Origin of the sequence: uncultured Altibacter sp. (assembly GCF_963972995.1) — a bacterium.
Classification (GTDB): Bacteria; Bacteroidota; Bacteroidia; order Flavobacteriales; family Flavobacteriaceae; genus Altibacter.
Genome location: NZ_CAXAXI010000019.1, coordinates 1 through 56216, shown reverse-complemented (window position 1 = coordinate 56216; position 56216 = coordinate 1). Strand labels below are relative to the sequence as shown.

Annotated in this window: 52 protein-coding genes; 42 read left to right on the top strand and 10 right to left on the bottom strand. The window is 42.9% G+C overall.

Annotated features, from left to right (window positions below; genetic code table 11):
- A partial coding sequence (locus AACZ11_RS09235; protein WP_339832237.1) for a TetR family transcriptional regulator C-terminal domain-containing protein occupies window positions 1-375 on the top strand: 375 nt, incomplete at its 5' end.
- 2 nt (window positions 376-377) lie between these two features.
- Complete coding sequence (locus AACZ11_RS09230; protein WP_339832235.1) at window positions 378-1685, top strand: AarF/UbiB family protein; 1308 nt, start codon at window positions 378-380, stop codon at window positions 1683-1685.
- Window positions 1686-1855: 170 nt separating this feature from the next.
- Here the strand turns inward: AACZ11_RS09230 and AACZ11_RS09225 are convergent, their stop codons facing one another.
- Window positions 1856-4309, bottom strand: coding sequence for a prolyl oligopeptidase family serine peptidase (locus tag AACZ11_RS09225; protein WP_339832232.1), 2454 nt, complete (start codon window positions 4307-4309; stop codon window positions 1856-1858).
- A 141-nt stretch (window positions 4310-4450) separates the two neighbouring features.
- On the opposite strand from AACZ11_RS09225, the gene AACZ11_RS09220 reads away from it, so the two are divergent.
- Window positions 4451-5458, top strand: a complete 1008-nt coding sequence (locus tag AACZ11_RS09220; protein ID WP_290627086.1) for a beta-ketoacyl-ACP synthase III — start codon at window positions 4451-4453, stop codon at window positions 5456-5458.
- Window positions 5459-5645: 187 nt separating this feature from the next.
- Here AACZ11_RS09220 and AACZ11_RS09215 read toward each other — a convergent pair whose 3' ends face one another.
- A complete protein-coding gene (locus AACZ11_RS09215; RefSeq protein WP_290627087.1) occupies window positions 5646-8084 on the bottom strand; it encodes a TonB-dependent receptor in 2439 nt (812 codons plus the stop codon).
- A 395-nt stretch (window positions 8085-8479) separates the two neighbouring features.
- Between AACZ11_RS09215 and AACZ11_RS09210 the strand changes: the two genes are divergently transcribed.
- Window positions 8480-8839, top strand: a complete 360-nt coding sequence (locus tag AACZ11_RS09210; protein ID WP_290627089.1) for a CoA-binding protein — start codon at window positions 8480-8482, stop codon at window positions 8837-8839.
- On the opposite strand, the gene AACZ11_RS09205 is transcribed toward AACZ11_RS09210, so the two are convergent.
- Complete coding sequence (locus AACZ11_RS09205) at window positions 8810-10255, bottom strand: sodium:solute symporter (RefSeq protein WP_290627091.1); 1446 nt, start codon at window positions 10253-10255, stop codon at window positions 8810-8812. The genes AACZ11_RS09210 and AACZ11_RS09205 overlap by 30 nt on opposite strands.
- Window positions 10256-10379: 124 nt before the next feature.
- On the opposite strand from AACZ11_RS09205, the gene AACZ11_RS09200 reads away from it, so the two are divergent.
- The 4 genes from AACZ11_RS09200 to AACZ11_RS09185 all read left to right on the top strand — a co-directional run bounded on the left by AACZ11_RS09200 (window position 10380) and on the right by AACZ11_RS09185 (window position 16131).
- A complete protein-coding gene (locus tag AACZ11_RS09200) occupies window positions 10380-12872 on the top strand; it encodes a T9SS type A sorting domain-containing protein (RefSeq protein WP_290627093.1) in 2493 nt (830 codons plus the stop codon).
- Between the two features lie 81 nt (window positions 12873-12953).
- Window positions 12954-13574 carry a recombination mediator RecR gene (recR, locus tag AACZ11_RS09195; RefSeq protein WP_290627095.1) on the top strand — a complete coding sequence of 207 codons (621 nt, stop codon included), beginning with the start codon at window positions 12954-12956 and terminating at the stop codon, window positions 13572-13574.
- Window positions 13575-13577: 3 nt separating this feature from the next.
- Window positions 13578-14693, top strand: a complete 1116-nt coding sequence (locus tag AACZ11_RS09190; RefSeq protein ID WP_290627096.1) for a glycosyltransferase family 2 protein — start codon at window positions 13578-13580, stop codon at window positions 14691-14693.
- A 100-nt stretch (window positions 14694-14793) separates the two neighbouring features.
- Complete coding sequence (locus AACZ11_RS09185; RefSeq protein ID WP_290627097.1) at window positions 14794-16131, top strand: dihydrolipoamide acetyltransferase family protein; 1338 nt, start codon at window positions 14794-14796, stop codon at window positions 16129-16131.
- Here AACZ11_RS09185 and AACZ11_RS09180 read toward each other — a convergent pair whose 3' ends face one another.
- Complete coding sequence (locus tag AACZ11_RS09180; RefSeq protein ID WP_290627098.1) at window positions 16132-16743, bottom strand: hypothetical protein; 612 nt, start codon at window positions 16741-16743, stop codon at window positions 16132-16134.
- A 140-nt stretch (window positions 16744-16883) separates the two neighbouring features.
- Between AACZ11_RS09180 and AACZ11_RS09175 the strand changes: the two genes are divergently transcribed.
- The 12 genes from AACZ11_RS09175 to AACZ11_RS09120 all read left to right on the top strand — a co-directional run bounded on the left by AACZ11_RS09175 (window position 16884) and on the right by AACZ11_RS09120 (window position 26418).
- Entirely contained in the window at window positions 16884-17660 is a 777-nt protein-coding gene (locus AACZ11_RS09175) for a 3'-5' exonuclease (protein WP_290627100.1), read from the top strand.
- Window positions 17660-18271, top strand: a complete 612-nt coding sequence (locus tag AACZ11_RS09170; protein ID WP_290627102.1) for a fumarylacetoacetate hydrolase family protein — start codon at window positions 17660-17662, stop codon at window positions 18269-18271. The genes AACZ11_RS09175 and AACZ11_RS09170 overlap by 1 nt, the downstream gene beginning before the upstream one ends.
- Complete coding sequence (locus AACZ11_RS09165; protein ID WP_290627104.1) at window positions 18272-18613, top strand: Hpt domain-containing protein; 342 nt, start codon at window positions 18272-18274, stop codon at window positions 18611-18613. It abuts the gene before it with no gap.
- Window positions 18613-19860 carry a competence/damage-inducible protein A gene (locus AACZ11_RS09160; RefSeq protein WP_290627106.1) on the top strand — a complete coding sequence of 416 codons (1248 nt, stop codon included), beginning with the start codon at window positions 18613-18615 and terminating at the stop codon, window positions 19858-19860. Before AACZ11_RS09165 ends, AACZ11_RS09160 begins: the two co-directional genes overlap by 1 nt.
- Before the next feature lie 77 nt (window positions 19861-19937).
- A complete protein-coding gene (gene rpmB, locus AACZ11_RS09155) occupies window positions 19938-20177 on the top strand; it encodes a 50S ribosomal protein L28 (RefSeq protein WP_034259020.1) in 240 nt (79 codons plus the stop codon).
- Between the two features lie 26 nt (window positions 20178-20203).
- Window positions 20204-20386 carry a 50S ribosomal protein L33 gene (rpmG, locus tag AACZ11_RS09150; RefSeq protein ID WP_084677443.1) on the top strand — a complete coding sequence of 61 codons (183 nt, stop codon included), beginning with the start codon at window positions 20204-20206 and terminating at the stop codon, window positions 20384-20386.
- Between the two features lie 7 nt (window positions 20387-20393).
- A complete protein-coding gene (locus AACZ11_RS09145) occupies window positions 20394-20546 on the top strand; it encodes a DUF4295 domain-containing protein (protein WP_290627109.1) in 153 nt (50 codons plus the stop codon).
- Between the two features lie 193 nt (window positions 20547-20739).
- On the top strand, window positions 20740-21693 hold the full coding sequence (gene ftsY / locus AACZ11_RS09140) for a signal recognition particle-docking protein FtsY (protein WP_290627111.1): 954 nt from the start codon (window positions 20740-20742) through the stop codon (window positions 21691-21693).
- 129 nt (window positions 21694-21822) lie between these two features.
- Entirely contained in the window at window positions 21823-22407 is a 585-nt protein-coding gene (locus AACZ11_RS09135) for an SET domain-containing protein (RefSeq protein WP_290627113.1), read from the top strand.
- Between the two features lie 106 nt (window positions 22408-22513).
- Window positions 22514-23815 (top strand): 30S ribosomal protein S12 methylthiotransferase RimO, encoded by a 1302-nt coding sequence (rimO, locus tag AACZ11_RS09130; RefSeq protein WP_290627115.1) that lies wholly within the window; start codon window positions 22514-22516, stop codon window positions 23813-23815.
- A gap of 80 nt (window positions 23816-23895) precedes the next feature.
- Complete coding sequence (locus tag AACZ11_RS09125) at window positions 23896-25161, top strand: hypothetical protein (protein ID WP_290627117.1); 1266 nt, start codon at window positions 23896-23898, stop codon at window positions 25159-25161.
- Between the two features lie 9 nt (window positions 25162-25170).
- Window positions 25171-26418, top strand: a complete 1248-nt coding sequence (locus AACZ11_RS09120) for a glycosyltransferase (RefSeq protein WP_339832220.1) — start codon at window positions 25171-25173, stop codon at window positions 26416-26418.
- A gap of 332 nt (window positions 26419-26750) precedes the next feature.
- Here the strand turns inward: AACZ11_RS09120 and AACZ11_RS09115 are convergent, their stop codons facing one another.
- Window positions 26751-27701, bottom strand: coding sequence for a hypothetical protein (locus AACZ11_RS09115; RefSeq protein WP_339832218.1), 951 nt, complete (start codon window positions 27699-27701; stop codon window positions 26751-26753).
- Between the two features lie 137 nt (window positions 27702-27838).
- Here AACZ11_RS09115 and AACZ11_RS09110 point away from each other — a divergent pair, with 137 nt between their 5' ends.
- From AACZ11_RS09110 to AACZ11_RS09080, 7 genes are all read left to right on the top strand, one after another.
- Entirely contained in the window at window positions 27839-28174 is a 336-nt protein-coding gene (locus tag AACZ11_RS09110) for a hypothetical protein (RefSeq protein ID WP_290627376.1), read from the top strand.
- Window positions 28175-28224: 50 nt separating this feature from the next.
- Window positions 28225-28617: a DUF1801 domain-containing protein gene (locus AACZ11_RS09105; protein WP_290627378.1), complete on the top strand. Its 393-nt coding sequence runs from the start codon at window positions 28225-28227 to the stop codon at window positions 28615-28617.
- A 20-nt stretch (window positions 28618-28637) separates the two neighbouring features.
- Window positions 28638-28922 carry a hypothetical protein gene (locus AACZ11_RS09100; RefSeq protein WP_290627380.1) on the top strand — a complete coding sequence of 95 codons (285 nt, stop codon included), beginning with the start codon at window positions 28638-28640 and terminating at the stop codon, window positions 28920-28922.
- Window positions 28923-28973: 51 nt separating this feature from the next.
- Entirely contained in the window at window positions 28974-29153 is a 180-nt protein-coding gene (locus AACZ11_RS09095; RefSeq protein ID WP_290627382.1) for a hypothetical protein, read from the top strand.
- Window positions 29154-29675: 522 nt separating this feature from the next.
- The gene (locus tag AACZ11_RS09090) at window positions 29676-29993 is read left to right on the top strand and encodes a DUF3784 domain-containing protein (RefSeq protein ID WP_290627384.1); all 318 of its coding nucleotides are present in this window, start codon (window positions 29676-29678) and stop codon (window positions 29991-29993) included.
- Between the two features lie 68 nt (window positions 29994-30061).
- Window positions 30062-31297 carry a DEAD/DEAH box helicase gene (locus AACZ11_RS09085; RefSeq protein WP_290627386.1) on the top strand — a complete coding sequence of 412 codons (1236 nt, stop codon included), beginning with the start codon at window positions 30062-30064 and terminating at the stop codon, window positions 31295-31297.
- A gap of 166 nt (window positions 31298-31463) precedes the next feature.
- Window positions 31464-31607: a hypothetical protein gene (locus AACZ11_RS09080; protein WP_290627388.1), complete on the top strand. Its 144-nt coding sequence runs from the start codon at window positions 31464-31466 to the stop codon at window positions 31605-31607.
- A gap of 33 nt (window positions 31608-31640) precedes the next feature.
- Here the strand turns inward: AACZ11_RS09080 and AACZ11_RS09075 are convergent, their stop codons facing one another.
- Window positions 31641-34121: a M14 family zinc carboxypeptidase gene (locus AACZ11_RS09075; RefSeq protein WP_290627390.1), complete on the bottom strand. Its 2481-nt coding sequence runs from the start codon at window positions 34119-34121 to the stop codon at window positions 31641-31643.
- Between the two features lie 145 nt (window positions 34122-34266).
- Between AACZ11_RS09075 and bshC the strand changes: the two genes are divergently transcribed.
- Window positions 34267-35862 carry a bacillithiol biosynthesis cysteine-adding enzyme BshC gene (gene bshC / locus AACZ11_RS09070; RefSeq protein ID WP_290627392.1) on the top strand — a complete coding sequence of 532 codons (1596 nt, stop codon included), beginning with the start codon at window positions 34267-34269 and terminating at the stop codon, window positions 35860-35862.
- Here the strand turns inward: bshC and AACZ11_RS09065 are convergent.
- Both AACZ11_RS09065 and AACZ11_RS09060 read right to left on the bottom strand, forming a co-directional pair.
- Complete coding sequence (locus AACZ11_RS09065) at window positions 35857-36900, bottom strand: glutathione synthetase (RefSeq protein ID WP_290627394.1); 1044 nt, start codon at window positions 36898-36900, stop codon at window positions 35857-35859. The genes bshC and AACZ11_RS09065 overlap by 6 nt on opposite strands.
- A gap of 5 nt (window positions 36901-36905) precedes the next feature.
- Window positions 36906-38729: a tyrosine/phenylalanine carboxypeptidase domain-containing protein gene (locus tag AACZ11_RS09060; RefSeq protein WP_290627396.1), complete on the bottom strand. Its 1824-nt coding sequence runs from the start codon at window positions 38727-38729 to the stop codon at window positions 36906-36908.
- A 180-nt stretch (window positions 38730-38909) separates the two neighbouring features.
- On the opposite strand from AACZ11_RS09060, the gene guaA reads away from it, so the two are divergent.
- The 11 genes from guaA (at window position 38910) to AACZ11_RS09005 (ending at window position 51907) form a co-directional block, all read left to right on the top strand.
- Complete coding sequence (gene guaA / locus AACZ11_RS09055) at window positions 38910-40442, top strand: glutamine-hydrolyzing GMP synthase (RefSeq protein ID WP_290627398.1); 1533 nt, start codon at window positions 38910-38912, stop codon at window positions 40440-40442.
- Between the two features lies 1 nt (window position 40443).
- Window positions 40444-42354, top strand: coding sequence for a LysM peptidoglycan-binding domain-containing protein (locus AACZ11_RS09050; RefSeq protein ID WP_290627400.1), 1911 nt, complete (start codon window positions 40444-40446; stop codon window positions 42352-42354).
- Window positions 42351-42767: an OsmC family protein gene (locus AACZ11_RS09045; RefSeq protein ID WP_290627402.1), complete on the top strand. Its 417-nt coding sequence runs from the start codon at window positions 42351-42353 to the stop codon at window positions 42765-42767. Before AACZ11_RS09050 ends, AACZ11_RS09045 begins: the two co-directional genes overlap by 4 nt.
- 46 nt (window positions 42768-42813) lie before the next feature.
- A complete protein-coding gene (locus AACZ11_RS09040) occupies window positions 42814-43350 on the top strand; it encodes a DUF922 domain-containing protein (RefSeq protein WP_290627404.1) in 537 nt (178 codons plus the stop codon).
- The gene (locus AACZ11_RS09035) at window positions 43337-43573 is read left to right on the top strand and encodes a DUF3820 family protein (RefSeq protein WP_290627406.1); all 237 of its coding nucleotides are present in this window, start codon (window positions 43337-43339) and stop codon (window positions 43571-43573) included. The genes AACZ11_RS09040 and AACZ11_RS09035 overlap by 14 nt, the downstream gene beginning before the upstream one ends.
- A gap of 134 nt (window positions 43574-43707) precedes the next feature.
- Window positions 43708-45324, top strand: coding sequence for a CTP synthase (locus AACZ11_RS09030; protein ID WP_290627407.1), 1617 nt, complete (start codon window positions 43708-43710; stop codon window positions 45322-45324).
- Between the two features lie 102 nt (window positions 45325-45426).
- The gene (gene yidC, locus AACZ11_RS09025) at window positions 45427-47310 is read left to right on the top strand and encodes a membrane protein insertase YidC (RefSeq protein ID WP_290627409.1); all 1884 of its coding nucleotides are present in this window, start codon (window positions 45427-45429) and stop codon (window positions 47308-47310) included.
- An 80-nt stretch (window positions 47311-47390) separates the two neighbouring features.
- Window positions 47391-48086, top strand: coding sequence for a hypothetical protein (locus tag AACZ11_RS09020; RefSeq protein ID WP_290627411.1), 696 nt, complete (start codon window positions 47391-47393; stop codon window positions 48084-48086).
- Window positions 48087-48143: 57 nt separating this feature from the next.
- Window positions 48144-49337 carry a tRNA 2-thiouridine(34) synthase MnmA gene (gene mnmA / locus AACZ11_RS09015; protein ID WP_290627413.1) on the top strand — a complete coding sequence of 398 codons (1194 nt, stop codon included), beginning with the start codon at window positions 48144-48146 and terminating at the stop codon, window positions 49335-49337.
- Window positions 49338-49346: 9 nt separating this feature from the next.
- On the top strand, window positions 49347-50966 hold the full coding sequence (locus AACZ11_RS09010) for a S8 family serine peptidase (protein WP_290627415.1): 1620 nt from the start codon (window positions 49347-49349) through the stop codon (window positions 50964-50966).
- Window positions 50966-51907 (top strand): nitronate monooxygenase, encoded by a 942-nt coding sequence (locus AACZ11_RS09005; protein WP_290627417.1) that lies wholly within the window; start codon window positions 50966-50968, stop codon window positions 51905-51907. The genes AACZ11_RS09010 and AACZ11_RS09005 overlap by 1 nt, the downstream gene beginning before the upstream one ends.
- Before the next feature lie 220 nt (window positions 51908-52127).
- On the opposite strand, the gene lysA is transcribed toward AACZ11_RS09005, so the two are convergent.
- Window positions 52128-53333: a diaminopimelate decarboxylase gene (gene lysA / locus AACZ11_RS09000; protein WP_290627419.1), complete on the bottom strand. Its 1206-nt coding sequence runs from the start codon at window positions 53331-53333 to the stop codon at window positions 52128-52130.
- Between the two features lie 187 nt (window positions 53334-53520).
- On the opposite strand from lysA, the gene sucC reads away from it, so the two are divergent.
- From sucC to AACZ11_RS08985, 3 genes are all read left to right on the top strand, one after another.
- Window positions 53521-54711, top strand: a complete 1191-nt coding sequence (gene sucC, locus AACZ11_RS08995) for an ADP-forming succinate--CoA ligase subunit beta (protein WP_339832207.1) — start codon at window positions 53521-53523, stop codon at window positions 54709-54711.
- Window positions 54712-54878: 167 nt separating this feature from the next.
- A complete protein-coding gene (locus tag AACZ11_RS08990) occupies window positions 54879-55214 on the top strand; it encodes a hypothetical protein (RefSeq protein ID WP_290627421.1) in 336 nt (111 codons plus the stop codon).
- Between the two features lie 62 nt (window positions 55215-55276).
- Entirely contained in the window at window positions 55277-55675 is a 399-nt protein-coding gene (locus tag AACZ11_RS08985; RefSeq protein ID WP_290627423.1) for a TerB family tellurite resistance protein, read from the top strand.
- Here AACZ11_RS08985 and AACZ11_RS08980 read toward each other — a convergent pair.
- Window positions 55672-56169, bottom strand: a complete 498-nt coding sequence (locus tag AACZ11_RS08980) for a DUF2254 family protein (RefSeq protein ID WP_290627425.1) — start codon at window positions 56167-56169, stop codon at window positions 55672-55674. The genes AACZ11_RS08985 and AACZ11_RS08980 overlap by 4 nt on opposite strands.
- Window positions 56170-56216: the final 47 nt, after the last annotated feature.

Here is a 56216-nt window from a genome sequence, read left to right as displayed (position 1 = left end):
TTTGAAGTCTTGACCGCAAACCGCAGTTATGTGCTTTTTACCCTTAGAGCACAGAAGGACATGATGAAACATGTGTCACAGTTAAAAGGATTGCGTACGCGCATAAAAGGATTTGCCGCCGGACTTATTGCCGAAAGGAATGATGAAAAGCAGCTCAAGCTTTTAAAGAACCCGGTCCCTGTTTTTTCTGAAGGCGCTTGGATCCAAACACTCTTCTTGCTAAAATACTGGATGGACGATAACTCCCCAAAATTTGAAAGAACCGATATTGTGATCGAAAAATCGGTACGGGCTATTTTCGATGTTTTCGATACTACGCCATTAGAGAGTGTGATCGATTTCGGGAAGTATTTGTGGAAAGAACGAATGACGTAAGGATGAAAACAATAGACTCAATACCAACCAACAAGATCCAACGCGCTTCCAAACTCGTCAGCACCGGCGTAAAAGTAGGAGGGAACTATTTAAAATATTACGGGGAGAAGATCATCAATCCCGAACTAAGCAGAGATAAACTTAATGAAAGCAATGCCGAAGATATCTATGACGGACTGAAAAGTTTAAAAGGAAGTGCGCTAAAAGTAGCGCAGATGCTCAGCATGGAAAAAAACATCATGCCAAAGGCGTACGTAGAAAAATTCTCATTGGCACAGTTTCAAGTACCGCCGTTATCGGCTCCTTTAGTTCGTAAAACCTTTATATCCTATTTTGGTGCGGCTCCGGAAGTCTTGTATGATAGTTTCGATGCGGTTTCTGTGGCAGCTGCCAGTATCGGACAAGTCCATAAAGCGACCAAAGACGGTAAGGAACTTGCCGTTAAGATCCAATATCCCGGCGTAGCAGACAGTATTAGCAGTGATCTCGCTTTGGTAAAGCCCGTAGCCGTTAAGATGTTCAATTTGAAAGGGAAGGATTCCGAAAAATATTTCAAGGAAATTGAAGGAAAGCTTTTAGAAGAGACTGATTATCTGTTGGAAGTGCAACAAAGCAAGGAAATCACTCAGGCCTGCGGTGCAATACCCAACCTAAAATTTCCCACGTACTATGAAGAGATGTCGGGTGAGCGCATTATTACTATGGATTGGATGCGTGGTGAGCACCTTTCAGAATTTACCAAACGCAATACACAAAAGGACGTTGCAAACAAGGTGGGGCAAGCCTTATGGGATTTCTATATGTTTCAAATGCACGTACTTAAAAAGGTACATGCCGATCCACATCCTGGAAATTTCTTAGTGGATACCAATCATAATTTGATCGCTATCGATTTCGGTTGCATTAAACAAGTGCCGGAATCCTTTTACGTGCCTTATTTTGAATTGGCCGCGCCCGAGAATATTAACAATCCCGAGATCTTTCTTGAAAAAATGTACCAGCTAGAGATATTGAAGGAAGCTGATACGCCGGAAGAGGTAAAATTCTTTTCTGAATTGTTCCATGAATTGTTGAGTCTTTTCACATTACCGTTTCACGGAGAAAATTTCGATTTTTCAGACACCGAATTCTTCGGAAGGATCGCAACGCTTAGCGATAAATATTCAAAAGATACCACCTTGCGAAAGATGAACGGGAATCGCGGATCAAAACATTTCTTATATATCAATCGAACGTTTTTCGGGCTGTATAACTTATTGCACGATCTGGGAGCAAAGATTCAAGTAAATAACTACAAGTCATTTATTTAAGAAAACTTTAACGCACAGTGTTTAATTAAAAGTATAAAATATTAAACAAAAAGATGTATATTTACAGTATAAATCGTGGGATAATAGAATTAGCTATGAAAAAGTAAATTGTGTCTATTATTTTATTGGTTAGGTTGTTAGAGAAGGGGAGCGTTCACGCTCTTCTTTTTTTATTTCTTGATCTCTTCCGAAACGTTCAAATTATTTTTGTCCCGATTCTTTACGTAGGTTTCCAACCACGTATCCTGTTCCCATAGCAAATGAAGTATGCTTTCTTTGGCTCTATACCCGTGACTCTCTTTTGGCAGCATCACCAAACGAGCCGGTGCTCCCAACCCTTTTAGAGCATTGAAATACCGTTCACTTTGCAATGGATACGTTCCCGAATTATTATCGGCTTCTCCATGAATAAGGAGCAAGGGTGTTTTCATCTTATCGGCGTGCATAAACGGAGACATAGTGTAATAGGTTTCCGGAGAATCCCAATAACTGCGCTCCTCACTTTGAAAACCAAATGGTGTTAAGGTACGGTTGTAAGCACCGCTTCGTGCGATCCCGGCAGCGAAAAGATCGCTGTGACTCAGCAAATTGGCAACCATAAAAGCACCATAGCTGTGTCCGCCAACGCCTACGCGATTTCGGTCTATGTACCCCATTTTGTCCACGGCATCAATAGCAGCTTCGGCGTTGGCTACCAATTGGGTCCTAAACGTATCGTTGGGTTCTTCATCACCTTCCCCTACAATGGGAAATGCGGCATCGTCCAAAACCACATAGCCTCGCGTTACCCAATAAATAGGACTTCCATAATAAGGATATATAAACTCATTGGGATTGGTCGTATTTTGCGAAGCACTGCTCTTGTCTTTAAATTCTCTGGGATACGCCCATAAGATCATAGGCTTCTTTTCTTTTTTAGCCATATCATATCCAACAGGGAGGTACAGAGTACCTTCCAACTCCAACCCGTCATCGCGCTTATATGTGATCACTTCTTTATGTACATTGGCCAAGCTTTTATAAGGGTTCTCAAAATCTGTAACAGGTGTTAAACTATTTTTCTTGTAAATGTTTCTGAAATAATAGTTTGGATATTCATTAGGTGACTCGATGCGCACCAACAATTTCCCTTTCTTCATGTCGACCGCACTTCGAAGGGATTCTTTTTTATCTGTATAAGGAGATTGGTACAGTCGTTTAATTTCTTGGGTCTTTAAGTTGAAGGCATCCACAAACGGAAACTGACCCTTTTCAGAAAATCCTTCGCCCATTAAAAAGGCTTCCCCATCTATAATCTCTAAGACATCGCGCTTATATTCGTTTTGCGTCATGACAAAATTACCCGGATCGCTGTATTGATCCTGATAATTTCTATCCGAAATAATAATAGGGGCAGTTGTTGTATTGGAAGGGTTGAACAAATAACTTTTGGTATTACGGTCGTTCCACCAATAGTCGTATCCAATCGCTGTTTCATCATTCCCCCAAGAAATCCCTGAAAAACGGTTTATGGTCTTAAAGATTTCACGTCCTTTTCCCGTAAACGGTGCTGTCATCTCATAGACAACATCTCTGTAAGGGACTGAAGTTTCGGGATCTCCGCCGTCCATAGCTTCAACCCAATACAGTGTGGCCGGTTTGTCGGCTCGCCAGCTCATATTTCTTTTTCCGGTACGGGTAGCCATGAATCCTTTGGGCCGTACTTCGTCCAAAGGTACATCGTTGACCTTTGTTACCAGATTTCCCGAAGTGTCGTAAAGCAATTCTTCATAGGGAAAACGATAATAGGGAACGAGATATGAAAACGGACGTTTTATTTTCGAGATGAGAACGTACTTGCCATCAGGAGAAAAACTAATGCTACTATACATCCCGGCCGGTAAGAAGGGAGTCGAATTGCCTTCCAAAGAAACTTTGGTCAGTTCTGAAAGTGCCAATTGTTCAAAATTTGCCTCATCGTTTGGATTCTTTAGAAGATCCTGATAGGTCCGGTTCTGCGCCTTCTCACCACTACTCACAGAAATGGTAGGTCCTTCCGGAACGGCTTCAGCTGTATTAATTAATTCCTTTTTATTTTTCGGAAGCATTTTTACAAGCAATGAGCGGTTGTCTTTAAACCAATTGATGGGATCTCCCATGTTAGCGTTCACGGTCGCTTCTGTAAGTCGTTTAGCTGAAGCATTCTCAATATCCAAAACCCACACTTCCACACCAGTCGCTGTTGTGTGTAAAAATGCGATCTTCTTCTGGTCGGGTGACCAATTAAAATAAGAAAAACGCCCGTTTTCCGGTAAGCCCGAAACCTTTCGGGAATTGGGAGCAATGGCTTTCTTCACTTCCATAGTGTTGTAGTAATTCGTCCGGCTGCCAATGTTTGTCTTCGGATTAATACGTAAGCCCGCAAGGCGCATTTCAGTTTCAGAAAGTTCGGCAATGCTTTTATAGGCATCGCGGTAAAGTAATACCACATTTTCACCATCGTTATCCATTAAAACGGAAGGGGCAAGCGGTGCGTCGACCAATTCCAGTATTTCTTTAGGGGGTTTTTGATAGCCTGTTTTTTCTTGTGCAGATACAGGAACAATACATAGGAAAAGGACGAGCAGGACAGTGAATTTTTGCATACGATGAAATTTTTTCAAAAGATACTCAAAATATAGCATCGAAGCAATGGGTTTGTTATGCATGCATATTTATTCATAGGGAAAAGTGACACTTCATTTTGGGCGAATAAGTATCTTGCTACTCTGTTTTAACTTCAGTGTATGTATATTTCAAAAATTACGGGCTTAGGATCCTATGTCCCCGAAAATGTTGTCACAAACGACGACCTTTCAAAAGTAATGGATACGAACGATGCGTGGATACAAGAACGTACCGGTATCAAAGAACGACGACACATAAAAAAAGGAGATGGCAACTCTACGTCTGTTATGGGCGTTAAGGCTGCTAAGATCGCGTTATCAAGAGCATCTTTAGGACCTAAGGATATCGATATGATCATTTTTGCGACCTTAAGTCCTGATATGTACTTTCCGGGAGGCGGCGTGCAAGTACAAGAGGCGTTAGACATGCGAACCGTTCCTGCGCTTGACGTTCGCAACCAATGCAGTGGTTTTGTCTATGCACTTTCTGTTGCCGATCAGTTCATTAAGACGGGTATGTATAAACATGTACTTGTAATTGGTAGTGAAAATCACAGTGGCGGCCTCGATTTTACAACGCGCGGCAGGGGTGTATCCGTTATTTTTGGTGATGGGGCCGGTGCTGCGGTCGTGTCTCGCAATGAAACAGGCAAAGGAGGTATTCTTTCTACACACCTGCATAGTGAGGGAAAACATAAAGATGAGTTGTCGCTGCAAGGGCCCAGCACCCAATATTGGGTTCCTGAGATCATTGAGAAGAACCCTCAAGAAGATATTCCGTACTATCCTTATATGAATGGTACTTTTGTGTTTAAACATGCGGTGGTTCGTTTTTCTGAAGTCATCAAAGAAGGACTGGAAGCCAATAAACTATCTGTGAGTGATATCGACATGTTGATTCCGCATCAAGCAAATTTGCGTATTTCTCAATTTATTCAGGAAAAATTCAAACTGCCCAATGAAAAAGTATTCAATAACATTCAAAAATACGGAAACACTACGGCGGCTTCTATTCCTATTGCGCTTACAGAAGCATGGGAGGAAGGTAAGATCAAAGAGGGAGATTTGGTCGTCCTGGCGGCTTTTGGCAGTGGTTTTACATGGGGAAGCGCCATTATGAGATGGTAATGAATGATCTTGTATATAAAAAGGGAAAGCCTTCTGATGATCAGAAGGCTTTTTTCACCTAATAGGTTTAAAATTTTAGAAGGCTAATTCAAATAAATTATAAATGAGTATTAGGTTTATATATATAGACTAAAAAAGTGTGCCAAACGTTGCATGAGGGATGCTACTTTAACGTAATAATAACATTCTAGAAGATCCCGCCGCCTCCGTCTTTTTCACGATCATCACGGTTCTTTCTCGCTTTAGCACGGTATTTACCACCTCCAAATCGGTAATTGAGCCCCACAAATACGGTATTGCTTTCCCAATTAAATTCAACCGACTGACGATAGGGTAGCTCGCCATCGCCGGCGAATCGCATGGTATCGAATATATCGTTATAATTTATGCTGAATGTTCCTTGGCCATCCCAAAGACTATAGCGTGCACCAATGTTTACGAAGTACATGGGGTCGACATCAAACTGAAGGTTTCTTCCCCTTCCGCGATAAAATCCAAAGGCAGACAGCGTCAATTTCTCTGTGACACTAAAATTATTGAACATTCTAAAGTTCCAGGCCATGTTATCTACTTCATACGATTCTCTAACAATATCGTCTACCGTAGGATTATCGTCTTGAATGAGCCGTTCTGCAATGCCGGTCTGTGTTTGATTGTACAGATCAAAACTTGTATTGAAATTCCACCATTTAGTAGGTCGGTAGTTGCTGCTAATTTCAATTCCGTATGCCGATGTGGAATCAAAGTTATCGTAGGTAAGAATTACCTTATTCAAGTCGGTGCGGTCTATGAACAAAGCTCGGTTGATCTCATCCTCGATCGCTCTGTAAAACACACCTCCCGTGATACTTCCCTTTTCGAGACTGCGCGTATAATTTGCTTCCATAGAGTTGGTAAACTGGGGTTGTAAGCTCGTATTACCAAATGAAGATATCAATGGGGTGCTCCATTCTCTAATTGGGTTTACTTGTTCCAGCCCCGGACGATCCACTCGTCTGCTGTAACTTACTTGAAACTGATTTTTTTCGGTGGGGGTGTAGGTAACATAGGCAGAGGGATACACTTGTATATAATCGTTGGTGAAAGAGCGCACCGCGTTCGTGTCTGCCAGTACCTTTACTGTTTCTAACCGGGCACCTACTTGATAGGACCACTTTTCGAAACTTTTTCCGTAGGTAGCATAGGCCGAATAGATGTCTCTGGAAAAATCGAAATTCGTATCGGGCGTGTCCACTAGATTTCCTTGAGCATTAAAGGTTTGTCCGGTAGATCGATATTCGATGTTGGTTTCAAATAAACGCGCTTCCAAACCTACTTCCAATTTTGAACTTTCTGAAAGCGGATTGATATAATCCAAGTTCACCGTAAGTTGATCTCTTTCGGTATCAACGAAATCAATGTAATTATCAATAGGAGAAGCTCCGGCGAACATGAACCGAGCGATCTCGTCATTGGTAAAAGTGTTATAATCTGCTTCCAGCTCAATATTATGGCCCTCCTTGGCAAAATCCAATTTGTAATCGAAATTATATTGTGAAGAACGGTTGTCGTTATCACTAAGAAAGTCTTGTGTCTGGTTACGTTCCGGTGAATTAAAATAGATAATATCGGTCACGCCCAGTGTGCTGCCGTCAAAGAAGTTCTGGTTAGTAAAAAAAGACAAGGTGTTCTTTTCATTGAGATAGAAATCGACGCCGGTCTTTACCAGATTGGATTTTCCGCTGTCCAAAAATTCAAAGAATTGTCTGTTGTTCTCATCCGGACGGGAGATGGTTCCGAAGTTTTCATTTTTAGACACATTATTACTGAAGTTTCCGTAAAAGTTAAATTTGCCATTTCGGTAATTCGCATTGAAGGCACTGTTGAATTTTGCCTGCTCTTCATACGTAAGTCCAACACTAAGATCACCGTTAAATCCGATGTTTACATTTTTATGAAGAATGATATTAATGATACCACTCATTCCTTCAGGATTGTATTTTGCCGAAGGATTTGTAATGAGTTCAATCTGTTTGATCGAATTTGAAGGAATTTGCTTTAACAGCTGTGCGACGGGTACATTGGATAGTTTCCCATCTACCATGACACGTACGTTTTCATTTCCACGCAGCGAAATGTTCCCGGTCTGTTGGTCGACGTTTACAGAGGGAAGATTGTTCATAATGTCCGAAGCCGTAGGGCCCGATGTGGTAAGATCTTTTCCCACATTAATAACCTTTCTGTCCAGTTTCTGCTCGATGGTAGATCGTTCGGCAACAATAGACACTTCGTCTAAAGCAGCGACATTTTCTTCCAAAACAATGGTACCCATGTCCACCGTTCGGTTTTGACGGGTAATAGTAACTTGTGTCTCTACTGTATTGTAACCAATAAATTGAATGGAGACAAGACTTTTACCTTCGGGTATGTCTTCTATGGTGAAGACACCGCTGTCGTCTGTTACGCCTCCTGTAACAATAGCACCCTCCAATGTTTTGATCGCTACGGTTACATACGGTAGGGGTTGTTGCAAGGTTTTGTCGATCACTTTTCCTGTGATCTTTCCGGGACGTTCTGTAGTGGGGTCATTGAATGCAGAAATAGTTATGCTACAAATGAGCATAAGCAGTAAAAATAACTGTTTCATTTTTTGATTGATTTGTCCTCAATTTTCTTTGAGAATTCGTTAATTGATTGATTGATAGATGTAGTTTTTAAAACTTGCTACCTTGCATAACATATAATTAATGTCGAGAAAGGCGTAAAAATTAAAAACTATCTATAAGACGTTCTATGAAGAATGTTGTTACACTGTTTTTTGATTTTAACAAAAAAAACAAGCCCGAAGTCTAGAACCTCGGGCTTGTAACTCTACTGCTCTTATTAACACTAACCATCAACGTAAAAATTTTCGCAGTAAAGCGAGAAATATTTCTACCATATAGACGAAGGCTGTCTCTAAATGTTACACCCCTTTTCATTTTTAACGAAGTTTTGTGAATTCATCACCTTGAGACATTGTATTTTTCAAAAAAAGAAGTTATGAAACACACACTTGTACTCGGCGCCAGTCTCAATCCGTCACGCTATTCCAATTTGGCAATTCATAGGTTGGTGTCGCATGGGCATACGGTGAAAGCAGTCGGTCTGAAAGAGGGTGAAGTAGCGGGTGTTTCGATTACGACGCAAAAAGAAGCTTTTGAAGGCATCGACACTGTTACGTTGTACCTTAATCCTAAACGTCAAGAAGAATACTACAATTATATTCTTTCTTTAGCTCCTAAGCGTGTCATCTTCAATCCCGGTACAGAAAATCAAGAATTCTATACGCTGCTTCGGCGTAACGGGATCGAAGTGGAGGTTGCTTGTACTTTAGTGCTTTTGGGAACGAATCAATATTAGTCCTAAAAAGGTAAGCGCACCGTTCAGAATAAGGATAAAGAATAAGAATTCAAATTGAAACCACAAGTTGCTGTAATGATCGATCGCATATCCTAATACAGGTGCGGCAATCGCGACCCAAGGGACCCACTTGTCTTTTACATTCCACTTTGTAAACAACCCGAATGCATACAGACCAAGTAAGGGACCATAGGTATATCCTGCAAAAACGAAGAGTTTGGCGATTACCGAAGCATCTGCGATCACGTATTTAAAAATGATGATCACCGCGATCAGCACCAAAGATATTAGTATGTGGATTCTTTTCCGGATCATTACCTGCTTCGCTTTTTCATATCTTTTCTCAATCTCGAGAATATCAATGCTAAAAGAGGTTGTCAAGGCGGTCAATGCACTGTCGGCACTCGAATAGGCAGCTGCAATGAGTCCCAAAATAAAACAGATTGCAATCCCAATGCCCAAACCGCTTTGCGTGGCTATGGTTGGGAATAGGGTGTCTCGCTGTGCATCGATCCCATTTTGTTGTGCATATACGGTTAGAAGTAACCCGAGTGCGAGAAAGATAAAATTTACGATAGTGAGGACAATGGTAAACCAAAACATATTCTTTTGAGCATCCTTGAGATTTCTACAGGTTAAATTCTTTTGCATCATATCCTGGTCCAGGCCGGTCATTACAATGGCAATAAAAGCACCGCTTATAAATTGCTTTACGAAGTGATCGCCGCTTTTCCAATCGTCAAAGAAAAAGATTTGAGACAAATCACTTTCTGCTATAAAACCAAAAATATTTCCTGCTGAAAGGCCCAAATTTTCAGAAATAAAATAGATAGCCACCCCTACGGCAACCAGCATAAACAGTGTTTGCAAGGTATCTGTCCAAACAATCGTTTTGATACCGCTCTTAAAGGTATACAACCAGATAAGAAGAATGGTGATGGTAACGGTTGCCCAAAAAGGAACATTCATGGCATTAAAGACCAATTCCTGAAGAACGATTGCGACAAGGTATAGTCGAAAACTAGCGCCAACGACCCGAGACAAAAGAAAGAAGGACGCCCCCGTTTTATAAGAAGCTGTACCAAAACGACCCTCCAAATACGTATAGATGGAAGTGAGGTTCAATCTGTAATACAACGGTAAAAGTACGGTTCCAATAACCGCGTAGCCCACAGTATACCCAAGGACCACTTGAAAATAACTAAATTTGGAAGCTTCTACCCAACCCGGTACCGAAATAAAGGTTACACCGCTCAACGAAGCCCCAATCATTCCAAAGGCTACCAAATACCAAGGGGACTGTTTGCTGGCTTTAAAAAAGTCCTCATTACTGCCTCCTTTATTGGTGAGGTGGGAAATACCCAATAAAACACCAAAATAGCCGAGAATAAGTAGGAGAATGTGTAATGGTTCCATAATTTTTAGGACTTAGATCGTATTATGTGTAAAAATACAAAGATTGAGTACCCCACAATTTTATTTTTTTAATACTTTTGAATCCCATTGAACGTTAACCACTTATCTGCTTTAAAATCACGCTATGAAATTTAAACTCTTACTTCTTTCTATTACTCTTATTTTTTCTTTTTCTGAAATTCAAGCACAAGACTATCTTGAAATGATCGATTCGGAAATGTATACCGTGCAAGAGATTGTCGCTGCCGCCGAAGCATATTTTGCCGATAAGGACAAAGGACGAGGCTCGGGTTACAAACAATTTAAACGTTGGGAATACAATGCGTTGCGACTTATGAACGATGCAGGATATGTGCCTGAGATCACACAGCGACTGGAGGAGCTGAAAGAATACAATAAATACCTCAATGAGACGGCACAGACTAGAATGCCTCTTAATGATAATTGGATTGAAAAAGGACCTGTAAATTGGAATGCTTCTACTTCGTGGAATCCCGGGGTGGGTCGAGTGACCGGAATCGCCGTAGATCCGTCCAACAACGATCATATCATTATTGGAGCCAATACGGGCGGTGTTTGGAGAACGATCGATGGAGGACAGAACTGGACTCCGCTAGGGGATACCTTTACCAACCTTAGGGTCTATTCGGTGGCCATGGATCCAACCGATTCGAACACCTACTTCTTTGGTTCGGTGAACGGACTTATTTTTAAATCTACAGATGCCGGCGGGACATGGAATTTGTTAGGAGATATAGGGAGTTCGGACGTGAATAAAATATTGATCCATCCTACAAATACCAACATTATGTACGCTACGGCTTCGTATTTTGGTATACGTAAATCTGTGGATGGAGGCCTTACGTGGTCTCAAGCTGTTTCAGACTCCAACGGATTCGATGTTGAGTTTAAGCCGGGCGATCCAAATACGGTATATGCTTCAGGAAGAGGATTTCATAAATCTACCGATGGCGGACAAACATTCACTACCGTTGGCGGTTTTACCAACGGGTATAAAATGATAGGTGTTTCCGCAGCCAACACAAACCGCGTATACGTAGTGGAAGAAAATTCAGGACGTTTTGGCGCCTTTTACAGTTCTAACGACGGTGGTGATACATTTACAGCGCTTAACCATGCCGGAAAGAACTTTTTCGGCTATAGTACAAGCGGAAGTGATAATAGTGGTCAAGCTCCCAGAGATATGGATGTTACCGTGAATCCGAACAATGCCGACGAAGTCCATATCGCCGGAATTCTCACATGGCGCTCTCTCAATGCGGGAACGACCTTTACATGTACCGCCGATTGGATCCCCAACGCAGCAGCCGGTGCCGGTATTGGATACTGCCATGCCGATGTAGATATTCTGGAATTTGTTGGTAATACACTCTATGTGGGCACAGATGGAGGCATCTTTAAAGCCAGCAATACTGGGAACTTGAATGCCAATTATTACGAAGATCTAACGGAAGGCATTGGAATCCGGCAGTTTTACAAGATTGGAATTTCACAAACTCAGGATGTCGTAGTCACCGGAGGATCTCAGGACAATGGAACCTCTTTCTATACCGAGGCGAACGGGTGGATCGATTGGCTAGGGGCCGACGGCATGGAAGGCTTTGTGGATAAGGATAATACCAATGTAATGTACGGCATGATACAAGGGGGTAGAATGTATCGTACCGATGACGGCGCTAATTCTATCTCCGACCTGCCCGAACCGGGTCCGGGTTCAGGAAACTGGGTCACGCCTTTTGAGCAGGACCCAACCGTCACCAATACAATTTATCTGGGATACGACCTTGTGTATAAATCCTTGAACAAAGGATTGAGTTGGTCTTCCATTTCGCAGAATTTTGGAAGCAATCTGGAACATTTAAAAATTGCTCCTTCAAACAATCAAATAATGTACGCCGCCGATAATGGTACCCTGTATCGTACCGAGGATGGCGGTGCCACGAATTGGGCAACCACCACTGCACCCGGAGGCGCTATCAACAGTATAGCCATTCATCCTGCCAATCCCATGAAGATCGCCGTGGCCACGACAAGTGCCAGCAAGGTGTTTGTTTCTGAAGACGGTGGAGAGACATGGCAGGATTACAAGAAGAATTTACCCAATTTTAGCGCACTCGCTATGGTGTGGCACGATAACGGGAGTGATGGTCTTTATGTGGGGATGGATTACGGGATTTATTATATAGATGCTAGTTTTAACGACTGGCAGCCCTTCTTTAATAATCTTCCAAATGTGATTATTAATGAACTGGAGATCAATACGGTTACCAATGAGATCTATGCTGCTTCCTACGGAAGAGGTCTTTGGGTGTCTCCGGTGGCAGATAATGTACTGGGCATTGAAACTGCTTCCATACTAGAGCGCAGTACAATCTATCCGAATCCGGCGAATAATGAGATTACAGTTTCTATACCTGAAGCTCTTGAAACAGATCTAAGGGTATTCGATGCCGGTGGGAAGTTAGTCCTATTCCAATCGAATGTGTGGGTAAACCGAAAGTATACGTTGGATGTATCGACGCTTCAAAGCGGACTTTACTTTATGCGAATCAATTCTGAAAGAGGAACGGTCACTAAGAAATTCATAAAAGAATAACAGTCCCTTTGGGTGCATAGAATGCTTCAGAAACAAACGTTTTCTGAAGCATTTTTTTTATCTTGCCTGCAATTATAAGCTATGGAATTCTCATCTAAATTATTGGAAAACGCTGTCTATGAAATGTCACAGCTTCCGGGCATCGGGAAGCGAACGGCACTTCGGTTGGTATTGCATTTATTAAAACAACCGCAGGACCAAACACGACGACTTTCGGGAAGTCTGTTACAAATGCGTGAATCCATTAATTTTTGTAAGAATTGCCATAACATAAGTGATGTGGTTCTCTGCGAAATTTGTTCAAATCCCAACAGAAACGAACGCTTGGTATGCGTGGTGGAGGACATTCGGGATGTAATGGCTATTGAAAATACCAGCCAATATCGAGGCCACTATCACGTATTGGGAGGAAAGATCTCTCCCATGGATGGTGTCGGTCCGGGGGAACTCAATATTAGTAGTTTGGTCGAAAAAGTAAAGACGGGTAGCATCGATGAACTTATCTTCGCCTTGAGTTCTACCATGGAGGGCGATACGACAAATTTTTTCATTTTTAAACAAGTGGAGCCTTACAATATTACGACCACTACGATTGCGCGTGGTATAGCAGTGGGAGACGAATTGGAATATGCAGATGAGGTCACCTTAGGACGCAGCATCGTTAACCGAATTCCGTTTGAATCGTCACTTAAAAGCTCATAGAATTTGAAGGTATCTGTCATTATTCTCAACTACAATGTTCGTTATTTTCTGGAACAATGCATACGCAGTGTTGAACGAGCCTTAGGCAGTATAGAAGGAGAAATCATTGTCATCGATAACAATTCGTCCGATGACAGTTGCGCCATGGTAAAACAACGTTTCCCTCATGTAATACTTATAGAGAATACAGAGAACGTAGGCTTCAGCAAAGCAAACAATCAAGCAGTCGCTGTAGCGCAGGGAGAGTACATCTGTATCTTAAACCCCGACACGGCTGTGGCGGAAGATACCTTTATCAATTCGCTGCACTATTCAGAAAACACAACGAACATAGGGGCATTGGGAGTTTATTTAATGGACGGCACAGGTCATTTCCTACCGGAAAGCAAGCGAAATGTACCAACACCCACGGCTTCATTGTTAAAACTCTTCGGAATTGGAAGCAGGTATTATGCGAAGCATCTTTCCGAAGAAGAGAAAGGCCGCGCCGCTATTTTGGTAGGAGCCTATATGTTTGTGAAACGAAGTATCTACAACGAGGTAGGAGGATTTGACGAGGATTATTTCATGTACGGTGAAGACATCGATCTTTCGTATAAGATCGAGAAAGCAGGTTATGAGAACCATTATTTGGGTACGACGGAAGTGTTGCATTACAAAGGAGAGAGTACGCAACGCGATGAGGTTTATTACGACAGGTTCTACGGTGCCATGCAAATCTTTTATAAAAAACATTTTAAACCCAATCCGCTCTACAACTTCTTGATGAATCTAGGTGTCGGCGTCTTTAAACGAACGCGTCGCTCAAATGGAAAGCGCAGAAGCAGTATGCAACCGGACCGCGCCTATGTATTCACCGAGAATTTGTATCTGCTGAAAGGACTTTCAGAAAAACTGGACCTGCCATTGAAATCGGCTTCAAAAGCCATCTTTCAGGAAGAGAATTTTAGCAATTCCATGCTTATTTTCGATGCAGAATATATGCAATACTCCCAGATTTTCGGCATTATGAAACGTTTTAAGAATAATAACAACCAGTTTCGAATCCACCCTCCTAAAAGTCAGTTCATCATTGGTAGCGATCAAAGTGATGAAAAAGGAAGTGTCATTGTTTTTTAAGAAAATTGAAAGGAGATATCATCGAATTTTAACTAATTTTGCACCTTCATAGCGCAACAAGCGGAAATAACATTTAACAATATTTGCAAGACTCTTTACCATGGCAAAATTTGAATTGAAACTACCAAAGATGGGCGAAAGTGTCGCTGAAGCTACAGTGACGAATTGGCTTAAAGAAGTGGGAGAAACTATTGAAGCAGATGAAGCTGTCCTTGAGATCGCTACCGATAAGGTGGATAGTGAAGTGCCCAGCGAGGTACATGGCGTTTTGGTAGAAAAGTTGTTCAATGTTGACGATGTAGTGCAAGTAGGACAAACGATTGCTATTATTGAGACTGAAGCCAACGGTGAGCTTGCAGCAAGTACTGCAAATGAGGCTGTAAAAGAAGAAAAACCCGCACGCGAAATGGTTGCCGCTGTTGAAAAACAAGTGGAGACTGCTAAAGAAACCACACAGCCTTCCATTGAGAGTTCCGGCGATCGTTTTTATTCTCCATTGGTGAAGAATATGGCTGCGGCTGAAAATATCTCCCAAACTGAGTTGGATGGGATCAAGGGAACAGGGAAAGACGGCAGAGTGACCAAGAACGATATGCTATCGTATATCGATAATCGCACTTCCAAAGCGTCACAACCCCAAACCGTGGTCGAAGCAAAGAATCCGGCGACGGCGCAAGCTTCTGCCGGTGCTGCACCTGCAAAACAAAAGGCACCCCTGTCTGTAAACAGTGGTGACGAGATCATAGAAATGACGCGTATGGGGAAACTCATTGCGCACCATATGGTGGAAAGCGTACAAACCTCCGCACACGTGCAATCCTTTATTGAAGCCGATGTGACCAATATTTGGAACTGGCGAAATAAGAAGAAGGATGCGTTCCAAAAGCGAGAAGGTGAGAACCTTACCTTTACTCCTATTTTCATGGAAGCCGTGGCAAAAGCGCTTAAAGATTTTCCTATGATGAATATTTCCGTGGATGGAGACAGAATCATAAAACGCAAGAACATCAATCTGGGAATGGCAGCAGCTTTGGGTGACGGGAATTTGATCGTTCCTGTAATAAAAAATGCCGATCAGTTGAATTTGGTAGGAATGAGTAAAGCGGTGAACGATCTGGCGAACCGGGCCCGATTAAACCAGCTGAAACCCGATGAGATCCAAGGCGGAACCTATACGGTTACCAATGTGGGAACGTTTGGCAGTATCATGGGAACACCTATTATCAATCAGCCGCAAGTTGGGATTCTTGCGTTAGGAGCGATTCGAAAGGTACCCGCCGTGATCGAAACTCCTGAAGGCGACTTTATTGGCATTCGTTATAAAATGTTCTTGTCCCACAGTTACGATCATCGCGTGGTGAATGGAGCGCTGGGCGGGCAGTTTGTAAAGCGGGTAGCCGATTATCTCGAGAGTTGGGACCAGAACCGGGAGATATAACTATCGAATTACTTTTAAAAGCTCTTCCAAATCATCATATCCAAAGATCACGTAATCCTTATTCCAGATCACGGGTAAGCGAATTTTTGTTTCTTCCGTGAGCTGTCGCTCGATGTAAGAAAGGAACTGTCTGTAGATTACTTCCTCTTCATGGATGTTGAATGTGCGATGTGTAATACGTTCTTCAGTAAGACTGTCAATTAATGTTGTACAAGTTTCACAAGCTTCCGCAGTAAAAACAATAATTTTTCCCGAAACAATGCGCTCAATATCATTCTCTTGTTGTTCAAACACGAGGTCCTTGGCATCTTCCAGAGTGTTTACAATAAGGTCATAGGTGTAATAGCGAGGTTCTGTTTTTAACTCGATTAAAGTAATCATCGGTTCGCTGCTGTTGGGAGGAATATTCTTGATCACAGGTTTGGAAGCACTTCGGCGGTAGCCTTCGGCATTGACCATTAAAAATACATTAAGTGTATCGGCAGTTTGATTTTGAGCCATTAAGACCACACGTTTTCCCGATTTCTTTTCGGTAATGAGTACTTTCAGCCCCTGTGCTTGAGCGATTAGCCCGCTCATTAGTAAAAAAAATAAGAATAGTGTTCGTATCATGTGCCAGACGCAAAGGTATTGAGATTTATTTTTTAAGCTCAATAATCAAACCAAAAATATGTGATTTGAAGAAGTGCAGTGCGATAAAAACACTGGCAAAACAAACATGAATCATTACCTTTGTAACACAAACAAGCTACATGCAATTACAACTTACCAAACCCATTTGTTTTTTCGATCTGGAAACTACCGGTGTCAACGTCGCCACAGATCGTATCGTTGAAATTTCAATTCTAAAAGTATTCCCCAACGGCAACAAAGAAAGTTATACGTGGCGCGTCAACCCGGAGATGCCTATTCCGTCCGTGGTGTCGGCAATTCACGGTATTACAGACGACATGGTGGCCAATGAGCCTACCTTTAAAGAATTGGCACCCAGGGTGTATGCGCTTATCAAGGACAGCGATCTCGGGGGGTTCAATTCCAATCGTTTCGATATTCCGCTTTTAGCTGAAGAATTATTGCGGGCAGAGATCGATTTCGATCTCAAAAAAGCTTTGTGTGTAGACGTACAGACCATTTTTCATAAGAAGGAAAAGCGCACGCTGGAGGCAGCCTATAAGTTCTATTGCGACAAGAACTTAACCGATGCGCACAGCGCCGAAGCAGATACGCTGGCTACTTACGAAGTATTAAAAGCGCAACTCGAACGATATGAAGACTTAGAGAATAACATTGCATCGCTGGCCGAATTTAGTGCCCACAAGAATTTTGCAGATTTTGCCGGGTACATTGGATACGACAAAAAAGGGGAGGAGATCTTTAGCTTCGGAAAACATCGCGGCGCCAAAGTGGCCGATATCCTTGAAAAAGAACCCGGTTACTTTGGTTGGTTGCTAAATGCCGATTTCCCATTGTATACAAAGAAGGTGCTTACTCGTATCAAGCTTCAGAAATTAAATAACAAACTACAATAATGAAGATCATTTGTATAGGGCGTAACTATGCAGCTCACATTGAAGAGCTAAAAAACGAGCGACCGGAGCATCCCGTTATTTTTTTGAAACCGGATACTGCCATCCTTTTAAAGAAACAGCCTTTTTTTATTCCCGAATTTTCCAATGATGTACACCATGAGGTGGAGTTGCTCATAAAGGTTAAGAAAATTGGTAAACACATCGATCGTAAATTTGCACATACCTATTACGATGAGATTGGGTTGGGGATCGATTTTACAGCACGAGACCTTCAAACGCAGCTCAAAGAGAAAGGATTACCTTGGGAAAAAGCTAAAGCTTTTGACGGGGCCGCAGTGATTGGTAACTTTCTTCCGAAGAATGAATTCAAAGATGTGAATAACATCCAATTTCAGCTAAAGAAAAACGGCTCGGTGGTTCAAGAAGGGAATACCTCTTTATTATTATGGAAAATAGATGAATTGATAGAATATGTTTCAAAATATTTTACTTTAAAGATTGGAGATATTATATTTACGGGCACTCCTGCCGGAGTTGCAAAAGTGAACCCAAACGATACATTAACCGGATATATTGAAGAAAAGGAAGTGTTTTCTATAAAAGTGAAATAAATGAGCAGACAGTATTCAAAAGAGAGTTTACATGAGATCGCCGGTGGAGATCAAGATTTTATGGGCGTGGTCGCACAGACTTTTTTAGAAGAGATTCCCCCCGACCTATTGGCGATGGAAGAGGCCGTTGAGAATGACAATAAAGAATTGGCCTATCAATTTGCACATAAAATGAAACCCAATCTCGAGATGTTTGGGATCGATGTTTTAAAGGATATCACAGCCATTGAAGCTTGGACCCGTACGTCAAAGAATAAAGCAGCCATCACATCAAATCTTGAAAAAGTGGTAAGTACTGTTAAAGCGGTACTCAAAGAGCTCAAAGAAGATTTCAATTTATAATGCTTGCAGAGATCATCACTATTGGTGACGAGATTTTAATAGGTCAGGTTGTTGATACCAATTCGGCTTATATTAGTAAAGAGCTGAACAAACTCGGCATTCAGGTATATCAAATTACTTCCATTCAAGACGAGCGTACCCACATTCTTCAAGCTTTACGGGACGCCCAACAACGTGTAGATCTGGTCTTGGTGACAGGAGGTCTTGGCCCCACAAAGGATGACATCACTAAACAGACCTTTTGCGAATTCTTTAAGGATGAATTGGTAGAGGACAAAGAGGTTCTGGACCATGTTTATTTCTTGTTTTCCAAGTATTTCGACAAGGAGCCATTACCGTCTAATTTGCTTCAGGCTATGGTGCCTTCAACAGCAACAGTCTTAACGAACGAACACGGTACGGCCCCGGGAATGTGGTTCGAAAAGGACAACGTGGTATTTGTTTCAATGCCGGGTGTTCCCTACGAAATGAAACATTTGCTCCAAAAGGAAGTATTTCCCAGGGTGATCAAGCGATTTAATACGCCCTTCATCTATCACAGGACATTACTTACCTACGGACTGGGAGAAAGTGCGATTGCCGATCGTATAGCGCAATGGGAGGACCAATTGCCAAAAGAGATACGTCTGGCGTATTTACCCTCTTTGGGAAGGGTTCGCCTGCGTTTGTCCTCTAAAGGCAACAACGAGCGCACCCTCAAAGAAGCTGTAGAAGACAAAATGAAGGAACTCCATGCGTTGCTGGACGATATCGCAGTAGGCTATGAGGACGCCACCAGCATCGAGCAACGCATCGGAGCACTCTTGAAACAAAAAGAGCACACCTTGAGCGTGGCCGAAAGTTGTACCGGAGGCGCCATCGCCGAAAGTATCACGACCCACGCAGGCGCATCTTCTTATTTTATTGGCGGGGTGATCCCCTACGATACTCAAAAAAAAGTTTCGGTTTTGGGAATCGATGCCAAACTTATAGAAGAACATACCGTAGTGAGTGGTCCCGTAGCCGAAGCAATGGCCATCCAGTCAAATCGTTTGTTTAAAAGCGATTATGCTATCGCCACCACCGGTATTGCCGGCCCCACCAAAGGAGATGGTAAGGATGAGGTTGGCACGGTCTTTATCGCCATAGCAGGACCTAATGGAGTGATTTCAGAAAAGTTCAGTTTCGGCAGGGCCCGTGAGCGCGTAATCGCTAAAGCTACCAACAAAGCGTTGGAAATGCTACTCAAAGAAATTTTAAAAAACTGATTTTCTTTTGTTGCCCAGTCCGATTAATTTTTTTAAATTTGCAGCCTGTTTTAAAATAACTAATTAAAGTACAAGCAATGTCTAGAGTTTGTGAGCTTACCGGAAAGAAAGCGATGGTTGGAAACAATGTTTCGCACGCGATGAACAAAACGAAGCGCAAGTTTGATGTAAACTTGATGAAAAAGCGTTTTTACATTCCTGAAGAAGACAAGTGGATCACCCTTCGTGTATCAACTTCAGCAATAAAGAATATTAATAAAAAAGGAATTTCTGCTGTTATCAAGGAAGCGCGCGAAAAAGGCTTCTTGAACAAATAATAGTTGGACCATAAAAGTCGATTACAATGGCTAAAAGAGGAAATAGAGTACAAGTGATCTTAGAGTGCACAGAGCATAAAGAGTCGGGAAAACCGGGAACTTCACGTTACATCACAACAAAGAATAAAAAGAACACGCCGGATAGAATGGAATTGAAAAAATTCAACCCTATCTTAAAGCGTATGACCGTTCATAAAGAAATAAAATAAATAAGTCATGGCAAAGAAATCAGTAGCATCGTTACAAACAGGATCCAAGCGATTAACAAAAGCCATTAAAATGGTAAAATCGCCAGACACAGGAGCGTATACGTTCGTGGAATCTATCATGACTCCGGAAGCAGTAAACGACTGGTTAAGTAAAAAATAACCACTAGACACTATATTTTTAAAGCCACTTTTTTAAAGAGTGGCTTTTTCTATTTTGTATATTTACGGGCGTTTCCCCTCCCGTTCCCAAAAGGTATCGGGACTATCGGGAGGGGACCGGGCTATCCGCTGTATCCCCCAAGACGGTTGGGGGGATGTCGCTCCTATCCCTAACGCAACAAACATAAACAACCATGAGCCTCTTTAAAAAAATATTCTCAAAGGACAAGAAGGAAACCCTCGATAAAGGACTGGAAAAGTCCAAGAATTCATTCTTCGATAAACTAAGCAAAGCTGTTGCCGGAAAAAGTAAGGTCGACGACGATGTGCTCGATAATTTGGAGGAGGTCCTTGTTTCCAGTGATGTAGGGGTCAATACCACCCTAAAGATCATTGAGCGAATTGAAGCGCGGGTCGCTCGGGATAAATATTTGGGAACGGATGAGTTGAACGCGATTCTAAGAGAAGAGATTGCTGCCCTCCTTAGCGAAACCAATACGGGGAACGAAACAGAGTTTGCCATCCCGAAACAAGACGCTCCGTATGTCATCATGGTGGTGGGTGTGAACGGAGTGGGCAAAACTACTACGATTGGAAAACTAGCCTTTCAGTTTAAAAAAGCAGGTAAAAAGGTAATTTTAGGGGCCGCAGATACCTTTCGGGCAGCAGCTATTGACCAATTACAGATCTGGGCAGACCGAACCGATGTTCCTATTGTGCGGCAACAAATGGGGAGCGACCCTGCCAGTGTGGCTTTTGATACGTTGCAGAGTGCCGTGAACCAAAATGCCGACGTTGTTATCATCGACACGGCGGGACGTCTTCATAATAAAGTAAACTTAATGAACGAGCTTACGAAAGTAAAACGTGTCATGCAAAAAGTCGTCCCCGATGCTCCGCACGAGGTTTTATTGGTGTTGGACGGTTCCACGGGACAGAACGCCTTCGAACAAGCCAAGCAATTCACCGCAGCAACCGAAGTTACATCTCTGGCCGTGACGAAACTCGATGGAACCGCCAAAGGCGGTGTGGTCATTGGAATTAGTGATCAATTTAAGATCCCTGTGAAATATATTGGCGTAGGTGAAGGGATGGAGGATCTACAGGTTTTCAATAAGTACGAGTTCGTGGATTCTTTCTTTAAATAAGTAGTAGTCCATACCCAAATCTCTAACTTTACACGCGAACAACATAAATTGCAATTCGTAATTTCATTTCACAAATCATATAAATATTTATGTACATTTGAATATAACTAAATAGTATTTAAATTTTATATGATCCATCCGCATACGGAGTTACGATTTATCAGTGAAGAAATAGGACACGGCGTTGTCGCCACAAAATTCATTCCTGCAGGGACCATCACTTGGGTTCTTGATAAACTCGACCGAACCTTTAGCATAAAGGACTTTCAGAAATTAGACAAACTCTACCAGAATATTTTGGAGTATTATACCTATCGAAACAGTAAGGGACACTACGTACTTTGCTGGGATCACGGCCGATTCGTGAATCATAGTTTTAAGTCTAATTGCTTGTCCACGGCCTACGACTTCGAGATCGCTATTCGTGATATTCATCCGGGGGAACAATTGACCGATGACTACGGTTATTTAAATGTAGAGACCCCGTTTCGAGCAGCCGAAGAAGGTACCAAACGAAAAACAGTCTACCCAGACGACCTTAAGAACTATCATAAGATTTGGGATAAAAAGATCGCAGCGGTCTTCCCTAAAATCAATCAATTAGACCAACCTCTCGCACATTTGCTGCAACCGGCAACTCAGAAAGAGATCGATGCAGTCCTCACCGGAAAAAAGAAGCTGGCTTCTATTTTGGAGATCTATTATCCTCAGTAGAAGTTCTGCGCCTTCTTTTCTATTGTTTTCCCATTTTTAAGGGGTATCTTTGCACACTTTTTTACGGGAATTTACCAATGCTGATATTTTTCAGAAGAAAACAACGATGAGAACCAAATCACTTAAGAAGAACAAGATCAATGTGGTCACCTTAGGGTGTTCCAAAAATGTGTACGACAGCGAAGTGTTGATGGGACAATTGCGTGCTAATAACAAAGAAGTGGTCCACGAAGAGGAAGGCAATATTGTTGTGATCAATACCTGTGGTTTTATAGCCAATGCCAAGGAGGAAAGCGTGAACACTATTTTGAAATATGTTCAAAAGAAGGAAGACGGTTTAGTGGATAAGGTTTTTGTAACAGGATGTCTGTCCGAACGCTACAAACCCGATCTCCAAAAGGAGATTCCTTTGGTAGATCAATATTTTGGAACGACCGAATTACCCGGTCTTTTGAAAGCTTTAGGAGCCGATTATAAACACGAATTGATTGGAGAACGCCTCACGACCACTCCCAAGAATTACGCATATCTTAAAATTGCCGAAGGTTGTGACCGTCCTTGTTCCTTTTGTGCCATTCCCATCATGCGCGGGAAGCACAAGAGTACACCCATGGAAGATCTGGTCACCGAAGCAGAAAAATTGGCTGCGGCCGGTGTGAAGGAACTTATTCTTATTGCACAGGACCTCACCTATTACGGCCTCGATCTCTATAAAAAAAGGAATCTGGCAGAATTGTTGGAAAAATTGGTAGAAGTGGAAGGAATCGAATGGATTAGACTGCATTATGCGTTCCCTACCGGATTCCCCATGGATGTCTTGGAAGTGATGCGCAACGAACCTAAGATATGTAATTATTTAGATATTCCCTTACAGCACATAGCAGATCCTATCTTAAAATCGATGCGACGCGGAACTACCAAAGCAAAGACCACCCGCTTGTTGGAAGAATTTAGAGCCGCTGTGCCCGAAATGGCAATCCGTACGACGCTCATCGTTGGTTATCCGGGAGAGACCGAAGAAGATTTCCAGACGCTGAAGCAATGGGTACAGGAGATGCGATTTGAACGACTGGGCTGCTTCACCTATTCACATGAAGAGAACACCCATGCTTTCAATCTTGAAGACGACGTACCCGAAGAGATAAAAATGCAAAGAGCGAATGAGATCATGGAGATCCAATCGCAGATCTCTTGGGAATTGAATCAGCAAAAAATAGGGAAGACCTTTAAAATTGTGATCGACCGAAAGGAAGGCGGATATTTTGTAGGTCGTACCGAGTTCGACAGTCCCGATGTAGATAATGAAGTGTTGATCAATGCAGAAGGCGGATATCTGCGTACCGGTGAGTTCTTTAATGTAAAGATCACCGCAGCCGAGGATTTCGATCTGTATGCCAAATTGGTATAGACTTATTCATACAATGTAAAAGAGACTGGATTATTTTAGTACTTTTAAGGAACGACAATACAAATAATCCAAAACACTGTATGAGCTTCAGATCTCTACTCCTTGCAATTATTGCTGTACTATTCCTTTCGTGTAAAAACGAAATCAAGAAAGAAACGGAAATTCCTTCCGAAGCGCAACAAACAGTTATCACACTTATTAAAAATCCCACTGTCGAAAATAGTGCTTTGCCCCGTCTCTTCAGTAACGGATCACAGTTATACTTATCCTGGATAGAACAAAAGGACTCGTTATCAATTTTGAAATACTCGGTCATGACAAAGGGTGCTTGGCAAAAACCCGTAACGGTAGCTTCCGGATCGGACTGGTTCGTGAATTGGGCAGATTTCCCTGCGATTGCCGAGAACAACGGGAACCTCTTGCTGAGTTTTCTTCAAAAGTCGGCTGAAGGTACCTATACCTATGACATTAAAATGAATTTGTTCCATCCATCCCATACGGAAACTTCAGAAAGTAAGTGGAAGAAGAATTTTATTCTTCATAACGACGGTACTAAAAGTGAACACGGATTTGTAAGCATGCTCCCCTATGGACGCAATAGCTTCTTTGTAAGCTGGTTGGATGGTCGCAACACTACGGGCGGGCATGATACTCACGACGGGCACAGTGAAGGCGGAGCAATGACCTTACGCGCTGCGGTGGTGACGGCGTCCGGAGAGATCACCAAAGAGGCAGAATTGGATCCGCGTGTCTGCGATTGCTGCGGTACTTCCGCGGCGATGACCTCTAAAGGGCCTGTTGTGGTGTATCGAGACCGCTCTCAGGATGAGATCAGGGATGTTTCCATTGTACGCTGGGAAGGAGATACCTGGAGCGATCCAAAAACAGTGGCGGCAGATGATTGGAAAATAGCGGGATGCCCTGTAAACGGACCCGCTGTAGATGCAAAGGGCGATCATCTGGTCGTTGCTTGGTTCACCGCTTCTAAAGGAGAAGGTGATATAAAAGTTGCTTTTTCAGGAGACGGAGGGGCTACGTTTGGACGCTCGTTTCGGCTTGATGGTGAGAATGCCAACGGTAGGGTAGATGTTGTCATGTTATCTCAGGAAGAAGCTGCTGTACTTTGGATGGAACCCAAAGGGGATGACACGGTACTACAGCTTATGAACGTAAACGTACACGGGTACTCAGAAACTCCTGTTACTGTCACAACTACCAGTGCCGAACGCTCTAGCGGGTTTCCTCAATTGGAATTGGTTGACGATACACTCTATCTCGCGTGGACCGAGATCGCGGAAGACGGGAAGCACATCAAGACCGCATCGATACCGCTAAGCCATCTTTAGGCCTAAAAAATGAAAACACTCCTCATTATAGGGCATACCTTCCCCGAACCTTCCACCACAGCGGCAGGTATTCGAATGATGCAACTCATCGATCTCTTTTTGGAAGAAGGGTACAGTCTCACTTTTGCCAGTACAGCGATCCCTTCCGAGCGGTCGGCCAATTTGGATGCCTTCGGAATTCGAACGGTTGGGATTCATCTCAACGATCCTTCTTTCGATACTTTTATTAGACAGTTAAATCCGTCTATGGTACTTTTTGACAGGTACCTCACAGAAGAGCAATTTGGTTGGCGGGTAGCCGAAGGATGTCCGCATTCGCTTCGAATTCTGGATACTGAAGACTTGCATTTTTTGCGGAAAGCACGTGAAATAGCTTTTAATAATAAGCTTCCCGTACAACAAGCCGATCTCTATACCGATACCGCCAAACGAGAACTGGCAAGTATGCTTCGTTGTGACCTCTCCTTGATTATTTCTGAAGCTGAAATGGAACTGTTGCAAAATACATTTTCCATCCCCGCTACGCTACTTCACTACCTTCCTCTTTTTGTTGAAGTCGCTTCTGAAGCGATTGTGCATACCCTTCCCGATTTTCACTCCCGATCAGGTTTTATGACGGTTGGGAATTTGCTGCATGCGCCTAATGTAGCTTCGGTACGCATGCTGAAGACCTCCCTTTGGCCGGAAATTAGGAAGCGGCTTCCTGCCGCTACACTATATGTATACGGTGCCTACGCCTCACAGGAAATAAGTTCTTTTCATAACGAAAAAGAAGGGTTTTTAATCTGCGGGTGGATCCCATCGGTAGCCGAAGTAATGAGGCAGGCCCGGTTGTGTCTTGCGCCTTTGCCATTTGGTGCCGGATTAAAGGGTAAATTGTTAGAAGCCATGCAAAACGGTCTCCCTTCCGTGACCACGCGTATCGGGGCAGAGGGATTGTGCGGAGCTTTGCCCTTTGCGGGAAGGATTACTGAAGCAGCAGATGCTTTTGTAGATGCTTCGGTTGCATTGTACACAGAAAAAGTGCAGTGGGAGGGAGCACAGTCCAACGGATTTCAGCTTTTGCAAGCTCGTTTTCAGAAACAACATTTTTCAGCTTACTTTAAAGAAACCCTCGTGTCGATCCAAAATGGGCTTACTCAACATCGCAAGACCCATTTTATTGGTCAGATTCTTCAGCATCACAGTTTGCAAAGCACAAAATACTTAAGTAAGTGGATCGAAGAAAAGAAAATAGAAACAAGAATACAGAAATAAGAGCCACAACAAGCAACATCCCAGTTTCCGTTTTTTAAAAAGTGAATTTTGCTTGTGGTGTATGTAGAAAGGCTGCCAAGGCGTACCTTCTAGCTCACGACACCCGGCTATAACAAACTTACGTCCAACTAAAATCGTAGCTTTAAATCACCTACGCTAGTCAAAAAAAAGGTCTAACCGTAAACGATCCTCCCGTTCATTTGTACAATGCATTTATATCCTACTCACAGGCAGCCGATGGAAAATTAGCACCGGCTTTACAGCGAGCACCGGAATAGTTTGCAAAATTCTGGTGTAATGCAGGAACGCTCTTCATTCACAATTAGCAAAAATCAGTAGAGCTTCGCCAAATCACTCTCAGCGGCAATATATCCAAAAGAGGCCCAATCGTCTTGTTCCATCATGATCTCGAAGACCTTTTCGGCTTGCGCTGCATTTCCGGTGTAGTAAAGCCAATTCCCCACGGCATAGGATAAGGCAGATCGAGACGCACCGGGCGCTTTTGGATCGTTGTTGATCTCATTGAGCTCTAACACGCCCTTATAGAATAGACAGGCGCGGTGATACGCTTCATTTTCAATCACTTCCATCGTATCGGTAATAGGTGCCACAACAGCTTCAGCAGCTCTCTCATTTCCCATCCTGCGATGGATCATATACAACCAATGCGATGTGGAAACCACGTTATCGGGATTGTTCGAAGTATTCAAGGCCTTTTTGAATGCGCCTAAAGCATTTTCCAAATCATGCTTTAAGTAATAAGCCAAACCTAAGTGATAATAGATATTTCCGTGCAGGGTACTCACAGGAATGTTTTTATCATTCGGCATACCGTCGGGTTCGACCTTATCTTTTGTACCTTCAATGAGTTTTGCTGCTTTTTCGAGATCGGCTATCGCTTTGTCGAATTTACGCAACGTAATATACCGATGTCCCCTGTGTCTCAACAGTCGGGTTTCGTTGGGGTATTTTTCCAAACCTTTACTATAGATGGCAATGGCTTCGTTATAATTTCCGGTATACGCAGTAAAACGACCGTGCCAGATGATGTTGTCTATGGCATCGGGGTTTTGCAGATATGCTTCTTTCTTTTCATTGGCTTGCTCTAGTAGTTCCGCTGAGGGAGAGGACGCATAGAGCGTGTCCCCTAGAAGGGATATAGCTTCGTAGGAAGGTCCGGAGATCATTGCCTGTTTGGGAGGGGAAACGAGATCATTCTCTTTTTTTGAATTGTTACATGCCATACAACAGATAGTGGCCAAAAAGAAAAATAGTGGTTTCATATAAAACAATTAAGAAAGGTAAAGATAGGGATTAAAAGATTGCTATATGAGGGTCTAGAGGCATGCTATAAATTTTTAAGGTACTTAATCACGAAATTGTTTTTTTACTACTTTTATGAGTACTAATCTTTAAAACAATGAAAACGATTCAACACTGTATCATGGGTGCTGCATGCGCTGTTCTTTTCTTGTCTTGCGGTACAACGCGAACCGCCGGTAATTCAAATCAAATACTTCGACAAGCACAGGATACACCCACAATCTTTGAACCCGCCGAAGGTGTAGTCTTGGACAATATGTCCTGTAAAAGCCCCATGATCGATACTAGAAATGGTACGAAGATCATACTGGTTTCTTCTGCACAAGGTACCGGAGATTATCGAGTCGTACCGTTGGCGTATGGCCTGAAAGAGGGAGATTTATTGCGGTTGGACTGTAACAGCGGTAGTGTGTTAGGTATTGTAAAGGAATAGAGCATAGCTTATTTTTATAGATCGCTATTGAGGAGCTCGTACTTAACTTTATGATACACCCTGATATTCTCACTTATAATGAACAACAGACCCCGAGCGACCGACAGATTTGTGAAATGCTTGCTTCAGAAATAGATACGCAAGTACCGGAAGCAACATCCAAGATATGGCACGCGCATCCTGTGTGGTTTATAAATGAAAATCCAGTTGTGGGCTATAGCAAACTAAAAGGGTGCATCCGTTTACTGTTTTGGAGCGGTCAAAGTTTTGAAGAAACATCCCTTAAAGCGGAAGGAAAATTCAAAGCAGCAGAAGCGAGGTATATGAGTCCGGAGGAAGTTAAAAAGCCGGAGTTGGCGCGATGGCTTCAGAAGGCGAAAGAGATTCAATGGGACTATAAGAATATTGTAAAACGAAGAGGGCGTCTGGAACGTTTGAAATAACCAAATTTATAGATTTATAAATGAAGAACAAACGACGTATCATAATTGTAACATCAGCAATCTTCTTATTGCTTTTACCCTTGGTAGCCATGGAGTTTACCTCAGATGTGCGTTGGTCGGTCTTTGATTTTGTGATCATGGGAATCTTCCTGTTAGGAACAGGACTCATTTGTGAATTAATCCTTCGGAAGGTGCAAAAAACGCGTCAACGTGGTCTTCTATGTGTTGCCGCTCTGGCGGTCTTTCTATTGATTTGGGCTGAATTGTCTATAGGTATTTTTATAGCCCCAGTGGCCGGAGATTGAAATACATGTTATGAATACAAATGTGCTATATTTATATCAATTAACGTCGGCATGATCTTTTTTATACTCCTTGTTCTTATAGTGCTAAATCTGGCCGGAATTATTATGGCTATTCGTGCTAAAAAGAAACAATTTCGACTCACTATTATAGTGTCGTTAGTGCTATTGAATATTGTAAGTGTCCTATCTCTCTTTTATATTATCATCCTGTTTGGCGGAGGAGAATGGTAATTCTTTTATCTATTAGGAACCTCTTTATCTACTTTTTCTATTAGTTCTATCTTCTGAATGTAATAATGATTCCGGTACAGAAACTGAAGATACATTGCGTATAAGACTGGCTAATAAAAGTAATTATATGTATAAGAGGATTTGTGTAAATACTTCTAAGGGACCGATTCCTTATGGCGATCTTTCAGCCATGTAAGAGAGTTCCTATAAAGAGTTTGAGCTTGCATATCCGTATGCCTTTGTAAAACCTGAAATTGAAGGAAGTGTTTTTACCATTCAGCCTGTAGACTACGTAGGCGAAACGCTATTAGAGAAAGGTAAATACACCTACAAGATCCGTGCTAATGAATCACTGCAACGTTATGGAAAGCTAAATCTCACCCTCGTGAAAGATTATTAACGACTGAAAAACTTTGTAACAGCATTCAGGATTGTTTAACGTACTATTTATATATCGGCTCCGTCCTATTTTTTTGTTTGAACAAATTTGTACAATTCAATACCTTCTTTTAAATTGCATCTATGGCAACGCTAATTTTTGTGGCGCTCTTGTTTATAGCTCTGGGTATTCTTATTAAATATGGAAAGGCCTATGGGTTGATCGCCGGCTACAATACTATGTCCAAGGAGGAAAAAGCTCGGTACGACATCATTGGTATCGCTACGCTGTTTCGCAATGTGATGTTCACTATGGCGGCCATTATTCTGTTGGGGGTTTTGTTGTCTTATCTGCTGAAAGAATCTATCATTGAAACCATCGCATTGTTTGCGGCAATCCTTACAGGCGTTCCATATCTTCTCATACGTTCAAATTCGAAGCGCTACCAAATGGATAAATAAGCGGTTGTTCAATAGGAAGTATTCCTACTATTTCAGCTACCTTTACAGTTCAACCCTAAACGCATCACATGCACTTTACCGAGCTTGCTCTCAACAAACCACTTCTTAAAGCCTTGTATGAAAAAGGGTATGAAACTCCTACGCCCGTTCAAGAGCGTATCATTCCGCTGGTCTTACACGGCAAGGATGTGATCGCTTCTGCGCAAACGGGGACAGGGAAGACTGCAGCTTTTGCCTTACCCATCTTGCAACGGCTGTTTCACCAACAGGATATAAAAAAAGGAGGTGGTAAGGTGCGGGCTGTGGTCGTGAGTCCTACACGTGAATTGGCTGTGCAAATCGCCGAAGAATTCAAACTCTATGGAAAATATACCAATCTGCGTTCGGCTGTGGTCTTTGGAGGTACATCCTTAGAACCGCAAAAAGATATGTTAAACAAAGGGGTCGATATTCTCATCGCAACGCCGGGACGCTTGCTGGACCTTCGCAAACGAGAGATCGTAGATCTTAGCGAGGTTGAGATACTTGTAATCGATGAAGCCGACCTCATGCTGGATATGGGTTTTATTGATGATGTACAAAAGATCGAACGTTTATGTCCCGATAGCAAGCAGATCTTATTATTCTCGGCGACCCTTCCTGCAAAGGTAGTGCAACTTGCCAAAACGATCTTGAAGGATCCGGAGCGAGTGGAAGTGACCCCTTTAGGGGCTACCGGGAAACAAGTAGCACAACGACTATACTATGTGCCTAAGCGCAATAAAATTGAATTGTGCTTGCATTTGCTTCGGAATGAAATTAAGGGTACTATCTTAATCTTCCGAAGAACAAAAAATGGCGTCGATAAATTGGAACAAACCCTGCTGAAGAATAATTACAACGCGATTAGTCTTCATGGTGATAAGACACAGAGTGCACGTCAATTAGCCCTCAATGATTTTAAAGCGGGACAAGCATCTATTCTTATTGCGACCGATGTTGCCTCTCGCGGCATCGATATAGACGGACTCGATGCTGTGATCAATTTCGATTTGCCCAACATCCCGGAGACCTACATTCATAGAATTGGAAGAACGGGTAGGGCAGGACTTGAAGGGATGGCGTACTCCTTTTGTGCAGCCGATGAGAAGACGTATGTGACAGCGATTCAAAAGATCATTCAAGGAGCCCTACATGTGGTGGAAGACCATCCGTATCCGCTGGACCCAAAGGCCAAGCCGCCCATTCATAAGAAAAAAGGCAGTAAACATAAAAAAGGCCGTAAATCGGTCGCTTCCAAAAAGAATAAAAAAAGGTGGTATTAGAATAAAGGGTGCTTTTGGGTAGTACATCTAAGGAACCTTCCATTGATCGAATAAGTAAGAAAAAGATTACAATTATAGTTTATAAATGTAAATTTTATCCTACATTTATTCTTACCCTAATTCTTCACATAGTACAGTACTGCTTCTGCTTTTAATCTTTACAAAGATGGAAAAAGCACTTAACTACCGTTTTACCCGCCGTTCTGCCAATTATATGGAATGGTTGTGCCATGTGATCAAATCGGAATATTATTTCCAAGTTGATTCCAGAATCCTCCCTTCTGAAGGTACGTCGCAACAAACGTATTAAAAGGTTTTCAGACTTTTGGTATCCGTACCATCCTTAGAGGGAAAATGCATTGTTATTCACAAAGAACACAGCATTTACCAGGAACAACTTGCCGTTCTCCCAAAACGAGCGGAACAGCACGTCGTCGACCAAATAGATAATACTGCCTTGTCCCATTCGCGCTTCCCCAAAAACCAAGGAATTCTTTAAGCCCGCTTTGGCATCGGCACCGGAAAATCCGGAAACACTCACAGCATCCCCTTCGATATATCCCACGTTATAACCATTTTCCAGAAATTGATAGGATTCGTTTCCTTGTTTTAAGCTGAAATAGGTATCGCCATAGCCATAAGCCATAGGGTGCGAGCCGTCTACTGTGATTCTATAGATGCTACCCGTAATAAAATCCTTCACGCTTTCGCGTTCACGCTGATCATAGGGAATGAGATTTCCCTTTACTGTATCCTCTTTTTCCGCTTCCGAAGCGTTGCTCTTCAAATCAAATCCGTCTTTTCCTTCGAAAACGCTTACCGCACGTCCCATGGCAATAACCTTTCCGCCATCTCGTACCCAATCCTTAAGATCGTCCATTACACCCTCATTGAAAACCCGTCCGTACCATCCTTCAGGAAGGATGAGTACATCGTATTTTCTAAGATCTATTCGCGGGAAATCTTCGGTATCTATGGAAGTGATAGGGTATTTTAATTGTTGCTCAAAGAAATGCCACAGGGTCCCGTAGCTCAAGGAGGAGGTGCCATTACCTTTCAAGACGGCAACGCGCTGTTTGTTTACTAATTTTACATCAGGTGATCCAAAATCGGTATTGGTATCTCCAAAGCTGGTTGGGGATGCAAATAGGGCACGTTTGTGTGTATTAGCGATTTCTGTCACTTTGGTGTCAAAATCCTGATGCATGCGGTTATCGCTTCGGGTAATGATCAAACTTCCCTTGTCAAATGCTGTTCCCGCAAAACGCACATCCTTTCCGGTAAAACGCACACGAATGCCCTCTTGAAGTAATTCCGACAGGAAACTTGCGTCCTGCAAGCTGTTCCATTTGGCAATATACCCGGCCGATGAAGGTGCAGGGGTATTTAATGCGTTCGAAGTCGGTGCATTTCCGGTGGCAGACACCAATGTTGTACTGGCAATGGTCTCCAAACCATAGGCATGGGGGACACTCCAAGCGGTAATGTCATAGGTTAAAGGGTCGCTCAATGCTGCATCGGGTTCAAACAAGACCTTTACCATTTTTCCTTTGGGCTGATTGGTACTTACTACCAATGCGCCATTGGCATCCATATTTCCTTTTTCATTTTTTGAATAGCTGAAACCGCTTACCGTACCACCACTGGCAAAGCCATACTGTATCTCGTGTTGGTCAAGAAGATCGGTCAACGATTGTATCTTATCAGGATTGCCTTTCAATACATAACTTTTATAGCGTAGATCACTGTTATTAAAGAATTTTTTGAACTCGGTATTGAGCTTTGCAGCGTTTTGGGATGCGATCTCAACGGTGGAAAGGCCTGTTGTGGTGTGATGTGCAACACGATCTACCAGTGTCAAAACATACCCTTCATCGGTCTCGATCCCCAATCCGGCCATTCCGTGACCCGCTTGCTCATAGGTCATACCTATGGCACCCATAAAGGTAGGGTAGGTGTCGCCATAACTAGGGTACAGTAGATCGAAACGCTCCCGGGTGAAGAACAACCAGCCTTCTTTGTCGAAATAACGTGCATGATTCTTTCCTATTTGGGTTTGGAATTCTCGTTGCCATGGAGAGATCACTTCATGATAGGGCTCTGCCGCCGGAGCAAAATAATAAGGTTCGTTGATGCCTTGTTCGTGAAAATCTACATGCACGTGTGGCATCCACTGGTTGTAGATCTTTAAGCGTTGCCTGCTTTCCACTTGAGTCGCCCAGGCCCAATCCCGGTTAAGATCGAACAAATAATGGTTAGGTCTGCCACCCGGCCAGGGTTCATTGTGCTCTGTAGCGTCTTGTGCAGTATTGTAAGGTGTCGCTTTTACTTGATTATACCAATTTGCGTATCGATCACGACCATCGGGATTGACACAAGGGTCTATGATCACCACAGTGTTTTGCAACCAGTCTTTCTTTTCGGTGATTAGCGTGTATAAGGTTTGCATCGCAGCCTCGGTACTGGAAGCTTCGTTGCCATGAACGTTGTAGCTAAGCCAAACGATGGTGGTAGTAGGAGAAGCACTTCCGGCAAGCATGCCAATATTCTTTAAGTTATCGGTACGTATGGTTTCAATGTTTGCCAGATTCTGTTCTGTTGAAACTACGGCGTATGTAAGCGGGCGTCGTTCATTTGTTTTGCCGTAGGTTTGATAAGTTACCATAGTACTATTGGCTGTTACGTGCTCGAAATAACGAACCACATCGGCGTGTCTGGAAAATTGCGTACCTATCTCATACCCTAAGAAGTCTGAAGGGGATTGTAGTTGTGCGGAAATGGATATAGAAATAAAGAGTAGTAAGAGCGTAAGAAGACGTGTCATGAATTAATTGGATTAATTTGAAGGTTAAAGCTAAGAAACTATTCCGAATTACAATTTCCGTATTTCGTTTTTTTAAGATTAACGTATCTTTAAAAGATAAACCCGTTAAACTGTTTATTTTTGTTTCAGTTTTCTAACTTCGCCTATGTCCGTTATTACGCTTCCGTATTCTGAAACCGGTTACTTTTCAACGCTTATATGTGATTATCTTGAAAAAGACCCTGCGCTTGAAGGATTCTACCATCGGGAAGCAGCGCTATCTTCTTTTAAAGCACAACTGGAAGAAAAGCGAGCACAATTCACAACCGATCAGCGCAAGGTGCTGGCGACCCGTCTTTTAACACAATACAAGGACCTTCCCTTATCTCAGGCAACGCTTAGCAACATCGATATGCTTAAGGAGTCGAATTCCTTTACCATCACTACAGGTCATCAGCTCAATCTCTTTTCGGGGCCTTTGTATTTTTTATATAAGATCATCTCGGTGATTAATTTGGCAGAAACCCTTTCGGCTACGCATCCCAACGATCATTTTATACCCGTGTTCTGGATGGCGACCGAAGATCACGATTTTGAAGAGATCAATTATTTTAATCTCTTCGGAAAGAAGGTTGCGTGGGAAAAAACATCAAAGGGAGCTGTGGGACGTATGGCTACCGAAGGACTTGGCGATCTTTTGCCAAAACTGAAGGAAGCTTGGGGCGAGAGCGATACCGGAAGAAAGTTACTTTCTCTGTTTTCTGAAGCGTATACACAACACCCTACTTTGGCCGATGCAACAAGATTTTTGGCGAATGCACTTTTTGGTCAATATGGTTTGGTGATTATCGATGGCGATGATGCTGAGCTAAAAAAGCAGTTCATTCCTTATGTTGAAAAGGAACTAACCCAAAATCAGTCCTTTCGGCACATTACCGAAACGACCCGAAAACTTACAGACCTTGGCTATCCCGAACAAGTGCATCCGCGAGAGATCAATCTGTTCTATTTGAAAGATGGGCTGCGGGAACGGATCATTGAACGCGATGGAACCTATTTTATAAACGAAACTCGGCAATCTTTTAATATAGAAGAACTACGTGCCGAGTTGCACGCGCACCCTGAACGATTTTCACCGAATGCATTGCTGCGGCCACTTTATCAAGAAATAATCTTACCCAATCTTTGTTATGTAGGCGGCGGTGGAGAATTGGCGTATTGGTTTCAGTTGAAGGATTATTTTGATTCGGTGAAGATTTCTTTCCCCATACTGCTCCTTCGTAATTCGGTACTGCTTCTTCCGAAGCAACTTTCAGAAAAACTAACTAGAATGAACGTCCCGATCAAGGATCTTTTTCAAAGTCCTTCAGCGTTACGAACCAAATATACCCATCAACTTTCAAATATCGAAATCGACTTTTCGCCCCAGCGGGCGCATTTGCAACAGCAGTTTAAAGAACTCTATGATCTTGCCGAAAAGACCGATGCTTCATTCATTGGAGCTGTGGCAGCGCAGGAAAAGAAACAACTCAACGGATTGGATCATTTGGAGAAACGACTGCTTAAAGCACAGAAACGAAAACTCGAAGATGCACTGTACCGACTTTCAACACTACAGTCGCACTTATTTCCGCAGCAAAGCCTTCAAGAACGACACACCAATTTTTCTGAATTTTACCTAGCTCATGGTGAGAATTTGCTTTTTGAACTAAAAGAAAAGCTGGATCCGTTGCGCCCCGAATTCACGATCATCACCTTATAAAGTAGCCAGACGGCTGTTAAACAGATAGTCCTCATATGTATTGTTATAATGAACCTTCTTTTCGATGGATTTTATCACTTCGGTAGAAAAATCGGTTTCATACATTTCTCCCATTACATTAAGGCCGCCGGGACTAAATACATTGATCTCCATCAATTTGTCACCAACAATATCAATACCCACCAAAAACATCCCGTCCTGCACTAATTTTGGGCGCACGATCTCCGCCAGTTCCAATATTTGGTCGGTCATTTTTGCCTTTTGTGGTCTTCCTCCCGCATGAATGTTACTGCGAATATCTCCACTGGCATTGACACGCTTCATAATAGCATATTGTCCGTCTGCCGCCTGTAACGGGACACCATTCATTAGAAATAGGCGGGTATCCCCATTTTTGGCTTCCGGTAAATATTCCTGCGCGATGACAAATCCGTCACGACAAATGGCATCTATCGTCTGGGCAAGATTGTGTTCGTTCTTTTTATCCATCATAAAAACATTGGTGCCACCGGAACCTTGTAAGGGTTTAAGTATCATTTTTTGCTTCTGTTCTTTAAAGAATTCCTTTATCTCTTTGTGATCACGCGTAATTATGGTCTTTGGTCTAAGGATCTCCGGGAAATGCTGAAAATACATCTTATTCACGGCACCTGCCAAACTGCTGGGGTGGTTGATAACAATTACATTATCTCGTGTCGCGATCTCGCCAAAAATGAAAGCGGCATTTTGAGCCCAATCGCGCTCGTTGATCTCATCTGAAGGATCGTTCCGAAGAAATAGAACATCCAACTCCTTCGAAGTTATCTTTGTGAACTCTTCCTTTTGCACTGCCTTGAAATAGGTCTCCTGCGATTTGAAATTCTTACCCGTGATCGTTTTGCAACGAGCCGATAAGTGACCGTCGCTGGCATAAGCCAATTCGCCTACACCGATAAAATAAACCTCATGGCCTCTTTTGTAAGCGGCAAAACCCAGTGCCGGAGTAGTAAAATTGGGTTTTTCGGTGGTATGGTCGTTAATGATGAATGCAATTTTCATAGTGTTTAGTTTAAGAGGTCTGTAATGTGAATTCCTTTTTTTATTCGTTCTATGCGTTCTTGTACGCTTTTTCTTTCGAGAAAACGCGGTAGTTCCGGAGGTTGCAGCACCTCGCGGTGCAACAATTCTTCCACAAGGGGAACATGATTGGTATTGAACTTACCGGTATAGAGCGTTTCCAGCCTGCCTCCATCCTGAATGTAGTCCAAAACATGTTGCAAACCCGACAAATAGACTGCATCTTTCGTGAGTCCGCCACCGCGATACACACGCATACTTATGTAATAGGCCGTTTTTTCAGGAAAGTTGTGCGTATTATGTAGAAGTGTGAATGTCTCAATGAAGCTGGCGCCTCGGGTGAGGGAATGCGCCGCGACAACACGTCCCGCTAGGAGTCGTAATCGGTTGATCGTAAGACCGTCGACCAAATATTCCGCCAAAACGGCCAAACCTTCCTGTAATTGATCGTAGCCGGCAAATCCGGCATACATTTGTTTGATAGGTTGTTTCTTTCCGTTACAATAGGTAAGAATATGGGTTGCGATCTCATGTTGTATAAGTGCATCACATCTGCTGGCATCCATGGATAACTCATCGCTTATAAGCAAACGTGTTTCTGAAACCATGATCCCGGCCACATCCTTTCGTATCTCCATGGAAAGCTGTTGTTTCGGAAATCTTTCTTGATAATAGTCCATGGTTTCTTGGGCATGTGCGGCAAATTCATGACAATTGATGCGTTCCATGGCTGTATCGGGTTCTCCATTTCTGAATTTTTTCAGCAACGCCATGGCAGTGTTTAAAGTTTTCTCTTCAATGCCTCCGTACAAGCTCTCGCCAATGAACCGAAAATTGTCGGTACCGCGCTCTTCAAGCATGGTAAGTTGTTTTTCGATCTCCAATCGCTTATCCCTAAGAATGAATGCCAAGGTAGGATCGTCTATTTTCTCAATGGGAATGTCGTACAATTTTCTTTTTTCTTTTTCGGGATCCAAAGCGACCAAACGATACGTAAAGGCCGGATCTTTCGTAAAACCACTCTCTTTAAATCGTTCCCACTGTTGGGTGCTGTTTACCGGTGTGGTTCGAAGCAGAAAGGACATGCCTTCGCTTATTTCTGCTAGCGATTCATCTGCTTCCAAGGTGATTCTGTCAATATTGGTTTTACCCAACATTAGGTAATGATGATACGGATTCGATGTTTGTACACGTATAAATTCGTAGACGGCTCTCTTAATGATCTCGGACAAGCGTGATACGAATTTTCGATAGAAAATAGAGAAGACAGCGTTCTCTTCAGGACGTTCATAGATGGTGGGAACCGCCAAACCCAGCGTAAGGCTTCCCGTTGCCTTGGATTCTTCCACATTGAGCAACGGTGATAAGTGTGAGGGGTGTCGCTGTGCCGTATCGGTTACGGTAACCGATATTTCCGGGTAGAGCACACGCAATTCGTTAATCCCATTCTCCAAAGCTGCGATGGTTGCGGGAGCTTTCCCTTTGGGACACGAAATCTCAAAGGAGGCTTGATGGTCTTCTCGTACGGGCCACATTTCAATAATAAGGAAGGAATTGAGTTTTTTGGAGATACTTTTCGATAAACATTCAATAAGTTCTGAAATGCGAACAGTATCCTTAACGATTAGATAAGACGCCTGCGTCTTTAAGAGTCCCGAAAAGTACGGATCGCTCCTTTTATAACGATACACGCAAATATAGGGTAAGAGCTTATCGATATGTAAGCGTCCGTTTTCAGGAAGGTGTTCGTCCACCGGTAGTTCGTCTTCCAGATTCTTGCAGATTTTGTGTATGAGTGGTGCGTCGATCATATCCCTAAAAATACCACATTTAAATACCTGCGACCTGCGTAAGGATGTGATTTAGCATAGTTTTAACTGAAAAATGAGGTTCTCTAACGTTCCCTTATGAAATCTCGGTAGAACGGTAAAAACCTGTAAATTTTTTACGAAGCGTTTTAGTCAAAATGAATTTTTACCTTACTTTTGCCTATGCAAAACAACGTCCTTATTTTAGATTTTGGGTCGCAGTACACGCAGCTTATAGCAAGACGCGTTCGAGAACTGAATATCTACTGCGAAATTCACCCGTATCATCATATTCCTGAAAATTTAGAAGAGTATAAAGCCGTCATTTTATCGGGCAGCCCGTTTTCGGTGCGCGCCGAGGATGCGCCGCATCCCGACCTTTCCAAGATCAAAGGTCACAAACCGCTGTTGGCGGTTTGTTACGGCGCGCAATACCTCGCTCATTTTAACGGCGGAAGCGTGGAGCCGTCAAACATACGGGAGTACGGCCGTGCTAAATTATCGACCATAATAAGCAGCGACGGACTCTTCGCGGGTATTGAAGAAAACACTCAAGTGTGGATGAGTCATAGTGATACCATTGCGAAACTCCCTAAGAACGGTGTACGCCTTGCGAGTACCGATGACGTTGCTAATGCTGCCTTCTTTATAGATGGGGAGGAAACGTACGGGATCCAGTTCCACCCTGAAGTGTATCACACAACACACGGAAAACAGTTATTGGAGAACTTCTTGGTTCATATCGCCGAAGTTCCCCAAACTTGGACACCGGCAGCATTTGTGGGAGAAACTGTTCAAAATTTAAAGAACCAACTTGGAAATGACAAGGTTGTTCTGGGACTTAGCGGGGGTGTTGATTCTACAGTGGCAGCCATCCTGCTTAATAAGGCTATCGGCAAGAACCTGTATTGTATCTTTGTGAATAATGGTTTGCTTCGGAAAAACGAGTTCGAAAGTGTGCTACACCAGTATAAGGATATGGGCTTGAACGTAAAAGGAGTGGATGCTTCGGCACGCTTCTTGAAAGCCTTAGAAAACATAAGTGATCCGGAAGCGAAGAGAAAGGCAATAGGAAATGCGTTCATTGAAGTGTTCGATCACGAAGCAAATCTCGTAGAAGATGTACATTGGTTAGCGCAAGGCACCATCTATCCCGATGTCATTGAAAGTGTCTCGGCTACCGGAGGTCCTTCTGCTACTATAAAGTCACACCACAACGTGGGCGGATTACCGGATTTTATGAAATTGAAAGTGGTGGAACCCCTGCGAATGTTATTCAAAGATGAAGTGCGACGTGTTGGGAAGGAGCTGGGTATTGACCCTGAACTTCTGGGGCGTCATCCATTTCCCGGTCCGGGATTGGCCATACGAATTCTTGGGGACATCACTGCCGAAAAAGTGCGTATCTTACAAGAAGTGGACGCGATCTTTATCAACGGACTTAAAAAATGGAATCTATACGATCAGGTTTGGCAGGCAGGTGCTATATTACTACCTGTACAAAGTGTGGGTGTCATGGGAGATGAACGTACGTATGAAAAAGTAGTAGCACTTCGAGCCGTGGAATCTACAGATGGGATGACCGCCGATTGGGTGAATCTTCCGTACGCATTCTTACAGGAAACGAGCAACCATATAATAAATAGAGTAAAAGGCGTTAATAGAGTAGTGTACGACATAAGTTCGAAGCCGCCTGCCACTATAGAATGGGAATAATATGAAACTATTGATCTATATTACATTTGTTTGCTTTTTAAGCTTTGGCTGCGGAACGGCTGCCCAACAGGAGCAATACAAGACGCATGTCGTGCAGCCCGGAGAAACGGTGTACAGTATCGCTAAAAAATACAATACCACCGAAGCTGACATATATAGGTTGAATCCCGATGCCCGACAAGGAGTTCAAACAAATGCGGTATTGATCCTGCCGACAGCTTCTATTTTTAGTAACAGCAATGAGAATACTTCTTTTAAAATGCACCGGGTGAAGCGAAAGGAAACGCTCTTTAGTATTTCTCAGTTATATAACGTGCCGGTAGAAGATCTTAAAAAATACAATAAGGAATTGTACTCCCGCCAATTGAAAAAAGGGGAGAAGATTCGTATTCCTTATGCTTCGGAAACAAGTAGTAACACGGTTATTAACAATACTTCTGAAACGAGCACAACCTCCAAATCGGCCACTCATACAGTGTTGCCAAAGGAAACGAAATTCGGAATTGCCCGAAAATACGGTATTTCAGTAGCCGAATTGGAAAAGCTGAATCCATCACTTGGGGAGTCCTTGCCTGTTGGAATGGTTTTGAAAGTGCCGAATGATCCTGTTACCGAATCGGCTGTAATCGAAGACGAGAAATATGATTTTTACGAAGTACAGGCGAAAGAAGGTTTCTATCGTTTAAAGGTAAAGCTGGGTCTTACTGAAGAAGAGATCATTGCGCTTAATCCGTATGCAAAAGACGGACTCAAAGAGGGCATGGTGCTAAAAGTACCAAAACAAAGTACTGCTGTGATCGGTTCAAAGACCGAAAAAGTGGATCTTGAGAATTATATAAAAAACCGAAGCAAAAAAAGAGTGGCTGTGCTTTTACCCTTCCGATTACAAAGAGCAGAGAGCGATTCGACCGATGTGAATATTGGTTTGCTGAAAGGTGACGCAACACTGCGTGTTGCGCTCGATTTCTACAGCGGGGTACTCATGGCGGCGGAGTTTGCCAAGGACAAAGGTATTTCAGTGCAACTTGACGTATACGACACCGAAGCCAGTACGAGTACCATTGGGAATATCATCTCACGAAACAATGTAAAGGAAGCAGATGCAGTGATCGGTCCGCTACTGCGACAAAACGTAGAAAAGGCGGTGGCCGATCTTAAAGTTGCTTTGACTCCGGTCTTTTCGCCCCTTAGTAATAAACAGATCGAAACCGCTCCAAATCTGTTTCAAACCCTGCCTACAGAAGAATTACTGCAAAACAGTATGCTGCAATACATAATGGCGAATACGGCCGATAAGAATGTGATCTTGGTGAGTGACGCAACCCGATCGGCTCAAAAGAATATCATCATGACGGCGATACCAAGAGCACGGGCTGTAAGTCCGCGTAAAGGAAACTTTTTATATCAAGGGGATATTGCTTCTAAGCTGGAAAGCGGCATGGAGAATTGGGTGATTCTGGAATCGACCGATCCTGTATTGGTGAGCAATGTGGTAGGTCTTTTAAACGGTATTCCTGCAAGCAACAGAGTTCGACTCTTTACGCTGGACAAGAACGAAGCGTACGATTATCATGATGTGTCCAATATGCACTTGGCAAAATTAGGATTCACTTTTCCCTCTGTAAACCGAAGCTACAATTACAATGAGAAGAGTGCTTTTTTAATCTCCTACAAAAACACCTATGGAGTACTTCCAAATCGGTACGCCGTAAGAGGATTTGATGTGACGTTGGATGTACTGCTGCGTTTGGCTTCAGCCGACGATCTTTATGAAGCCATGGCGATGGACGTTGAGACAGAATACATTGAAAATAAGTTTCGATATGCAAAAAAACCTTTTTCAGGCTACGAAAATCAGGCGGTCTATCTAATTAAATATACCAACGACCTTCAATTTGAAGAAGTAAGATGAGTACCGCTAAGGTAACATATCTTGGGGATCTACGCACCGAATGCAAGCATTTGCAATCTGGAAACACCTTCATTACCGATGCGCCGCTCGATAACAACGGTAAGGGAGAAGCTTTCTCACCAACCGACACCATAGCGACCGGATTAGCCAATTGCATGCTTACCATGATGGGGATCAAGGCGCGTGATCTTGGCATTAATCTCAAAGGGACCACAGCACAGGTCACTAAGACCATGGCGGCAGACCCGCGTCGTATTGCAAAGATCGAGGTAACGATGCAGCTTCCGGAAGGTATTGACAATAAATCACGGACTATTCTGGAACGAACCGCCAATACCTGCCCGGTACACTATAGTCTGCACCCGGACATTGAACGGGTGGTTGTATTTCACTGGAACGGTATCACTTCCTAACCGTTAGATAAACTCAATAAAAAAAGATTTTTCACGTTAGCTGCATATGAAATTGTTTACGACTTTACTTCTTGTTTTGTTCGGATTTTTTTCTTCGGAAAATTATTCGGAAAAGATTCCTTGGCGTGCACCCGATCAATTGACGTGGGCCGATTTTCAAGGTGTTCCGGAAGGGAATAGCAGCTATGTGGCCAGTACCAATTCGGGTTTATCGTTTTCGTATTCATATTCTGAAAGAAACGGAGAACGCATTTTTGAGTATACTATTCAAAGTAATTTCTATCCGAAGCTCTCTTGGTATCGCCCCGAAGCTGCTTCAGAATATATTCTGAAACACGAACAAACCCATTTCGACATTTCCGAACTTCACGCTCGAATCTTCAGAAAGCGCATGGAAGAATTCAATTTTTCAGACAATAGAAAAGAGGAGATCCGCCGCATCTATGAGACGATCGAAACGGAACGAAAGATAATGCAGGATCGTTACGATGCAGAGTCTGATCATTCCAAGAATGAAGTAGGAGAACATGTATGGCGAAACTTTGTTGCAGCACAATTAAAAGCCTACGATGCCTGGAGATAACTTTTTCGATCCAAGTCCCGAACACCTTATTGAACTCGCTAATTATAAAATGCCCTTCGGCAAATACAAAGGACAATACCTCGTAAAACTGCCCGAACCCTATTATGTGTGGTTCAAACAAAAGGGATTTCCTCCCGGGAAATTGGGAACACTCATGGAAGAAATGTTTGAGATAAAGCGTAACGGTTTGGAAGACCTACTGATAAAACTCATTGAACGATAGAAACAACGGTAACAAAGTTGAAAACTTTGTCACAGTTAGCGTATCGATACTCCACAAAGTAGAATTTCCCCATTTCCTTTCCATAATAAAAATGTATCTTTGCATCCCGTATAGCTAATTCAGCAAAGTCACTCATGAACACTACTAAGTACATCTTCGTTACGGGCGGGGTATCATCTTCATTAGGAAAAGGAATCATTGCAGCTTCACTGGCTAAATTGCTGCAGGCCAGAGGGTATCGGGTGACCATACAAAAGCTGGATCCTTATATCAATGTAGATCCCGGAACCTTAAATCCATACGAGCATGGCGAATGTTATGTCACCGATGATGGTGCTGAGACCGACCTTGACCTAGGACACTACGAACGGTTTTTGAACGTATCTACCTCGCAAGCGAATAATGTAACTACGGGACGTATCTACCAGAGTGTGATCGAGAAGGAACGACGCGGAGAGTTTTTAGGCAAGACCGTCCAAGTCATTCCGCACATTACCAATGAAATCAAGGAACGTGTTCAACTTCTGGGTAATACCGGCGAATACGACATCGTGATCACAGAGATTGGAGGTACCGTAGGAGATATAGAATCGTTACCCTATATAGAAGCTGTGCGTCAGTTAAAGTGGGAACTTGGCGATGACAATGCGTTGGTAATACATTTGACTTTGGTTCCCTATCTTTCGGCTGCAGGCGAACTAAAGACCAAGCCTACCCAACACTCGGTTAAAACGTTGATGGAAAGTGGAATTCGGGCTGACATATTGGTATGTCGTACAGAGCACGAACTTTCTGATGACCTAAAACGAAAACTAGCACTTTTCTGTAATGTGAAGAAAGAAGCGGTTATCCAATCTATTGATGCTTCCACTATCTACGATGTGCCCAATATGATGTTGGATGAAGGTCTCGACACCGTGACCCTTCAAAAATTAAATCTTACTGAAGCTAAGAATCCCGACCTCACACGATGGAATCAATTCTTGAAACGACATAAGAATCCCAAAGGAAAAGTTTGTATTGGCCTTATCGGGAAATACGTAGAACTACAAGATAGTTACAAATCGATACTGGAAGCCTTTATTCACGCCGGAGCCGAAAATGAAGTGAAGGTGGAGGTAAAAGCGATACACAGCGAACACATTGATGCAAAGACCATAGAGCGTGAATTATCGGAACTCGATGGCATTTTGGTCGCTCCCGGTTTTGGAGAACGGGGGATCGAAGGGAAGATCGAAGCCGTACGGTATGCACGCGAACACAAACTTCCCTTCTTAGGGATTTGTTTGGGGATGCAAATGGCAGTAATAGAATACGCCCGAACCGTATTGGGTCTTAAGGATGCCAATTCTACCGAAATGGATGAGCATACCACTCATCCGGTCATTAGCTTGATGGAAGATCAGAAATCGGTCACGATGAAAGGAGGAACCATGCGTCTGGGTGCTTGGAAATGTGAACTGAAACCGGGAAGTCTGGTAGAAGGAATCTATGATACTCAAATGATTGCAGAACGTCACAGACATCGCTATGAATTTAACAGTACCTATCGGGATCAGCTGGATAAGGCCGGCATGGTGGCTACCGGGATTAATCCCGATACTGGTTTGGTAGAGATCGTTGAGATCCCTTCACACCCGTGGTTTGTAGGCGTTCAATACCATCCGGAGTACAAAAGCACGGTGGCAAATCCGCATCCGCTGTTCGTGGCATTCGTCAAGGCGGCGCACGAACACGCTAAAGAAAAGTAAACGACAATTTGGCGCAACCTACAGTTGGGCGGGATTCTTGATTACGGAAAGAGATAGTAAAAATAATTGCTTCTGAAAACAATTTGGAAGCCACAAGAATTTATGGAAGAAAAGAAATTTGACAGAAACTCACTCATTGGGTTCTTATTGATAGGCGGGGTATTGATTTGGATGCTCTATTTTCAAAGCCCTGCTCCCGAAGCAGAAGGTGCACAACCCTCTAACACAGAGCAAGTAACGAATGCCACAAATCCTTCTGCGACCAATACAGACAATACATCCGTGGATTCAGCAACCAATGAAATGGTTGCCGGGACTACGTCAGATTCTCTGGCCTTTGAACAAGCAAAGAACCGATTGGGATCTTTCGCATACTCCGAAACCCTGCCTTCGGCGACCAATGCTACAACAATTCTTGAGAACGATGTGCTGCTATTAAAGATAAGTAATAAAGGCGGGTATATCACCGAAGCGAAGCTGAAACAACACACGATGTACACCGGAGAGCCTGTATATCTAATAAAAGATGATAACGCCTCTTTAAACCTTCAGTTTTCTTCTGAAAACAGGATGCTCAACACCAAAGATCTTTACTTTGAGCCTAAGCTAACCCAAGAGGGAGAGAACAAGGTGCTTACCATGCGACTTAAAACGTCGGAAACTGCCTTTGTAGAGTATCAATACATCCTGCCACCCAACGAATATATGTTGGGCTTTAACCTGCGTACGCAGGGGCTAGAGAATGTGTTAAATACTTCACAGCCCATGTATTTGGATTGGCAGTTGAAAGGATACCGTCATGCTAAAAGTATAACCTACGAGAATCGATATTCCCGACTTACCTACGAATTTGAGGATGGAGATGACCATTCAAAGTTGTCGCCTTCCGGTGATGATGAAGAAATAGAGAAGGACGTAACCTGGATGAACTTCCGCCAGCATTTCTTCAGTTCCATGTTGCTTACCGATACTCCTTTTGAAGAAGTAAAACTCACCTCTACCGATTTTGTGATCGATGAGGAAGTAGATACGGTTTATACGAAGAAGTATGGCGCCAATATGTTGTTGGAGCCTAAAGGTGGTTCGCTTGCCTATACTATGAATATGTATTACGGCCCTACCGACTACCAGATCCTTAAGACCTACGATAGAAACCTCGATGAGGCCATGCCTCTTGGTTGGGGTATCTTCGGAATGATCAATAAATACATTATCATTCCTTTGTTCGGAATGTTGAGTGATTTCTTGCCGGCAGGTATCGCTATTATCGTGTTGACGATCCTTATCAAGCTTGCCTTGTCACCGGTACAATACAAACAATATCTGTCCCAGGCAAAAATGAAGGTGCTTAAACCCGAACTGGACGAGATCCGCGAAAAGTACAAGGATAACAAAATGAAGATTCAGCAGGAGACGTTGAAGCTTCAGAACGTGGCAGGTGCAAGTCCGCTAAAGGGTTGTTTGCCGGCGCTGCTTCAGATTCCCGTATTTTATGCATTGTTCACCTTTTTCCCAACGGCTTTCGACCTGCGTCAAAAAAGTTTTTTATGGGCCGAAGACCTTTCCAGCTACGATACTATCGCCGAACTGCCCTTTCATATTCCATTCTATGGCGATCATATAAGTCTTTTCCCTATCCTTGCATCCTTGGCAATCTTTGTATATATGATGATGACTATGGGGCAAAGCATGCAAACGCCACAGCCCGGCATGCCCAATATGAAGATCTTAATGTATATCTCACCATTGTTCATGTTGGTATTCTTCAATAATTATGCGAGTGGTCTGTCCTTGTACTATTTTGTTTCAAACCTTATTACTATTGGGATCATGTTGGTAATCAAGAATTTTATCATTGACGAGGAGAAGATCCATGCCAAGATACAGGTGAACAAAAAGAAGCCTAAGAAACAAAATCGTTTTCAACGAAAGATGGCAGAGATGATGGAACAGGCCGAACAACAAAAGAAAGCCGGTAAACGCTAAAAGATGGCACTTTTTTTGTTTAAGCACTTGTGTGAATCAATAGAATAACGATTCCATCGTTATAGTATAAATTTCAGCCTATGAGAATGTTTTTTTTGATCTTCTTCGGAATGGTCTTTACAAGTATTTCTTCTTTAGCTCAAAACGATATCAATCAAGTTGACGCTGAAGGCAAGCGTCATGGTGTCTGGAAAAAATATTATCCTAATTCAAACCAACTTCGCTACGAAGGAACGTTTGAACACGGAAAAGAAGTGGGAACTTTTAAGTTCTATTGCGAAGAATGTAAAGAAAATCCTTCCGCAGTAAAAGAATACAAACCCAATTCCAATCTGGCTCGGGTGAAGTATTTTACCATCAAAGGAAAGTTGGTGAGCGAAGGTGACATGGACGATAAGGACCGTGTTGGTGAATGGGTCTATTATCACAAGAAAAGCAACGAGGTTATGACGCGTGAGTGGTATAAGAACGGAAAGCTGGAAGGGAAGAAGATCACATATTATCCCAACGGAACCGTTACTGAAGAGGTAAACTATGCCAATGGACTTATGGAGGGACCCAATTTGTATTATTCTCCCGAAGGTGTGCTCATAAAAAAGTTAAAGTATCGCAATGATCAATTGCAAGGTGAAGCCACGTATTACGACGCATCCGGTAATGTCGTGATTGAAGGGTTCTATAAGGACGGTCAAAAACACGGCTTGTGGAAATATTATAAAGACGGAAAAGTCGTGCTGGAAGAGACCTACCCTAAGCCTGTGGAACGAGGGAACTAGAGATAAAGCGGCTTTTAGCTGCTTTTTTTATTTTGTAACTTTGCACTTTTGTATGCAATGAAGAAAAAAAGAGTTGTTGTTGGTTTAAGTGGAGGCGTAGACTCCAGCGTGGCTGCCTTTTTACTGAAAGAGCAAGGCTACGAGGTCATTGGTCTGTTCATGAAGAACTGGCATGACGACTCCGTAACCATATCTGACGAATGTCCTTGGCTGGAAGATAGTAATGATGCTATGCTGGTCGCTCAAAAACTGGACATCCCTTTTCAAACTGTTGATCTCAGTGAACAGTATAAGGAGCGAATTGTGAAGTATATGTTTCACGAATACGAAATGGGGCGAACCCCAAACCCCGACGTGCTTTGTAATCGTGAGATCAAGTTTGATGTGTTTATGAAGATTGCCCTCAGCCTCGGGGCCGATTTTGTTGCGACGGGACATTATTGTCGCAAAGGGACCATTGTAAGAGATGGAAAGGAAGTGTATCAACTATTGGCCGGGAAGGACCCCAACAAGGATCAAAGTTATTTCTTATGTCAGTTATCGCAACAGCAATTGTCCAAAACACTGTTTCCCGTAGGCGAATTATTAAAACCGGAGGTGCGTAAGATCGCTTCAGAAGAAGGTTTGATCACGGCCGAAAAAAGAGATTCACAAGGGTTGTGTTTTATAGGGAAGGTTCGGCTTCCGGAATTCCTTCAGCAACAGTTGGCTCCCAAAGAAGGGGTGATTGTTGAGGTTCCTGCGGAATTTGAAGGGTATAAAAGAGGAACACCTAATTTTGCTTCCGAAGAAGAAAAACTAAAATACTATTCAGAAAAAACGAACTATGCACGATCTGACGGTAAGGTAATCGGCACCCATCAAGGAGCACATTATTTTACGAAAGGGCAGCGAAAAGGACTCGCAGTAGGAGGGACTCAAGAACCCTTGTTCGTATTGGATACCGATGTCAAAGAAAATGTGATCTATACAGGACAGGGCAAAACCCATCCGGGACTCTACCGAAAGGGTCTGTATGTTACCAATGAAGAGGTCCATTGGATCCGGGAAGACCTTAGGCTGGCTCCAGATGAGACCATGGAGGTACTTGCGCGTATTCGCTATCGACAACCCCTAGAAAAGGCGACCTTACATCAAACCGTTTCAGGACTTTATGTTATCTTTGAAAGACCGCAGTCTGCCATCACCGAAGGTCAATTTGTGGCTTGGTATCGTGACGACGAATTGTTAGGCAGCGGTGTTATTGCTTAAAAGAAAACTATGAAAAGATCCATACTTATAATAGCATTTCTTGTGTTTCAGATAGGGAATGCTCAAATCGAGGATGCGCTCGTCTTCTTTGCAGATAAAGAGAATGTAGCCGCCTCCATTGCCAATCCTATTACCATCCTAACACAAGAGGCTATCGACAGAAAACAACTGCATGGCACCGTCATTGACGCTCGGGATGTACCGGTGAATGAAAATTATATCACACAACTCAAGAACACATCGGGTATTACGGTATACGCGAAATCGAAGTGGATGAACGCTGTATACGTACGAGGGACACAAACTGCAATAGAAAATTTGTTGAACTTGTCTTTTGTAACACAAGTAGAGTTCATGAATAAGAATCTCAACTTTGCACCCGTGGCTTCCGGGCCTAATGATAAATTTACCATCGAGTCCCAACAAGGTCGAACGATCTATAATTATGGCGCCGCCACAAACCAGGTAGAGATGCTGGCAGCCGATTTTCTTCACGAGCAGGACCTTACGGGTGACGGCATGGTGATCGCAGTAATGGATAGTGGTTTTCCAAATGTATCGTCCAATCCTGCTTTTTCTGAAATTATTTCTGAAGGCAGGTTGCTTGGAACCTACGATTTTGCGGAACGACAAGTAAATGTCGATGGTACAGGATCACACGGGGTCCTCACTTTTAGTGATATGGGAGGATTTTTGCTGAATGAATTTGTAGGTACAGCTCCTGAAGCATCGTACTATCTTTTCCGAACCGAATATGCACCTACTGAGAACCCCGTAGAAGAAGCGTGGTGGGTCGAGGCACTGGAACGTGCAGACAGTCTCGGGGTGGATGTAGTAAATACCTCATTGGGATACCAAGATTTCGATGATTCTAGTTACGACCATACATATCAAGATCTGGATGGTGAGACCACAATCGCTGCGCGGGGTGCAAATCATGCTTTTGATAAAGGAATGTTGCTGGTCACCTCTGCCGGAAACGACGGCAATGGTTTTATGTTTGTGGCTACACCGGGAGATGCGATCGGGATCCTTACGGTGGGTGCCGTAGATGAAGATGGTAACTATGCTTCTTTTAGTTCTATTGGTCCTACAGTTGATGGCCGAGTAAAACCCGATGTTATGGCACAAGGGCGGGATGCTGCTGTGGTGACGCAAAACGGAGATGTTGTCACCGCTAACGGTACTTCTCTTAGTTCTCCCATCATGGCCGGTGCGGTCACTTGTTTGTGGCAGGCACGTCCAGAATTAAGAAATTATCAGGTGATGCAGATTGTTCGCGAATCGGCTGATCTTTTTAACAACCCAACCCCTCAAATGGGCTATGGAATCCCTAATTTCGAAGACGCGTACAATGCTGCGCTTTTGTTGGGTGCCGAGGAATTTTTATTGGAGCAACAATTTGCCGTATACCCCAATCCGGTTGTAGATATTTTAAGAGTGTCATTTCCTAAGAATGTCGCTAATGCAACCTTAGAACTTTATAATGTTTTGGGGGAGAAAGTTCTCTCAAAAGAAGTCTCTGTATCCGACAATCAAGTGAACATGTCGCTTTTCGCCTCCGGGATGTATATCGCAACCATCCGGTCCAAGGAGACCGGTAATGCATTTAAAATCATTAAAAAATAGTGTCAAATAGAATTACCCAACTATTCAACGTCCAATATCCGCTCATTCAGGCCGGAATGATATGGAACAGTGGCTGGAGACTTGCCAGTGCTGTTAGCAACGCCGGTGGGTTGGGACTCCTTGGAGCCGGCTCTATGTACCCGGACGTATTACGGGAACATATTACGAAATGTAAAAATGCAACCCATAAACCCTTTGGTGTAAACGTTCCTATGCTCTATCCGGATATTGATACCATCATCGATATCATTATAGAAGAAGGGGTAAAGATCGTATTTACGTCGGCAGGCAACCCAAAGACCTATACCACCAAACTTAAAGACCATGGGATCACAGTTGTACACGTAGTGAGCAGCGTTAAATTCGCTTTAAAGGCACAAGAAGCAGGTGTTGACGCTGTTGTAGCCGAAGGGTTTGAAGCCGGTGGACACAATGGACGTGAAGAGACAACGACCTTTACGCTCATTCCAATGGTGAAAGAACAGATCAAGGTGCCATTGATCGCTGCCGGCGGAATTGCCAACGGTCGAGGAATGCTCGCAGCTATGGTGTTAGGGGCAGATGGTGTGCAGGTGGGAAGTCGTTTTGTTGCTTCGGAAGAATCCTCTTCTCATCGTGCGTTCAAACAGATGGTTGTTGATGCTAAAGAAGGCGATACGCTGCTTACTTTAAAAGAATTGGCTCCCGTACGCATGCTGAAGAATAAGTTTTTTGAAGACGTGATGCAATTGTATACGACCAATCCTACCAAGGAAGCCTTGCGGGAATTATTGGGCCGGGCGAGAGCCAAACGCGGTATGTTTGAAGGAGACCTGGAAGAAGGTGAGCTGGAAATTGGTCAGATTGCGGGATTAATCCACGACATCAAACCCGCAGCAGAAATTGTAGCCACTATGATCTCTGAGTTTGAAACGGCTAAGAAAGAGGTCGCTGCATTCTAAGAAAGACGTTCTCCACCCACAAAAAGATTTTCCCGAGAGCGACCCAGTACTCTTAATCGAACTGCTCGAGCTTTTTAGAATCTGTGTCCTTACTAGGTGTGATAAGAGTTGTTTCGACCTCCATCTTATTTGTTAGTCTTGTAAATAACAACCCCACCCACGAAGGACTCTTCTATGAACTGATCATTTAGTAGGCATCAACTTGGTTAGGTTGAAAAAATTACAGATCGATTTGAATTTGGTTTCGCATAATGTCCTCAAAGTTTTCACGCTTTCGTATGAGATGTGCCGACCCCCTATGCCATAGTACTTCGGCAGGCCTGTAGCGAGAATTGTAGTTACTGGACATAGTAAAACAATAGGCTCCGGCATTGTGAAAGGCAAGGATGTCCCCTTCACGAATCTCTGCGATCCGTCGGTTGTTTGCAAACGTATCTGTTTCACAAATATATCCCACCACGCTGTAAAAGCGTTCGCGACCGTCGGGATTTGAAATATTTTCGATCTCATGCTGGGAACCATAGAGCATGGGTCGGATTAAATGGTTGAAGCCGCTGTCTACTTGAGCGAAGACAGTAGACGTAGTTTGTTTGACCACATTTACCTTGACCAAGAACTGTCCTGCTTCGCTTACCAAGAACTTACCCGGTTCGAATGCAAGGGTAAGATCCTTTCCGTAGGACTCACAAAAAGCATTGAATCGCGTGGTCAACTTTTCTCCCAATTCTTCAATATTCGTTTCTATATCTCCTGTCTTATAAGGAACTTTGAAGCCACTTCCAAAATCGATAAATTCCAAATCATTGAAATTGGTAGCCGCTTGAAAAAGAATTTCCGAAGCATATAAGAAAACATCAATGTCCAAGATGTCACTGCCCGTATGCATGTGAATTCCGTTAATGCGCATTTTTGTGTTTTCTACAATTCGCTTGATATGCGGCATTTGGTGTATTGAGATCCCGAACTTGCTGTCGATATGCCCCACAGAAATATTGGTGTTCCCGCCGGCCATGACATGGGGATTGATACGAATACACACAGGAATGGACGGATGTTTTGCTCCAAATTGTTCCAGAATGGACAAATTGTCAATGTTGATCTGTACACCTAGTCCTGCAGCACGCTCGATCTCTTCCATAGAAACCCCGTTAGGCGTATAAATAATGTCTTTGGGATCAACGCCGGCTTCCAAGGCCAACCGTACTTCTTGAATAGAGACCGTATCCATGCCACAGCCAAAAGAGTGGAGTAGTTTTAAGACTGAAACATTCGAAAGTGCTTTTACGGCATAATTAATCTTAAGATGTTTAATGTCCTTAAAGGCTTGAGAAAGACGTTTGTATTGGTCTTCTATTATTTGGGCATCATACACATACACAGGACTATTAAACTCCTGTACTACCGCTAAAAGATCTTTCGAATTCATTCTGTTACAGTTTATAAAATAATTTGCCAAAATTACACCCTATTAAAAGATTAACTTTAAAAAAAGACCTAAAAGTTCTCAATTTTTTTATTCTGAAGGGATTTCATAAGAAGCCCTTCAAAAAAGATTAGTGCAATCCTCTAACATTTGCTATTTTTGCTGTTCCAAAAAACGACAAACAGGCACTATGAATTTACACGAATATCAAGGAAAAGAAATATTAAATAGTTTTGGTGTTGAAATACAACGTGGCATCGTCGCTACAACTCCTGCCGAAGCTGTAGAGGCTGCAAAGAAATTAACCGAAGAGACCGGAACCGGATGGCACGTTATTAAGGCACAGGTCCATGCCGGAGGTCGTGGAAAAGGAGGAGGGGTAAAACTTGCCAAGAATCTTCAAGAGGTAGAACAAATTGCCGGGAATATTATTGGAATGAGCTTGGTGACACCTCAAACCAGTGCAGAAGGTAAAAAAGTACATCAGGTACTTATTGCAGAAGATGTCTACTATCCGGGTGACAGTGAACCGGAAGAATACTATATGAGTGTTCTGCTTAACAGAGGCACGGGAAAGAATATGATCATGTATTCTACCGAAGGCGGAATGGACATTGAGACTGTTGCCGAAGAGACACCGCACTTGATCTTTCACGAAGAGATCGATCCTGCCACAGGATTAATGCCATTTCAAGCTCGGCGCATTGCCTTTAACCTTGGACTTAGCGGTCAGGCATTCAAACAAATGACCAAATTTGTAAGTGCATTGTACAAAGCGTATGAAAATAGTGATTCCTCACTTTTTGAGATCAATCCGGTATTAAAAACAAGCGACGATAAGATTATTGCCGTAGATGCTAAAGTGACTATTGATGATAATGCGCTGTTTCGTCATAAAGACTACGAAGCGATGCGAGACCTTCGCGAGGAAAATCCAACCGAGGTGGAAGCAAAAGCAGTAGGGTTGAACTATGTGGACCTTGACGGAAATGTAGGATGTATGGTGAACGGTGCCGGGTTGGCAATGGCTACTATGGATCTCATCAAACAAGCAGGCGGAGAACCGGCGAATTTCTTAGATGTAGGGGGAACCGCAGATGCCGAACGTGTGGAAGCAGCATTTAAACTTATCCTGAAAGATCCTAATGTGAAGGCGATACTTGTTAATATTTTTGGCGGTATTGTTCGTTGTGATCGTGTAGCACAAGGAATTGTTGATGCCTACAAGAACATGGGAACCATTCACGTGCCTATCATTGTTCGTTTGCAAGGTACCAATGCAGACATCGCAAAGGAGATCATTGATACTAGCGGATTGGATGTACATAGTGCCATCGAATTCCAAGAAGCAGCCGATAAAGTGCAAGCGGTGCTCGCTTAACATAAAGACTGGTATGTATAACAGGCCTTCCCAAACTTTTGGGAGGGCTTTTTTTTGGTTGAAACTCAATATGTTGCGTTAACAAAATGTTAAATGTTCATGAAAAGCGTAACAGATCTTTTAGATAGAGAGTCTATTAAGTATATCAATCTTTAAAACGAACAGTTATGAAACAAATGAAAGCCTTTTTAGTAGCCGGAATGCTGCTTGTAGGAACCCTTGCATCGGCGGCAAGTCTGCCTTCCGAAATCGAACTAGATCCAACTACGCTTCAGTTCGAAAAACTTTTAAAAAGTCCGTCTTTTGAAATTGAAAAAGACATAGCGGCCATGGTCACCTTTATGTTGAATCAAGAGGGTGAAGTGGTTGTTCTTTCTGTGGACACCGAAATGAAAGTAGTTGAATTGTATGTCAAATCACGTCTTAATTACAAGAAACTGGACGCTGAACTGGAAACAGGAAAAACGTATAAATTACCGGTCTTACTTCGATCGGAAATTTAATTTTTTACGAGTTATTCTTGAAATCCCGGCCTCATCATCCGGGATTTTTTTATTTTTACCCTATGGATAAATTTGGGAACAAAGCACTTATTAGTGATCTTATTGCGTTGGCCAGAGCCGATGAAAAAGTAACAGAGGTAGAATATGATTTTATAATACGATTGGCAGAGCGTATGCGTATTTCTTCTGCGGAAGTGAAAGAGCTGTTCGAGAACCCGTTGCCTTCAAAACCGTTACTAACCGAATTGGAACGCATCACACATTTCTATAAACTGGTCTTAGTCATGAACGTGGATAAGGAAACCCATGAAAAGGAGATTGTTGCGGTTCGTAATTTCGGTCTTAAAATGGGGATCCGTCCCGGCGTGGTGGATCAAATACTGCTTCGAATGGAAGAATATGAGGATAAGATCATTCCTTCAGAAGAACTGCTAAAGATTTTTCAGACGTATTACAACTAAATATTTTTGCTTGCCTCGGCTACTTTTTTAACGTCCGTAGCCGAATCGAAAGCTTCTTTAGCTTCCTTCAGTAATAAATCCAATTCCTTTTCGATCATTTCCGTATACCCTTCATCAAAAGGCGATTGCTCCTTGAGATATCCCAGCATCCATATAAGTTTTTGAACAATGATGGGATCATGTTTGCAATAGGTACGTAAACTGGCCATTACATTATACATCAATTCTTCAAAATTGACCACGGCGATCTTTACATAGGCGTTCCCCTCATGTACCAATACCCCCGAATCTCTTTTTTGCATTCGCAACGAGAACAATTCTGTAAGGTAATCTATTGCATTAATGGCAGTGCCGGGATCATTAACGCCGGGTGACATTGCTTTTACGGCAATTTCAGTAATTTGTTTGAAAGCCAGAATATAGTTGTCTTCAACCAATTCTCCACGGGCAAAATTAATATTGGAAAGTATTTGTTTTACCGTTTTATCATCCAACTCTTTTTAAGGAATGCTCCGTTTCTCTATTCTGAAAAAGAGTTGGA

Coding starts and splice junctions, on each gene's coding strand:
- AACZ11_RS09165 (WP_290627104.1), top strand. CDS start 18,272: ATGAGCAGACAGTATTCAAAAGAGAGTTTACATGAGATCGCCGGTGGA.
- rimO (WP_290627115.1), top strand. CDS start 22,514: ATGAGAACCAAATCACTTAAGAAGAACAAGATCAATGTGGTCACCTTA.
- recR (WP_290627095.1), top strand. CDS start 12,954: ATGGAATTCTCATCTAAATTATTGGAAAACGCTGTCTATGAAATGTCA.
- rpmG (WP_084677443.1), top strand. CDS start 20,204: ATGGCTAAAAGAGGAAATAGAGTACAAGTGATCTTAGAGTGCACAGAG.
- AACZ11_RS09230 (WP_339832235.1), top strand. CDS start 378: ATGAAAACAATAGACTCAATACCAACCAACAAGATCCAACGCGCTTCC.
- AACZ11_RS09205 (WP_290627091.1), bottom strand. CDS start 10,255: ATGGAACCATTACACATTCTCCTACTTATTCTCGGCTATTTTGGTGTT.
- AACZ11_RS09110 (WP_290627376.1), top strand. CDS start 27,839: ATGAAAACGATTCAACACTGTATCATGGGTGCTGCATGCGCTGTTCTT.
- AACZ11_RS09220 (WP_290627086.1), top strand. CDS start 4,451: ATGTATATTTCAAAAATTACGGGCTTAGGATCCTATGTCCCCGAAAAT.
- AACZ11_RS09065 (WP_290627394.1), bottom strand. CDS start 36,900: ATGAAAATTGCATTCATCATTAACGACCATACCACCGAAAAACCCAAT.
- AACZ11_RS09100 (WP_290627380.1), top strand. CDS start 28,638: ATGAAGAACAAACGACGTATCATAATTGTAACATCAGCAATCTTCTTA.
- AACZ11_RS09050 (WP_290627400.1), top strand. CDS start 40,444: ATGAAACTATTGATCTATATTACATTTGTTTGCTTTTTAAGCTTTGGC.
- AACZ11_RS09135 (WP_290627113.1), top strand. CDS start 21,823: ATGATCCATCCGCATACGGAGTTACGATTTATCAGTGAAGAAATAGGA.
- AACZ11_RS09075 (WP_290627390.1), bottom strand. CDS start 34,121: ATGACACGTCTTCTTACGCTCTTACTACTCTTTATTTCTATATCCATT.
- AACZ11_RS09080 (WP_290627388.1), top strand. CDS start 31,464: ATGGAAAAAGCACTTAACTACCGTTTTACCCGCCGTTCTGCCAATTAT.
- rpmB (WP_034259020.1), top strand. CDS start 19,938: ATGTCTAGAGTTTGTGAGCTTACCGGAAAGAAAGCGATGGTTGGAAAC.
- AACZ11_RS09045 (WP_290627402.1), top strand. CDS start 42,351: ATGAGTACCGCTAAGGTAACATATCTTGGGGATCTACGCACCGAATGC.
- AACZ11_RS09170 (WP_290627102.1), top strand. CDS start 17,660: ATGAAGATCATTTGTATAGGGCGTAACTATGCAGCTCACATTGAAGAG.
- AACZ11_RS09010 (WP_290627415.1), top strand. CDS start 49,347: ATGAAAAGATCCATACTTATAATAGCATTTCTTGTGTTTCAGATAGGG.
- AACZ11_RS09160 (WP_290627106.1), top strand. CDS start 18,613: ATGCTTGCAGAGATCATCACTATTGGTGACGAGATTTTAATAGGTCAG.
- AACZ11_RS09105 (WP_290627378.1), top strand. CDS start 28,225: ATGATACACCCTGATATTCTCACTTATAATGAACAACAGACCCCGAGC.
- AACZ11_RS09180 (WP_290627098.1), bottom strand. CDS start 16,743: ATGATACGAACACTATTCTTATTTTTTTTACTAATGAGCGGGCTAATC.
- ftsY (WP_290627111.1), top strand. CDS start 20,740: ATGAGCCTCTTTAAAAAAATATTCTCAAAGGACAAGAAGGAAACCCTC.
- AACZ11_RS09020 (WP_290627411.1), top strand. CDS start 47,391: ATGAGAATGTTTTTTTTGATCTTCTTCGGAATGGTCTTTACAAGTATT.
- AACZ11_RS09095 (WP_290627382.1), top strand. CDS start 28,974: ATGATCTTTTTTATACTCCTTGTTCTTATAGTGCTAAATCTGGCCGGA.
- AACZ11_RS09040 (WP_290627404.1), top strand. CDS start 42,814: ATGAAATTGTTTACGACTTTACTTCTTGTTTTGTTCGGATTTTTTTCT.
- sucC (WP_339832207.1), top strand. CDS start 53,521: ATGAATTTACACGAATATCAAGGAAAAGAAATATTAAATAGTTTTGGT.
- AACZ11_RS09115 (WP_339832218.1), bottom strand. CDS start 27,701: ATGAAACCACTATTTTTCTTTTTGGCCACTATCTGTTGTATGGCATGT.
- lysA (WP_290627419.1), bottom strand. CDS start 53,333: ATGAATTCGAAAGATCTTTTAGCGGTAGTACAGGAGTTTAATAGTCCT.
- mnmA (WP_290627413.1), top strand. CDS start 48,144: ATGAAGAAAAAAAGAGTTGTTGTTGGTTTAAGTGGAGGCGTAGACTCC.
- AACZ11_RS09175 (WP_290627100.1), top strand. CDS start 16,884: ATGCAATTACAACTTACCAAACCCATTTGTTTTTTCGATCTGGAAACT.
- AACZ11_RS09210 (WP_290627089.1), top strand. CDS start 8,480: ATGAAACACACACTTGTACTCGGCGCCAGTCTCAATCCGTCACGCTAT.
- yidC (WP_290627409.1), top strand. CDS start 45,427: ATGGAAGAAAAGAAATTTGACAGAAACTCACTCATTGGGTTCTTATTG.
- guaA (WP_290627398.1), top strand. CDS start 38,910: ATGCAAAACAACGTCCTTATTTTAGATTTTGGGTCGCAGTACACGCAG.
- AACZ11_RS09060 (WP_290627396.1), bottom strand. CDS start 38,729: ATGATCGACGCACCACTCATACACAAAATCTGCAAGAATCTGGAAGAC.
- AACZ11_RS09200 (WP_290627093.1), top strand. CDS start 10,380: ATGAAATTTAAACTCTTACTTCTTTCTATTACTCTTATTTTTTCTTTT.
- AACZ11_RS08990 (WP_290627421.1), top strand. CDS start 54,879: ATGAAACAAATGAAAGCCTTTTTAGTAGCCGGAATGCTGCTTGTAGGA.
- AACZ11_RS09085 (WP_290627386.1), top strand. CDS start 30,062: ATGCACTTTACCGAGCTTGCTCTCAACAAACCACTTCTTAAAGCCTTG.
- AACZ11_RS09215 (WP_290627087.1), bottom strand. CDS start 8,084: ATGAAACAGTTATTTTTACTGCTTATGCTCATTTGTAGCATAACTATT.
- AACZ11_RS09030 (WP_290627407.1), top strand. CDS start 43,708: ATGAACACTACTAAGTACATCTTCGTTACGGGCGGGGTATCATCTTCA.
- AACZ11_RS09120 (WP_339832220.1), top strand. CDS start 25,171: ATGAAAACACTCCTCATTATAGGGCATACCTTCCCCGAACCTTCCACC.
- AACZ11_RS09185 (WP_290627097.1), top strand. CDS start 14,794: ATGGCAAAATTTGAATTGAAACTACCAAAGATGGGCGAAAGTGTCGCT.
- AACZ11_RS09090 (WP_290627384.1), top strand. CDS start 29,676: ATGGCAACGCTAATTTTTGTGGCGCTCTTGTTTATAGCTCTGGGTATT.
- bshC (WP_290627392.1), top strand. CDS start 34,267: ATGTCCGTTATTACGCTTCCGTATTCTGAAACCGGTTACTTTTCAACG.
- AACZ11_RS09145 (WP_290627109.1), top strand. CDS start 20,394: ATGGCAAAGAAATCAGTAGCATCGTTACAAACAGGATCCAAGCGATTA.
- AACZ11_RS09225 (WP_339832232.1), bottom strand. CDS start 4,309: ATGCAAAAATTCACTGTCCTGCTCGTCCTTTTCCTATGTATTGTTCCT.
- AACZ11_RS08985 (WP_290627423.1), top strand. CDS start 55,277: ATGGATAAATTTGGGAACAAAGCACTTATTAGTGATCTTATTGCGTTG.
- AACZ11_RS09125 (WP_290627117.1), top strand. CDS start 23,896: ATGAGCTTCAGATCTCTACTCCTTGCAATTATTGCTGTACTATTCCTT.
- AACZ11_RS09035 (WP_290627406.1), top strand. CDS start 43,337: ATGCCTGGAGATAACTTTTTCGATCCAAGTCCCGAACACCTTATTGAA.